We start from the raw sequence: 53,881 nt of genomic DNA, 5'->3' as shown, positions 1-53,881 counted from the left end.
CTGCAGCCGGAGATCTTCGACCTCCTGGAGACCCAGGAGCGCGGCGCCGGCGGCGAGATCCAGCTGACCGATTCCATGCTGAAGCTGGCCAAGAAGCAGGACTTCTACAGCGTCACCTTCGACGGCTCGATCTATGATTGCGGCTCGAAGCTCGGCTTCCTGATGGCCAACGTCGCCTATGCGCTGGCCCGGCCCGACATCGCCGAGACCTTCCGCCCCGAGCTCGACGCCCTGCTCTCCAGCAACATCTGACACCGACGACCGCGAACACCCGAGGGGGTGGGCTCAGGCAGAGACCGGCTCAGGCCGCCGCTCCCTCGGGACGCACCTTGAGCGTCGCCCCGTCGACGCCGGTGACGACGACCCGCGCCCCGGCCGGGCAATCCTCCCCCATCACCCGCCACACGGTATCGTCGACCCGCACCTGGCCGACGCCGCCGGCGATCGGCTCGCGCAACACGAAGGCCCGGCCGATCAGCGCCTCGGTGCGGCGGTTGAGGAACGGCCGGTCGCTCGCCTTCGGCACGCGCGGGAACAGCCGGCGGCCGAGCAGCAGCATGACGAAGGCCAGCACGACATAGACCGCCACCTGGCCCTGCCAGCCGATTTCGAACAGCGGTACGACCAGCCCGGTCGCCAGCGCCGCCACGCCGAGCCAGATCAACTGGGCGCCCGGCAGCAGCAACTCGCCGAGCAGCAGCAGGCCGGCGACAATGAACCAGATCCAGATACCGATCTCCGCCAGAAGCGTCACCGCCGCTTCCCTCAGGCCGAGGAATCGGCTGGCGCGCCCGCCGCCGGCCCGGTGGGACGCATGCGCGGCCGTGCCGGGGCGCCCGCCTCGCCGAAGGCGCCACGGGCGATCTCGGCGATGCCGGCCAGCGAGCCGATCACCGCCGTCGCCTCATAGGGCAGGATCAGCGTCTTCTGGTTGGGCGCGGTCGCCATCGCCTCCAGCGCCTTCACATATTTCTCGGCGATGTAATAGTTCAGCGCCGCCGGATCGCCGGACGCCACCGCGGCGGACAGCATCTGCGTCGCCTTGGCGTCGGCCTCGGCGAGGCGCTCGCGCGCCTCGGCGTCGCGAAACGCGGCCTCGCGTCGTCCCTCGGCCTGAAGGATCTGGCCCTGCTTCTCGCCTTCCGCACGGAGAATCTCCGACTGGCGCTGGCCTTCCGCCTCCAGCACCACCGCGCGCTTCTCGCGCTCCGCCTTCATCTGCCGCGCCATGGCGGTGACGAGGTCGGCGGGCGGCACGATGTCCTTGATCTCGATGCGGGTGATCTTCACGCCCCAGGGCGCGGCGGCGGCATCGACCACCTTGAGCAGCCGCTCATTGATCTCGTCGCGGTGCGACAGCAGCTGGTCGAGATCCATGGCGCCCATCACCGTGCGGATGTTCGTCGTGGTCAGCGCGAGGATGGCGAGATCCAGCCGGGCGACCTCGTAGCTGGCGCGCGGGGCGTCGAACACCTGGAAGAAGGCGATGCCGTCCACCGCCACCGTGGCGTTGTCGCGGGTGATCACTTCCTGCGTCGGCACGTCGAGCACCTGCTCCATCATGTTCATCCGGGTGCCTATGCGGTCGATGAACGGGATGATGATGTTGAGGCCCGGCGTCAGGCTGCGGGTGTAACGGCCGAATCGCTCCACCGTGTACTGGTAGCCCTGCGGAACGGTCTTCACGCCGGCGAAGATGGTGGCGATCGCCAGCACTAGAAGCACGACGACGAACAGGTTGAGGCCGATCAGCATGGGGCACTCCGCGGGCGCCTGAAAGCGACGCCGGCGGAGTGTGGCGCGCGGCGAAGCCGGCGGCAAGGCGGACCGCTTACGCGGACACCCCCGGAAACGACAACGGCGCGGCCCTTACCGGGCCGCGCCGCGTATCTGCGGGTCGGAGCGACCGCCGTCAGGCGGCCTCTTCCACCGCCGGACGGGTGTCGAACAAGAGTTCGCCCGCCCCGCGCTCGACCTTCACCACGTCGCCATCCTTCACCGTGCCGGCAAGGATGCGGCCGGCGAGCGGGTCCTGCAGCAGCTTCTGCATCACCCGCTTGAGGGGACGCGCGCCATAGGCCGGGTCGTAGCCCTTCTCGGCGAGGAAGTCCCGCGCCTCGGGGGTCAGCTCCAGCTGGATCTTGCGCTCGTCGAGCAGCTTCTGCAGACGCTTCGCCTGGATATCGACGATGGCGCCCATCTGCTCGCGCCGCAGCCGGTGGAACAGCACGATCTCGTCGATGCGGTTGAGGAATTCCGGACGGAAGTGCCCGCGCACCACGTCCATCACCTCGTCGCGCACCGCCTCGGTGTCCTGCCCGTCCGGCTGGCTCACCAGGAACTCCGAACCGAGGTTCGAGGTCATGATGATCAGCGTGTTGCGGAAGTCGACCGTGCGGCCCTGGCCATCGGTCAGGCGACCATCGTCCAGCACCTGCAACAGGACGTTGAACACGTCCGGATGCGCCTTCTCCACCTCGTCGAACAGCACGACCTGGTAGGGCCGGCGCCGGACGGCTTCGGTGAGGGCGCCGCCCTCCTCATAGCCGACATAGCCGGGAGGCGCGCCGATCAGCCGGGCGACCGCGTGCTTCTCCATGTACTCGGACATGTCGACGCGCACGAGCGCGGTGTCGTCGTCGAACAGGAACGACGCCAGCGCCTTGGTCAGCTCGGTCTTGCCGACGCCGGTGGGGCCGAGGAACATGAACGAGCCGATCGGCCGGTTCGGATCCTGAAGACCCGCCCGCGCACGCCGCACCGCCGTCGAGACGGCTTCCACCGCCTCTTTCTGGCCGATGACGCGCTTGGCGAGCTCTTCCTCCATGCGCAGCAGCTTTTCCTTCTCGCCTTCGAGCATCTTGTCGACCGGCACGCCGGTCCAGCGCGACACCACGCCGGCGATGTGATCGGGCGTCACCGCCTCCTCCACCATCGAGCCGGCCTTCACCTCGGCGGCGAGGTCCTTGGTCTCGATCTCAGCAAGCTTCTTCTCCAGCGCCGGAATGGTGCCGTAGGCCAGCTCGCCCGCCTTCTGGTACTCGCCATTGCGCTGGGCGATGGCGAGGTCGGCGCGCGCCTTCTCAAGGTCGCTCTTCAGCTTCTGGGCGTCGCCGAGCTTGTCCTTCTCGGCCTTCCAGCGCGAGGTGATCGACGAGGACTGCTCCTCGAGATCGGCGAGCTCCTTCTCCAGCTTCTTCAGCCGGTCCTTCGAGCCGGCGTCGCTCTCCTTCTTGAGCGCCTCCTGCTCGATGCGCAGGCGGACGATCTCGCGGTCGATGCTGTCGAGTTCCTCGGGCTTGGAGTCCACCTGCATGCGCAGGCGCGAGCCGGCCTCGTCGATGAGGTCGATCGCCTTGTCCGGCAGGAAGCGGTCGGTGATGTAGCGGTTCGACAGGGTCGCCGCCGCGACGAGCGCGCTATCGGTGATGCGCACGCCGTGATGCAGCTCGTATTTCTCCTTGATGCCGCGCAGGATGGACACCGTGTCCTCCACCGTCGGCTCGGAGACGAAAACCGGCTGGAAGCGGCGGGCCAGCGCCGGATCCTTCTCGACATGCTTGCGGTACTCGTCGAGCGTGGTGGCGCCGACGCAGTGCAGCTCGCCGCGCGCCAGCGCCGGCTTGAGCAGGTTGGAGGCGTCCATCGCCCCATCCGCCTTGCCGGCGCCGACGAGCGTGTGCATCTCGTCGATGAACAGGACGATGCCGCCCTCGGCCGCCTCGACCTCGGAGAGCACGCTCTTCAGCCGCTCCTCGAACTCGCCGCGATATTTCGCGCCGGCGATCAGCGCACCCATGTCGAGTGCCAGCAGGCTCTTGTCCTTCAGGCTCTCGGGCACGTCGCCGTCGACGATGCGCAAGGCGAGGCCCTCGACGATGGCGGTCTTGCCGACGCCGGGCTCGCCGATGAGGACGGGATTGTTCTTGGTGCGCCGCGCCAGCACCTGGATGGTGCGGCGGATTTCCTCGTCACGCCCGATCACCGGGTCGAGCTTGCCCTCGCGGGCATCCTTGGTGAGGTCGCGGGAATATTTCTTCAGCGCGTCATAGGCGTTCTCGGCGGTGGCGCTGTCGGCTGTACGGCCCTTGCGCAGCGCCTCGATGGCGGCGTTGATCTTCTGCGGGCTCGCGCCTGATTTGTTGAGGATCTTGCCGGCGTCGCTGTCCTTCTCCAGCGCGAGCGCCAGCAGCAGCCGCTCGACGGTGACATAGCCGTCGCCCGCCTTCTTCGCCGCTTTTTCGGCGGCGTCGAAGACGCGCGCGGTCGCCGGCGCCAGATAGACCTGCCCAGCGCCGGAGCCCTGTACCTTGGGCAGCTTGTTCAAGGCAGCTTCGGTGTCGGCGAGCACCATGCGCGCATCGCCGCCGGCGCGCTGGATCAGCCCGGCGCACAGCCCCTCGGGATCGTCGAGCAGCACCTTGAGCAGATGCTCCGGGGTGAACTGCTGATGGCCCTCGCGAAGGGCAAGCGACTGGGCGGACTGGATGAAACCGCGCGCGCGCTCGGTGTAGGTCTCGAAATTCATAGGTCGTTGCCTCCTGGCCCCCCGTGGCCTCTTGAGCGAGCACGCACGGTCTTGCGGGACGGCGGCGCCCGTATCCCGGCCGCCGCGACGGACCCCGATCAGGCAGCCCGTCCGACCTCATGTAGTGTGGCAGATCGGCAACGGAAGAGGGGGCGACATCAGAAAATACCGATGCGTGCCGGCGCCCCGGCAGGTGCGACTGAGGACGCCGTTCTCCGCTCTAATGCCCGGTCGGGCGGAGCTCGGCCGCCCCGCAAAGAGGGCGGCCTCTTCGGCGCGGCCCAGGACCTGTAGCGGGCCGTCAGAATCGGGTGCCCGCCAGCTTCGACCGCAACGAGAACCGTGTCGTGGATCGAGATCGGCGCGGCGGCGGCTCTACTCCGCCCGCTCGGCGAGCATCATGTAGTTGACGCCGAGATCGCGCGACCGGCGCCATTCGCCGAGGAGCGGATTGAACACGACCCCCTCGCGGTCGGTCACCGCGAGGCCGCCGGCCGCCATGGCATCGGCCAGTTCCTCGGGGGTGACGAAGCGCTTCCAGTCATGCGTGCCCTTGGGCAGCCAGCCGAGCACATATTCGGCGCCGACAATGGCGAGGGCGAAGCTGCGGCCGGTGCGGTTCAGCGTTGCCGCGCACATCAGCCCGCCCGGCTTCACCATCTCCGCCGCGCTGTTCACGAACAGCCCGACATCGGCGACATGCTCGACCACTTCCATCGCCAGCACCACGTCGAAGCGCTCGCCCGCCTCGGCCAGCGACTCGGCGGTGGTGGCGCGATATTCGACCGGTGCGCCGCTCTGCTCGGCATGCAGCGAGGCGACGCGTACATTGCGCTCGGCCGGATCGATGCCGACCACGCTCGCCCCCATCCGCGCCAGCGGCTCGCACAGCAGGCCGCCGCCGCAGCCGATGTCGAGCAGGCGCAGCCCCTCCAGCGGACGCATCGCGCGCGGGTCGCGACCGAAATGGGCGACGATCTTCTCGCGCAGATAGGCGAGCCGCACCGGATTGAACTTGTGGAGAACCCCCATCTTGCCGCGCGGATTCCACCATTCGGCAGCGAGGGCGGCGAAGCGCTCCACTTCGCGAGGATCGACGGTGGTGGCGGCGGAGGCGGTTTCGGTCATCAGGCGCTCTCGGGTCCATCAGGCGATGCCGGCCGCAAATGGGGGCAGCCGGGAAGAATTCCAAGCTCGCGCTCCCCTGCTCGCAGGCGTTGCGGGCGGGGCACGAGGTGGATATGTATACGCGCCTTTTCGGCCGGGGGATGCCTCCCTCGCGCCCGACACAAGAACAAAGCGGTACGGTTTCTTCCCATGGCACGTCTGGTGATGAAGTTCGGCGGCACGTCCGTCGCGAACGTGGAGCGCATCAGGAACGTTGCCCGCCACGTCAAACGCGAGATCGACGCCGGTCACGAGGTCGCCGTGGTGGTCTCCGCCATGTCCGGCAAGACCAACGAGCTGGTCGCCTGGTGCCGCGAGACGACGGTCCTGTACGATCCGCGCGAATATGACGCCATCGTCGCCTCCGGCGAGCAGGTGACGTCCGGCCTCCTCGCCATCGCGCTGAGGGACATGGGCATTCCGGCCCGCTCCTGGCAGGGCTGGCAGCTGCCGATCTCCACCGACGACGCCCATGGCTCGGCCCGCATCCTGTCGGTGAACGGCGACGAGATCGTCCGCCGATTCGGCGAGGACCGCGAAGTGGCCGTCATCGCCGGCTTCCAGGGCATCCATGAGCCGTCGGGTCGCGTCACCACGCTGGGGCGCGGCGGCTCGGACACCAGCGCGGTGGCGGTTGCCGCCGCCATCAAGGCCGACCGCTGCGACATCTACACCGATGTCGACGGCGTCTACACGACCGACCCGCGCATCGTCCCCAAGGCCAAGCGACTCGACAAGGTGGCCTTCGAGGAGATGCTGGAAATGGCGTCGCTGGGCGCCAAGGTATTGCAGGTGCGCTCGGTCGAGATGGCCATGGTGCACAAGGTGCGCACCTTCGTGCGCTCCAGCTTCACCGATCCGGACGCTCCGGAACTCAAGACCGCCGGCGACCCGCCGGGCACCCTGATTTGCGACGAGGAGGAAATCGTGGAGAGTGAAGTCGTCACCGGCATCGCCTTCGCGCGCGACGAGGCCCAGGTGAGCATCCGCCGCGTGCCGGACAAGCCGGGCATCGCCGCCAACGTCTTCGTGCCGCTGGCCGACGCCAACATCAATGTCGACATGATCGTGCAGAACGTGTCGGCGGAAGGCTTCACCGACATCACCTTCACCGTGCCGACCGCCGATTTCGAGCGCGCCAAGGCGACGCTCGCCCCGGTGAAGTCGGAAATCGGCTTCGGCACCATCGAGGGCGCCACCGACGTGGTGAAGATCTCGATCATCGGCATCGGCATGCGCTCACATGCCGGTGTGGCGGCCCGCGCCTTCAAGGCGCTGTCCGAGCGTGGCATCAACATCCGCGCCATCTCCACCTCCGAGATCAAGATCTCGGTACTGATCGATGCGGCCTATACCGAACTTGCCGTGCGGACGCTGCATTCGGTATACGGGCTCGACGCCTGACGGCATTATTTCGGCGGCGCGGCTTTCGCCGCGCCGATTCTTCGACAGATCCGGGCCTCGGGCACTTCCGAGACGGACCGGAATCCAGGGACGGCCGATGCGTAGCGCGCTCGGTGGTCCGCGCGTGCTGCTGCGCCGCCTGCGCGAAGTGATGGCGGAGCCGGTCAGCGCGCAGGACCGCCTCGACAAGATCGTGGTCCTGATCGCGGCCAACATGGTGGCCGAGGTCTGCTCGGTCTATGTGCTGCGCGTCGACGGCACATTGGAGCTCTACGCCACCGAGGGCCTCAACCGCAGCGCCGTCCATCTCACGGTGATGCGAATCGACGAGGGCCTCGTCGGCACCGTCGCCCGCGAGGCCGAGCCGATCAGCCTCTCCAACGCCCAGGCGCACCCGGCCTTCTCCTACCGGCCGGAAACGGGCGAGGAGATCTACCACTCGTTCCTCGGCGTGCCGATCCTGCGGGCCGGCAACACGCTCGGCGTGCTGGTGGTGCAGAATCGCGCCCACCGCTCCTACACCGAGGAAGAGATCGAGGCGCTGCAGACCACCGCCATGGTGCTGGCCGAGATCATCGCCTCCGGCGAGCTCACCGCCCTCGCCTTGCCCGGCGCCGAACCCGCCGCCCGCCGGCCGCTGCATCTTACCGGCAACGCTCTGTCCGAAGGCATCGGCCTCGGCCATGTGGTGCTGCACGAACCCCGAATCGAGGTGACCAACGTCATCGCCGACGACGTGCCCGGCGAACTCGACCGGCTCGACCATGCGGTCGAGACGTTGCGCGCCTCCATCGACACCATGCTGGAGGACGAGGGCGTCGCCCGCGTCGGCGAGCACCGCGAGATCCTCGAAGCCTACCGGATGTTTGCCCACGACCGCGGGTGGATCAACCGCATGCGCGAGGCGGTGATGACCGGCCTCACGGCGGAAGGCGCGGTCGAGCGCGTGCAGTCGGACACCCGCGCGCGCATGCTGCGCATGACCGACCCCTATCTGCGCGAGCGGATGCACGATCTCGACGACCTCGCCAACCGGCTGCTGCGCCAGCTCACCGGCCGCGCCGGCGGGCCCGAGAAGATGGCGCTGCCCGACAATGCCATCATCGTCGCCCGCAACATGAGCCCGGCGGCGCTGCTCGACTATGACCGCACCCGCATTCGCGGCCTGGTGCTTGAGGAAGGCGCGGCGACCAGCCACCTCACCATCGTGGCGCGCGCGCTCAACATCGCGGCGGTCGGGCATATCGAGAACATCGTCGGCCTCGTCGATGCCGGCGACCCGGTGATCGTCGACGGCGTCTCCGGCGAGGTGCATGTGCGCCCGCCGACCGATGTCGAGGGCGTCTATGTCGAGAAGGTGCGCTTCCGCGCCAAGCGGCTGGAGCAATATGCCGCGCTGCGCGACGTGCCGACCGTCACCCGCGACGGCGTCGCCATCGACCTGCACCTGAATGCCGGCCTGCTGGTCGACCTGCCGCATATCGACGAGACCGGGGCGTCGGGCATCGGCCTGTTCCGCACCGAACTGCAGTTCATGATCGCTTCCGCCTTCCCGCGCACCAATGAGCAGCTCAAGCTCTACCGCGCGGTTCTCGATGCCGCCGACAACCGGCCGGTGGTGTTCCGCACCCTCGACATCGGCGGCGACAAGGTGCTGCCCTATATGCGGGCCATCGAGGAGGAGAACCCGGCGCTGGGCTGGCGGGCCATCCGTCTCGGCCTCGACCGGCCCGGCCTGCTGCGCAGCCAGGTCCGCGCGCTCCTGCGCGCCGCCAATGGCCGCGAGCTCCGGCTGATCTTCCCGATGGTGGCGGCGGTGGAGGAATTCGACCGCGCCCGCCATATCGTCGAGCGCGAGCTCACCCATCTGCGCCGCCACGGCCACGGCCTGCCCGAGCGGGTGCTGGTCGGGGTGATGCTGGAAGTGCCCTCGCTGCTGTTCCAGCTCGACGCGCTGTTCGAGCGCATCGACTTCGCCTCGGTCGGCTCCAACGACCTGGTGCAGTTCCTGTTCGCCGCCGACCGCGGCAATCCGCGCGTCGCCGACCGCTTCGATCCGCTCTCCCCGGCGGCGCTCAGCGCGCTGAAGACCATCGCCGACGCCGCCGAGCGGCACGGCAAGTCGGTGACGCTGTGCGGCGAGCTCGCCTCGCGGCCGCTGGAGGCACTGGCGCTGGCCGCCATCGGCTATCGCAAATTGTCGCTCTCGCCGGCCGCCTACGGCCCGGTGAAGGCGATGTTCCTCGATCTCGACCTCGGCGCCGTCGCCCGGCTGGTCGAGCCGCTGCTGAAGAGCGAGGCGCATATTGCGAGCCTGCGCCCGCATCTGAAAGCCTTCGCCGAAACCACCGGCCTGCCCCTGTGACCACTTCTCTCCCCGACGCCCGGCTCGACCAGCTTCTCGCCCGTCACGCCGAAATCGAACACGCGCTCTCCGCCAGCCCGGAAGCGGAAGCCTATGTACGGCTGTCGCGCGAATTCGCCGACCTCTCGCCGCTGATCGAGCGAGTGAAGGCGCTGCGCGCCGCCGAGCGCGAGCTCGCCGAAGCGCGCCACCTCGCCGAGGATGCCGCCGGCGATCGCGAGATGGCCGAGCTCGCCGCCGCCGAGGCCGCCGAGCTGGAGGAGAAGGTCGAGACGCTGGTGCACGAGGTGCGCCTCGCCTTGCTGCCCAAGGACGCCATGGATGAACGCGGCGTCATCCTCGAAGTGCGCGCCGGCACCGGCGGCGACGAAGCGGCGTTGTTCGCCGGCGACCTGTTCCGCATGTATGAGCGCTTCGCCTCGCTGAACGGCTGGTCGGTCGAGGTGCTGTCGACCAGCGAGGGCGCCGCCGGCGGCTACAAGGAAATCGTCGCCGCCATCCATGGACGCGGCGCCTATGCCAAGCTGAAGTTCGAATCCGGCGTGCACCGCGTCCAGCGTGTGCCGGACACCGAAGGCTCGGGGCGCATCCACACCTCGGCCGCCACCGTGGCGGTACTGCCGGAGGTCGAGGAGGTCGATATCGCCATCGACGAGGGCGACCTGCGTATCGACGTGTTCCGCGCCTCGGGCGCTGGCGGCCAGCACGTCAACAAGACCGAATCGGCAGTGCGAATCACCCATATCCCGACCGGCACCGTGGTCGCCGTGCAGGATGAGCGCTCGCAGCACAAGAACAAGGCCCGCGCCATGGGCATGCTGCGCGCCCGCATCTATGAGGCCGAGCGCGAGAAGCGCGACACCGCCCGCGCCAGCGAGCGCAAGCTGCAGGTCGGCTCCGGCGATCGCTCGGAGCGCATCCGCACCTACAATTTTCCGCAGGGTCGCGTGACCGATCACCGCATCGGGCTCACCCTCTACAAGCTGCCGGAGATCGTCGCCGGCGACGCGCTGGGCGATCTCGTCGACGCGCTGGTGACCGAATATCAGGCGGCGCTGCTGGCCGAGGCCGAATCGGCCGGCTGGAGCTAGAGCAATGGCCACTACCCGTGTCGCGCTGTTTCAGGAGATTGCCGTCCTGCTCGCGACCGCCGGTCTCGAATCACCGGCGCGGGAAGCCCGCCTGCTGGTGCGGCAGACGCTCGGCCTCGGCGATGTCGAGCTGATCGCCCGGGGCGAACTTGTCGTCGAGGCGGGCGAGGCGGATCGGCTGCGCGACCTCGCCCGCCGTCGTGCCGCGGGAGAGCCGCTGGCCCGGCTGACCGGCAAGCGCGAGTTCTGGAGCCTCGACTTCGCGCTCGCCGCCGAGACACTGGTGCCGCGCCCGGATACCGAAACGCTGGTGGACGCCGCCCTCGCCGCCTTTCCCGACCGCCTCCGGCCGCTGCGCGTGCTCGATCTCGGCACCGGCAGCGGCGCGATCCTCGCCGCCATCCTCTCCGAGCGCCCGAACGCCTTCGGCATCGGCATCGACCGGGTGGAAGGCGCGGCGCGGCAGGCGCGCGCCAACCTCGCCGCCCTCGGCCTCGGGGCGCGCGCGGTGGTGCTGGTCGGCGACTGGGGTAGCGCGCTCGGCGGCCGCTTCGATCTCGTCGTCTCCAACCCGCCCTATATCGAAACCGCCGCCATTGCCGGGCTGGAGGTGGACGTGCGCGCCCACGACCCCCATATGGCACTCGATGGCGGTGAGGATGGGCTGGAGGCCTATCGTGCAATCGCCCGCCAGTTGCCTGCCCTATTGTTGCCCGGTGGCCGGGCGATCCTCGAACTGGGAGCGGGACAGGAACGGGCGGTGGCGCGGCTGGTCGAGGAAGCCGGGCTCGGCATCGACGGTCCGGCGCGTGCGGATCTCTCCGGAATGGCCCGTGCCCTCGTCACCACACCGGCGTGAGATTGCCGGCCTGCAGCAAAAAAGGGCTTGGAACAGACTACCGAACCTATTAGTGTCCGGTCACAGGAATCGACCTGAGACATCATTCACCGTCAGGATGCAGACTTTGGAACGGCTTGCGCGGCCGGGACGGTCCCCTGATCGGAAGCTCTCCCGCAAGGGAGGCCGATGTCACCTAGGACAGGATTGCTTCAGGCATCTGACCGTGTGAGACCATGCGGCAAGGCGTGAGGCTGACGGTAACGCTCAGGGCGTGCCGGCAGGGTGAAGTTGCCACGGCGGCGGCCGGTTCGTCCGGTAGCATCTGGCTTCTGGAGGCGAAAGGCGGGTTTGCCCCACCGTTTCGCACATGTTCCGGGGCCTCTGCCGGGTGATCGACCTCCAGGGTTGTCCCGCGCGAGCGGACAGTGTGGCGGGTTTCCGCCGGCCCCGACGCCGAGACGCTCAGGAATTGCCCGGTCGAGATTTTTCCGAAGGCTGCGCCCGATACCGACGATTGTGACGCAAACGAAGACGATACGGACCCCCGAAGCTAGTTGACCCGCTCGCACACTCCCGGAAACGGCGCTTCGGCCCCTCCGGCGTGCGGCAGCAGAGACCAGACTCAATGCGAAATAATAACCAGCAGAAGCGTATGCGTAGCCGGAACAACAACAATAACAACGGCAACCGGCGCGGTCAGAACCCGCTCACCCGGGTCTATGAATCCAACGGACCCGACGTGAAGGTTCGTGGCACCGCCCAGACCATCGCCGAGAAATATCTCCAGCTCGCCCGCGACGCGCAGGCCTCCAGCGACCCGGTGGCGGCGGAGAACTATCTCCAGCACGCCGAGCATTATTTCCGCATCATCGCCGCGGTGCAGGCGCAGTTCGGCGTGCAGGGGCAGCCCTTCCAGCGTCCGGACGAGGACGAAGACGAGTTCGACTTCGAGGAAACCGGCGAAGCCCAGCCGAACCCGCAGTTCCAGCAGCCGCAGCGCGAGGCGCCGCCGCAGCAGCAGCGCGAGGAAGGCGGGCGCGAGCCCAACCGCGACGGCTTCCGCGACCGCGACAACTACAATCGCCGAGACAATCGGGATAATCGCGACAACCGGGACAGCCGGGATAATCGCGACAATCGCGAGCCGCGTGACAATCGCGACAATCGTGACCGCAATCAGGACCGCAACAACCAGCGCCAGGAACGCGCTCCGCGCGACGACCGCGACCAGCAGCCGCGACAGAACCGCTGGGAGCGCGGAGAGCGCAGCGAGCGGCCCTATCGCGAGGCCCGCGAGAACGCCTATCGCGATCCGGCCAACCAGCCGCAGCCGACGCTCGGTCCGGACGTCGAGGCCGAGATCGGTCTTCCGGCCTTCATCACCCAAAGCACCGGTCCGGTACCGGCCGCAGCGGCGCCGGTCCCGGTCGAGCCCGTGCCGGCCCCCGTCGCTGCCCAGCCCGAGCCGCAGCCGGAACCCGCGCCGGCGCGCGCCACGCCCGCGCGCCGCAGCCGCGCCACGGTCGCCGCAGCCGTCGAGCCGACGACGCCCGCAGAGCCGACCCCCGAGGTGGAAGCTGCCACCGACGAGGCTGCCAAGCCCCGCACACGCCGGCGCCGCTACCGCCGCACCGATGCGGAAGGCGAGACCCCGGCCGAGCCCGCGGAGGCCGGCGAGTGAGCCGACCGACCACCTGAATATCCATGCAGCCCGGCCTCGTGCCGGGCTGTTGCATTTTGAAATGGATTGGTGAGCGCGACAGTCGGCAATCGCGAGCCATCGCGGCCCGCCGCGAGTGGCGCCGACAGAGGATGTCGGGTCGAAGCCGAATACACGATAAGGGAGCGTATGTTCCGGTGGCGTCGGGCTACCGCACCGGAGAAACGGGAAACCGCAGGTACCGGCTTGCGCCTAGAGCCGCAGGCGTACGGCGTCGCCATCGGCGATCACGCCACCCGCCACCACCTCGGCGAAGATGCCGCAATGATTATGGCCAAGCCGGCGCATCAGCGTGCCGGGAATGTCGAGGTCCCGCACCGCGGTAACCGGATCGACATTGGTGGCGGCGCAGCGCACGATGCTCTCGGTGATCTTCAACCGCACCTGCTCGCCGATCTCGATGGTGTGCCCGACCAGGTCCATCTCCTCCCACGGCTCCATGCCGGCAAGATAGAGATTGGCGCGGAAGCGCAGCGGATCCACCGGCTTGCCGGTCATCTCCTCCAGCGCCTGGCAACTGGCGAGATTGATCAGCGAGACATAGCCTTCGGTGGTGTCGACGAAGCGGAAGCCTTCCGGCGCCGCCAGCACCTTGGGCGCGCCACGCAGCTCGTAGCGAGCATAACGCAGGAAGAACAGCTCGATCGCCGCCCGCCCCTCCTCGGTGGAAAGGTCACCGCGCGCCACTTCGGTGCCCTCATGGCGAATGATGAGGGTAGAGGTGGCATCGTCATAGCGCGCTTCGAGGGCCGCGAGCCTCTCATTGCGCATCAGCATCAGAAACTTGATCTTCGGCTGGAAGACCGGCTCCTCGGCGACGAAGCCCGACGGCCCGTTCTCGACGGCAAACAGCCGGTCGCCGGGAAAATATCCGCCGGTGGTCAGCTCGGCGACGTTCAGCCGCTCCGGCGTCAGCCCCTTTACCGGATACCGGTAGATGGACGCGACCGAGGCAAACGCAATCGGCCCCTCCGGCATTTCGGCGGGGTTGGCGGAGTCGGGATCGACGAACGATTCGGTCATGGCGGCTCAACATACAGACTTCGTGCCGAGCCGTCAGCTTCACCGGAGGCGCCGGCGGGCATGAAGCCGCCACATTAGCACTGCCCTATTTTTACGCTTTTCCTCGGCCGGCGAATCCGTATCAAATCGCTCCAGACGATCCCGAGGCTAACAGGGAGGCCGGCCATGCCGCGACTCTTCACCGCCCTCGAAATCCCGGCCCATGTCGCCGGCACCCTGTCGATGCTGCGCGGCGGCCTGCCCGGGGCGCGATGGATCGACCCGGAATTCTACCACGTCACCCTGCGCTTCATCGGCGATGTCGACCATGCCATGGCGCGCGATGCGGCCGCCGCGCTCGACGAGGTCGACCGGTTCGGCTTCGACCTCACCCTCGATGGCGTCGACCAGTTTGGCAACAACAAGCCACGCGCCATCTTTGCTGCCGTGAAGGCCAACAACTCGCTCATCGAATTGCAGGCCGAACACGAGCGGCTGATGAAGCGCATCGGCCTGCCGCCCGAGGGGCGCAATTTCCGCCCGCATGTCACCCTCGCCCGGCTGCGCGACGCCGCTCCGCGTCAGGTTGCCGATTATCTGTCGCTGCGCGGCTATTTCCGCTCACCGAGCTTCGAGGTGTCGCGCTTCGTGCTGTACTCCTCGCGCGATTCGGTGGGCGGCGGCCCCTATCGCGTCGAAGCGGCCTATCCGTTGATGTAGCTTCCCCGTCCATGCCCGGTTTCGCCTTGCGCCGGACATATTGCGGATGAGGATGGGCGGGGCCATCTCATGGTCATGACACACGAGGGTCAGATGACCGCCCGCCCCGCCGACTCTTTCGCCGACGATTTCGATTTCAGCGACGCCCAGCGCTTTACCGGCTTCGACGATGACGGCAACGAGACGCGCGTGCGTGCGGGCTTCTGGCGGAAGCTTGCCCGGGTTGCCACCCGCATCCCCTTCGCCGCCGATGCCGCCGCCGCCTATTATTGCGCGCTCGACCGTGACACGCCGGTGCGGGTGCGGGCGATGCTGTTCGGCTCGCTCGCCTATTTCCTGCTGCCCACGGACGCGGTTCCCGACATCCTGCCCGTGCTCGGCTTCGGCGACGACGCCGCCGTGCTCGCCACTGCGCTCAATCTGCTCGCCGCCCACATCACGCCGGCCCACCGCGAGGCCGCGCGACGGGCGCTCGAGCGAATCACATGAGAGTGAAGGCTTTCCACGGTTTCCACCCGCCGCCGTAAGGCTTCGTTTACCTCCCCGATAAAATCACTCGAAGATGAGCCCAATTCTCCGGCAATGCGGTCACATCCCCGTCGGAAGGGTTCACAGCCGTTCGAGGGGCAGATATCCCTTTAGTGGTCTGAACAGAGCATTGAGCGGAGCCGCATCCGCGGCGGAAGCCTAAACACAGGAGCGATCGACGATGGCACGACGCATTGCGCGCGCGGCACTCGCCGGCCTGGCACTGGTACTTGTCGGAACGGCCGGCGCCGAAGCGGCGCCGAAGCTGGTCGGCCAGTTCGGTGACTGGGGCGTCTATCTGGACGACAGCGGCAGCGGCAAGATCTGCTACGCGCTCTCCCAGCCGAAGACGCGTGCACCCGCGGGCCTGAGCCGCGATCCCGCCTATTTCTTCGTGAGCACCCGCACCGCGGAAAACGTGAAGAACGAGATCAGCGTGGTCATGGGCTTCCCGCTGAAGGAGGGCTCGGACGCCACCCTCACCATCGGCCCGGCCTCCTTCGATCTCTATACACGCGGCTCCGGAGCCTGGGTCCGCAACGTCGCCGAAGAGAACCGGCTGCTCGACACCATGAAACGCGGCAAGGACGTGGTGGTGAAAAGCTCGTCGCTGCGTGGCAATGTCACGACCGACACCTATTCGCTGAACGGCATCTCGGCGGCGGTGGATCGCGCCGCGCAGGAATGCCGCTGAGCCGGACCCTGCGGCCTCCGGCCCCGTCCCCGTGACGGTACCGGGCGTCGTGCCGTCCTCATCCGGGGACGGCTTCCGCCCCCCATCGGGAACGCCCGTCGAGGAACCCAATGCCGGTCGAGCTTCGCCTGATTCCCTGCCTCGCCGACAATTACGCCGTGTTGCTGCGCGATCCGGTGACGGAGGCGACCGCGGTTGTCGACGTGCCGGAGGTGGCGCCGGTGCTCGCCGCGCTGGAGCGCGAGAACTGGACGCTGACGCATATCCTCGTCACCCATCACCACACCGATCACATTGCCGGCGTCGAGGCTTTGAAAGCCCGCTACGGAGCGACGGTGATCGGCCCCAAGGCGGAACGCGACACCATTCCCGGCCTCGATTTCGCGGTGGTGGACGGCGACCCGGTGGCGGTGGGCAACCTCGTCGGCCGGGTGCTGGAGACGCCCGGCCACACCAAGGGCCACATCGTCTTCCTGTTCGAGGGTGAGAGGCTGCTGTTCAGCGGCGACACCCTGTTCGTCATGGGCTGCGGCCGGCCCTTCGAATGCGATCCGCCGGTGCTGTGGAACTCGCTGCTGCGGCTGCGGGCGCTGCCGGATGACATCGCGGTCTATTGCGGCCACGAATACACCGTCTCCAACGGTCGTTTCGCGGTGCATGTCGATCCCGACAATGCCGCCTCGCGCGAGGCTCTCACCCAGGCGGAGGCGCTGCGCGCCGAAGACAAGCCGACGCTGCCCACCAGCATCGGCGTGGAAAAGGCGAGCAACCCGTTCCTGCGTGCCGACGACGCCGAACTGGCAGCGAAGCTCGGCCTGCCCGACGCCGACCCGGCGGCGGTGTTCACCGAACTGCGCGAACTCAAGAGCCGGTTCCGGGGCTGACGGCGATGGCGGCACCCGTGCTCCAAGCTGCCGACATCATCGCCCGGCTCGGCCTGCAGCCGCATCCCGAGGGCGGGCATTTCCGCGAAACCTTCCGCGACCCGCACCGGCTGGAGGATGGCCGCTCGGCCTCCACCGCCATCTATTTCCTGCTGGCTGCGGGCGAAAAATCGCACTGGCACCGGGTCGACGCGGTGGAGATCTGGCATTGGCATGCCGGGGCGGCGCTCGAGCTTTCGCTGGCGGCGACCGATGCCGGCCCGGTGCAACCGCTGCTGCTCGGTCCCGACCTTGCCGCCGGCGAGGAACCGCAGCGCGTGGTGCCACGCGGCGCCTGGCAGGCGGCACGCAGCCTCGGGGACTGGACGCTGGTCGGCTGCACGGTGGCGCCCGGCTTCGAGTTTGCCGGCTTCGAACTCGCCCCGCCCGGCTGGCAGCCAGGCTGACCTCTCCGGCAATCAGCGGCGCGCCAGCAGCGTCGCCACCCCGGCACCGCCGACGATGAGGGCGCAGGCGCCGGCCAGTGCCCAGCTGGCGCTGGCGAAGCCGGTGGCGACCAGCAGCAGCGTCGACAGCACCGGCGCCGCATAGGAAGCGACGCCGAGCAGCCGGATGTCGCCGCGCTTCATGCCGATGTCCCAGGTGTAGAAGGCGATGCCTACCGGCCCGATGCCTAATGCCGCGATCGCCAGCCACTCCGTCGTGCCCGACGGCCAGATCGACGGCTCGAAGAGGAGATGACACGGCACCGACAGCGCCGCCGTCGCCAGGCAGAAGCCGGCCACCGCCTCGGTCGGCACCGTGGCGAAGCGGCGTGCCAGCACCGAATAGCTCGACCAGATCACCGCGCACAGCGCCGCCGCCGCATAGCCGGGCAGATAGGCCGGCGAGAAGCCGAGGCCGCCGGCACGCGCGCCGAGCAGCAGGATAGTGCCGGCCAGCCCCATCAGCGCGCCGACGACATGGGCGGGCCGCAGCCGCTCGCCGGGCAGAGCTGCCGACATCAGCACGATCAGCAGCGGCCAGAGATAGGCGATCAGGCCCGCCTCGGCCGGCGGCGCCAGCTTCAGCGCCGAGAAATAGAAGAAATGATAGCCGAACAGCCCGCCGACGCCGTGCAGCCACACCGGCCAGGGTTGGCGCAGCGCCGACAGCCCGACGCCCCGCGCCATGGCCGCGACCAGCCCGACCGTGCCGCCGATCGCGAAGGTGAGCGCGGTAAGCAGGAAGGGCGGCACCGCACCCGTCGCCGAGGTCGCGAGCGCCAGCGTCGCCCAGAGCAGGATGGCGGACAGGCCGATGAGCGTGGCGGCGGAGCGCGAAATCGAAGCGGACGACATCGGAGCGGACGAACTCAAAGCGGATATGGGGTCACCTGAGGCGGGAACCTCTTATGACCGCCGTCCACCGCGCCGCCAAGCCCTTCCTTCCGAGGCCCTACCGGAGCGGGCGCCCCCTCCCCCCACTCCACCGGATTGAGACGACGGAAATGGACCTCGGGGTCCTTCGCACAGGTTCGCGACAGCCCCTGGCGGCAAGGTCGCGGCGCTGCATGTCGCCCGTTCCGTCCTCGCCTCCGGCGCGCGCATTCAGCGCCGTGCCGGCGTCGGCATCGCCCGAACGGCGCTCAGCGTCGACGAGGCGTCGCGGTTCGTCCACGCCAATGATCCACCATCTTCGCCAAGCCCGAAATCGACGCCGACGAATAGGAGGCGGATGGCCGAAACGGCGCTAGCGCCCGCCCCAAGAGCGAACTCAGCACCGCCACCGACAAGATCCTGAAACGCAGGACCGAATGAACCTCACCGGCTCAGATCATGTATTGGCCGCCATTGACGGTCAGCGTAGAGCCGGTGATGAAGCCCGCCTCGTCCGCCGCGAGGAATACCACGCAGCGGGCGATCTCTTCCGGCTCGCCGAGGCGACCGAGCGGGATCTGCGGCAGCACCTTCTTCTCGATCACCTCCCGCGGCACCGCCTTCACCATCTCGGTGGCGATGTAGCCGGGGCAGATTGCGTTCACCGTCACGCCCTTATTGGCGTTTTCCTGCGCCAGCGCCTTGGTGAAGCCGAGGTCGCCGGACTTGGCGGCGGCATAGTTGGTCTGCCCCATCTGGCCCTTCTGGCCATTGATGGAGGAGATGTTGACGATGCGCCCGAAATTGCGCTCGCGCATGCCCTCGATGACCTGCCGGGACATGTTGAACAGCGAGTTGAGGTTGGTATTGATCACCGCGTACCACTGCTCCGCCGTCATCTTATGCAGCATGCCGTCGCGGGTGATGCCGGCATTGTTGACCAGCACGTCGACCGGGCCGACTTCGGCGACCACCCTGGCGACACCGGCCTTGCAGGCCTCGAAATCCGACACATCCCACTTGAAGGCCGGAATGCCGGTCGCGGCGGTGAAGGCAGCCGCCGCCTCCTCGTTGCCGGCATAATTGGCGGCGACCTTGTAACCGGCCGCCTTCAGGGCCTCGCACACCGACGCCCCGATTCCCCGGGTACCGCCGGTGACCAACGCAACGCGACTCATCTGACTTCCCCTCTCGGTTTCCGTCCCGGAACCTGCGACGGCTTTTACGTCGTTTTTATCGATCGACAAGGCGCCCGCACGCCTGCCCGATCGTCATTTCCGCATGGCTCGCTCGTTGCGTTCCACAGCAGGCGACCGGCGGCGGGGGTACGCCGCCGGCAAGCGAGCGTCAGTCGCGCTCGATGCACATGGCGATGCCCATGCCGCCGCCGATGCACAGCGTGGCGAGGGCCTTCTTGGCGTCGCGCTTCTGCATTTCGTAGAGTAGCGTGGTGAGGATGCGCGCGCCGGAGGCGCCGATCGGGTGGCCGATGGCGATGGCGCCGCCATTGACGTTCACCTTCGAGGTGTCCCAGCCGAGGTCCTTGTTCACCGCGCAGGCCTGGGCGGCGAAGGCCTCGTTGGCCTCGACGAGGTCGAGATCGGCCACCGTCCAGCCGGCCTTTTCCAGCGCCCGGCGCGACGCCGGGATCGGACCCGAGCCCATGATCGCCGGATCGACGCCGGCCTGCGCCCAGGAGACGATGCGCCCGATCGGCTTGGCGCCGCGCGCCGCGGCGGTCTCGGCGCTCATCAGCACGATGGCGGCGGCGCCGTCATTGATGCCCGAGGCGTTGCCGGCGGTGACGGTACCGTCCTTGGAGAAGGCCGGGCGCAGCTTGGTCATCGAATCGATGGTGGCGCCGTGGCGCGGATATTCGTCGTCCGCCACCACGATGTCGCCCTTGCGGGTGGAGATGGTGACGGGAATGATCTCGTCCTTGAAGCGTCCCGCTTTCTGCGCCGCCTCGGCCTTGTTCTGCGAGGCGACGGCGAACTCGTCCTGCTGCTCGCGCGTGATCTGCCACTGGCGCGCCACGTTCTCGGCGGTGGTACCCATGTGGTAGCCGTTGAAGGCGTCCCACAGGCCGTCCTTGATCATGGTGTCGACCATCTCCAGGCTGCCCATCTTGGTGCCGTTGCGCAGATTGGCGCAATGCGGGGCCTGGCTCATCGATTCCTGGCCACCGGCGACGACGATGTCGCTGTCGCCATTGGCGATCGCCTGGAAGCCGAGCGCCACCGCCCGCAGGCCCGAGCCGCAGAGTTGGTTCACGCCCCAGGCCGGGCTCTCCACCGGAATGCCGGCGGCCACCGAGGCCTGGCGGGCCGGGTTCTGGCCGGCGCCGGCGGTGAGGATCTGGCCCATGATGGTCTCGCTCACCTCGCCGGGCGCGACACCGGCTCGCTCCAGCGCCGCGGTGATCGCGATCTTGCCGAGTTCATGCGCCGGCAGGGAGGAGAGCGCACCGTTGAACGCGCCCACGGGCGTGCGCGCGGCGCCGACGATGACGATGCCATCCTTCATGTGTGACGTCCTCCGATAGAGATGCAGATTTGGCGCAGGCGGATGTCCCGCGCGGGGCTGGAACGAGTGTAGGGTTATCGTGGTGACGTCGTATGACGCATGTCAATGGTCCGCCCCAGGGCCATCCCTATTATACCAGGCGTCGCAGGGGGTGCTCTCCACCGATAATCCTGTAGCCCTCAGTTCGGAAACGCCCTAGAGTTTTCAAGGGGAAACCAACAAGGCAAGCGGATCCTATGGCCAAGTCCAACGAACCCGTAACCATCAAGAAGTACGCCAACCGCCGGCTCTACAACACCGGCACGAGCACCTATGTCACGCTCGAAGATCTGGCCCTGATGGTGAAGAACGGCGAGGATTTCGTCGTCTACGACGCCAAGTCCGGCGAGGACATCACCCATTCCGTGCTGACCCAGATCATCTTCGAGCAGGAAGGTAAGGGCCAGAATCTGCTCCCCATCAACTTCCTGCGCCAGATCATCCGCTTCTATGGCGACAGCATGCAGATGCTGGTGCCTCGATACCTTGACATGTCGATCGAGAACTTCACCCGCGACCAGGAAAAGTTCCGCGAGCAATTCGCCAAGACCTTCGGCGTGGGCGGTTTCCCCACTGGCGGCTTCGGTGCCATGGAAGAACAGGTGCGGCGCAACATCGACATCTTCGACCGCACCTTCAAGATGTTCCTGCCCAATGCCCGCGAGGAGGCCACCCCCGCCGCCCCGGCGACCAAGACCGACGATTTCGACGAGCTGAAGCGGCAGGTCGCCGAGATGCAGAAGCGCCTCGACCGCATCGGCGACGCCGACCCCAAGAAATAAGCCGAAGGAAATAGACCGGGCGCTGACCGAGCGCCCGGAAGCGGCGAGTTCAGCCGCGCAAGGGCTGCGGGGCGGCAAGGCCGATCAGTTCGCCCTGCAGATAGGTGCAGCCCCATTCGTCGAGCCGGCCGGCCGTCGGCTCGTCGAGAACCCATTCGGCGACCGTGCTCAGCCCGATATTGGCGGCGAGCTCAATCAGCGACCGCACGAAATGCCGATCGGGCTCCGATTGCATCAGCCCGCTGACGAAACTGCCGTCGATCTTCAATATGTCGACGCTGAGTTCGCGCAGGCTGCGGAACGAGGTGTAGCCGACACCGAAATCATCGATCGCCACCCGGCAGCCGAGCCCATGCAACCAGTCGATTCGACGTCGGACATGGTCGATGTCAACAAGCCGCGCGCTCTCGGTGATCTCGACGATCAGGCGCCGGCACAACCCGTCACCGGCATGGCTGTCCATCAGCGCGATCCAGGCGCCATCGTCGAGATTGCCCGGTGAGACGTTGACCGACAGCGTCAGTTGCGGATCGTCGGCCAGCGCCGCGAAGGCGAGTTGCAGCGTCCGGCGGTCGATCAGTCCGGTCAGCCCGAAACGCTCGGCGGCGGGAATCACCGCCGCGCCATCGAGCACATAGCCGTCACGCCCGCGCACCCGGACCAACGCCTCGTGAAAGGCGATGACGCGGTCGCGAGACAGCGCCACCGGTTGATAGGCGAGGCTCACCCGGCCTTCGTCGAGGGCCCGGACGATGTTGTCGGCGAACAGGAGATTGCCGCGGTGCTCCACCGCGCGGTCGAAAGCCGGCTGGAAAATGGCGAAGCTGCCCCGGCTGCCGTGACGCGCTTGATACAGCGCATCCTGGGCGCAGCGGAACACGTCGTCGGGTGTCGCCGCCTGCTGCGGCGCCGTCAGCGCCCCGGCGGTGACCGCCGCGGCGAGCGCCCCGCGCTCGGTGCGCGGCGGACGCGCATTCACCGCATCGACGATGGCACGGACACGATCGGCGAGGTCCTCGTCCCGGCGCAACCGCAGCAGCAGGCCGAAACTGCCGACTGAGAACCGGCCCATGGCCTCGTCTTCCGCCAACTCGGCCCGAAGACGGCGACGGAAGATCTCGATCACCTCGTCGACGACGGCGAATCCATAGATGTCGTTCAGGCGAGCCAGATCGTCGATACCGACCAGCACCACGCCGAATCCGTCGCCGCGCATGCCGGCGGTGTCGAGCCAGTCCTTCACCAGCATGGCCAGCGGCCGCCGGCCGGAGCCGGCATTGGGCAGCACATGGGCGGTTGCCGGCGCGGCCTGGAGCACACCTGCCGCTCCATCGAGCGCGATCAGGCCGAGGACCCGCCCTACCCGTCCCTCGGCATCGAAATGGCAGACCCCGCGATCGATCAGATGCAGGTCGCGGGGCCCCTCATGGCCCCCCACCCGAATGCTGTAGCGTATGTGGAACTGCTGGGATTCGCCGGCCAGCCCGGCGGAAAGGCAGGCCTCCACCGCTTCGGCGCGCCCACGCCCGCCACCGGGTAGGATGCGCGCCGCATAGGAACGGCCGCTGGCAAGCTCGCGCACGACATCGGCTCCCAGAAGAGCCGCGGCCGATGGGCTCCATTGCAGGCGGTCATCGGCGAGACACCATTCATAGGCCACGCTCGCGGCAGTCTCGAAGCGACGCATGATGTCATTCAGCGAGGCCATGTCGCTGAGATCCGGCACGGTTGCACCCGCCGCGTCAGACACCAACACCGCCGCTCCCATCATCCGCCGCTCGCCCCTCGACCCCGGCCCTCGCGCGCAAAAGCCCGTACTCCGCCCGCGCCCGACTCGGCGAGGCAGCGAATGGCTTTTGAAGGAGTGAACGATGCGCCAGCCTCCGGGGCGGCGCAAGCCGAGACAGCGGGAGCACGACAAAAAGCGCGGCCAATGACGGCCGCGCTTTTCGAATTCTCACATGATGGTCGGCAGGGCGGGAAACGCCGCCCGGCACTCAGGCCTCAGCCTTGACCTTCAGCACCTGCCGGCCCTTGTACATGCCAGTCTTGAGGTCGAGGTGGTGCGGACGGCGCAGCTCGCCGGAATCCTTGTCCTCGATATAGGTCGGCTTGGCGAGGGCATCGGCCGAGCGGCGCATGCCGCGACGCGACGGGCTGGTTTTCTTCTTCGGAACGGCCATTGTCTCAACTCCTGTGCCGGCGGTCCTGTCTTGGCTTGCCTCGGGGTCTCCGAGGGCGCCGGCGCCGGGTAGCTCGTATTTCGAGTGGCGGCTTATACAGACTCATGCGCGCGAGTGAAAGGGGGGCGGCCCCGAAACTGCAACTTGCAGGCCAAGCTTTTCAAGCCGTCGCCGAGACACCGCTACAATCCGAGGCATTGGGTGAGCTCAGCCCCCTCGCGCGGCAGCCGCGCCTGCAGCCGTGAGGCGAGGCGCGACAGGCCGGGGCCGGGCTTGGCCGCGTCGCGTCGATGCGGATTCGGCAGCATGACCGCCAGCAGCGCCGCCTGGCGCGAACTGAGCCGCGCCGCCGGAAGATTGAAGGCTCGCTGGGCCGCCGCCTCGGCACCGAACTCGCCGTTCGGTCCCCATTCGGCGATGTTGAGATAGATCTCGATCTGCCGCCGCTTGCTCATGATGACGTTGAGATAGAGCGCCAGCGACATCTCCAGCCCCTTACGGATGAAACTGCGCCCGTTCCACAGGAACAGGTTCTTGGCGAGCTGCATCGTGATCGTCGAGGCGCCCCGCGCCGGCTCGCCGTCCTCCGCCGTGTCCATCACATTCTGCAGTTCGACGAGGTCGATGCCGTTGTGCTGACAGAAGCGGGCATCCTCGGAGGCCAGCACGCTACGCACCAGCACCGGTGCGATCGCATCGAGAGGCACCCAGCTCCGTTCCACGCGCTCGCCGGTCACCCACCGGGCCAGCATCAGGGTGGAGGCGGGGTTCACCACCGTATAGACGAGACCCATCACCAATGGCGCCAGGACGACGACGAGCGCCGCCTTCCAGATCCACGATGCCAGTCCGCGCATCCCCGCTCCCTTTACCTGCCGCTCGAAACCTAGAACCCTTTGCGACGGGAGGAAACCTCTGAACGGCAGGAAAGTGCCTTAGATTCAATAGGCTGGAACACGCCCCCTCCCCTGATCGACATCACGGCACCAACGGCCGGCGGCACGTTTGCCCTGAGGCGGCGGCCCGCCGCGGCCCGTACCGCTTGACCGCGCCCTCCGGCTCGGGCACGCAACCCGACATCAGCCGGATGCGCCTCATGACCGAAATCGACCGCCCCGCCGAAACGCTTCCCGACGCCCTCTCCCGCTGCGCCGACGCGGTCGCCGCCGCGCTGGAGCAGGCGATCGCCCGCGCGCAGCCGGTCAGCGACCGACTCAGCCGGGCGATGCGCCACGCGGCCCTGGCCGGCGGCAAGCGGCTCCGACCTTTCCTCGTGGTCGAAAGTGCGGCTCTGTTCGGCGTGCCGATGGAGCGGGCCTTGCCGGCCGCGATCGCGCTTGAATGCGTCCACTGCTATTCGCTGGCACATGACGACCTGCCGGCCATGGACGACGACGATCTGCGCCGTGGTCAGCCGACCGTCCACCGCGCCTATGACGAGGCGACCGCCATCCTTGCTGGCGACGGCCTGCTCACCCTCGCCTTCGAGATCCTCGCCGAGCCGACTACCGATCCGGACCCGGCGGTGCGAATCGCCCTGGTGGCGTCGCTTGCTCGGGCCGCCGGTGGCGAGGGCATGGTCGGCGGCCAGATGCTGGACCTTGCCGCCGAAGGCCGCTTCGCCGATGCCGGCCGCCCGGCCCCCGACCTCGCCGGCGTCGCCCGGCTTCAGGAGCTGAAGACCGGCGCATTGCTACGCCATGCCTGCGAAGCCGGCGCCCTCATCGGCCGCGCCGCGCCTCCCGAGATGGCACAGCTGAACACCTATTCGCGGGTTATCGGCCGCGCCTTCCAGATCGCCGACGACCTGCTCGACGTCGAGGGCGACGCCGCCGCCGTCGGCAAGGCCGTCGGCAAGGACAGTGCCGCCGGCAAGGCCACCTTCGTCGAGCTGCTCGGCGTCGCGGGGGCGCGGGCCGAGCTCGACAGGCTGGTCGGAGAGGCTCACGCGGCGCTCGCTGGTTTCGGCACGCGAGCCACACTTCTCCAGGAAGCGGCACGTTTCATCGCCGAAAGGCGGAATTAATCCTTCCCCCATCTCGACGCGCGCCCAGCTTGTCTCCATCTTGAGGGTGACGTAAGCGTCGCCATGCGATGCTGGATGCGTCGCCCGGAGGTTCACATGCGTTTCGTCCCGCTCGCTCTCGCCCTGGCCGTGGCCGGCTCTGCCCTCGCGGTGCTGCCCGCCGCCGCGCAGGATTCGACCCGCCTCACCATTCGCAAGCTGCCGGAGCGCTCCTATCTCGACCCCGGCCCGAATGTGCGACCCGGCACCAGCCGCGACCTCAACTATGTCGGGCTGAACAATTTCCGCTTCCCGAGCTACGGCACCGACAGCACCATCACCGGCACCCGCTGGCCGCTGCCCGGCCCCTACGAACTGCCGCGCTGAACCGGACCGCCTCGCGGAGCGCGTGAGGCTTCCAGTCTTTCGGGTCGAAACATAAAAGCCCGGCCGTCATGTTCGACGGCCGGGCTTTTGTTTGTCGGCGGCGATTCGTTCAGCCGATGGCCAGCTCGGCGAGAACCGCGTCGCCCATGCCCTCGGTACCGACCACGGTCGCACCTTCCGACTTGATGTCGTTGGTACGGTAGCCCTTGGCCAGCACGCCAGCGATCGCCTTCTCGATGCGATCGGCGACATCGCCCTGGCCGAAGGAATAGCGCAGCGCCATGGCAAGCGAGCCGATCATGGCGATCGGATTGGCGAGGCCCTTGCCGGCGATGTCCGGCGCGGCGCCATGCACCGGCTCGTAGAGCGCGCGACGCTTGCCGGTCAGCTCCTCCACGGCGCCGAGCGAGGCGGAGGGCAGCATGCCGAGCGAGCCAGTGAGCATCGCCGCCACGTCGGAGAGGATGTCGCCGAACAGGTTATCGGTCACCAACACGTCGAACTGCTTGGGCGCGCGCACCAGCTGCATGGCGCAGCTGTCCGCCAGTTGGTGCTCCAGCGACACGTCGGCATAATCGGCGCCGTGTACCTCGCTGACCACCTGCTTCCACAGCACGCCGGTCTTCATCACATTGTGCTTCTCGGCAGAGACCACCCTGTTCCGGCGGGTGCGGGCCAGCTCGAAGGCGACGCGGGCGATGCGCTCGATCTCGTAGGATTCATAGACCTGGGTATCGACACCGCGCTTCTGGCCGTCGGCAAGGTCGGTGATGGTCTTGGGCTCGCCGAAATAGACGCCGCCGGTGAGCTCGCGCACGATCAGGATGTCGAGGCCCTCGACCAGCTCGCGCTTGAGGCTGGAGGCGTCGGCGAGCGCGGGATAGCACAGCGCCGGGCGCAGATTGGCGAACAGCTGCAGGTCCTTGCGCAGCCGCAGCAGGCCGGCTTCCGGACGCGCCTCATAGGGGACGTTGGCCCATTTCGGACCACCGACCGCGCCGAGCAGGATCGCGTCGGCGGCGAAGGCGCGCTTCATCGCCTCCTCGGAGATCGGCAGGCCGCACTGGTCATAGGCGGCGCCCCCGACGAGGTCCTCCTCGATGGCGAAAGAGGCGAGCCCCTGCTGCTCAAGGAAGGCGAGCACCCGCTTCACCTGCGCCATCACTTCGGTGCCGATGCCGTCGCCGGGGAGGAGGAGAAGCTTGTGGGTGGCCATGTGGGTCTCTCGCCTGCTGTGCTGGGGCTGAATTCTTGGGCGAGCGAGTGCTAATGGCTGGCGTCGCGGCTGGCAAGCGCGACGCAACGGCAGGCACTGGACGAGCCGGGTGATCCCGCTAACAAGTGTGGCCGGGACATGCCCGGCCACAAGTTTGGAGCGCCAGGGGTCCGCTGGCGCGGCGGTCCTCGCAAGGACCGCGGGGGAACCCGTCAGATCGAATTCTTCGACATCTCGCCGGCGATGAAGTCGGCCTGCCGGATCGCCAGCGCCACGATGGTCAGCGTCGGGTTCTCCGCGCCGCCGGTGGTGAATTGGCTGCCATCCGAAACGAAGAGATTCGGGACGTCATGCGTTTGGCCGTGCTTGTTGACGACGCCATCGCGCGGCTTCTCGCTCATCCGGTTGGTGCCGAGATTATGCGTCGAGGGATAGGGCGGTGTCGGCATCGTCCGCACCGCGCCGACCGACTCGTACATCGCCGAACCCTGCTTGTAGGCGTGGTTGCGCATGGCGATGTCGTTGGGGTGGTCGTCGAAATGCACGTCGGCCACCGGAAGGCCGTTCTTATCCTTCACGTCGGTGTTGAGCGTGACGCGGTTGGTCTCCTGCGGCATGTCCTCGCCGACGATCCACAACCCGGCCATGTTGACGTAGCCGTCCATCGCCGAGGAGAAGGAGCGGCCCCAGCCGCCAGGATCGAGGAAGGCGGCCATGAAGGGCAAGCCGAGCGACAGCGTCTCCATCTCGTAGCCGCCGACAAAGCCGCGCTTGGTATTGAGCGGCGCCTCATCGCGCACGATGCCGGCCATGGTGGTGCCGCGATACATGTGCACCGGCTTCTCGAAGATGCCGTACACCGAGCCGGTCATGTGACGCATGTAGTTGCGCCCCACCTGGCCGGAGGAGTTGGCGAGCCCGTCCGGAAACATGTTGCTGGCCGAGTTCAGCAGTAGGCGCGGGCTCTCGATGGAGTTGCCGGCCACCGCGACGATGCGGGCCTTCTGGCGCTGGGTCTTGCCGTCCTTGTCGACATAGACGACGCCGGTCGCCTTGCCGGTGGCGTCGTGCTCGATCTTCAGCACCATCGATTCCGGCCGTACCTCAAGATTGCCGGTGTCCTCGCCGCGCGGGATCTCGGCGATCAGCGTCGACCATTTGGCGCCCGACTTGCAGCCCTGGAAGCAGAAGCCGATCTGCTGGCAGGAGCCGCGATCATGGCGCGGCTGGCTGTTGATCGCCATGCGCCCGGTCGACACCTCGGTGTAGCCGATCTTCTTCGCCCCAGCCTCGAACACCTTGAAATTGTTGTTGCCGGGGAGGCCGGGAATGCCGTTGGTGCGCGTCACCCCCATCTTGTCCTCGGCCTTGGCGTAGTAGGGCTCGAGCTCGGCCAGCGTGATCGGCCAGTCGAGCAGGTTCGCCCCGTCGAGATCGCCATAGGTTGAGCGGGTCCTGAACTCGTGCTCCTGGAAGCGCAGCGAGGCGCCGGCCCAATGCACCGTCGAGCCGCCGACCGACTTGACGATCCAGGCCGGCAGATTGGGGAAGTTCTTGTGCACGCGCCACGAGCCGGAAGTGGTGCGCATGTCGGTCCAGGCGAGCTGGGCGAAGCTCTCCCACTCGTTATTGATGAAATCCTCCATATTGTGCCGCTTGCCGGCCTCGAGGATCACCACCTTGACGCCCTTGAGGGCGAGCTCGGTACCGAGCGTGCCGCCGCCGGCGCCGGAGCCGACGATGACGACCACGGAATCGTCGTTCAGATCGAAGGGTGCGGTCATGTTCGTTCCCTCCCTCACAACCAGCTGATGTCGCTGAAGCCGCGATCGATGTAGCCGCCCTTGTCGGCCGAGGAGCCCTCATAGCCGAACACCGGCCAGACCTCCTCCTGGTTGTAGAGGCCGACCACCAGGCCGCCCTGCACCTTCTGGAAGAAGGCGCTCTCCTCGATCTCGCGCAGGATGGCGACGCGCTGGTCCTCCCAGCCGAGATCGGCATAGGCGACGCCGTGCCGCGCCTTGGCGAGAGTATCGAGGGTGATCACCCCCTCCTCCACCAGCGCCTTCAGCGCCGGATCGGTGGCGGCACCGGTCTCGTAGGGCTTCATGGCGACGGCGTAGAAGCGGTCGGCCAGCTTGTCATGCGGATAGACGTCGCGCGCCATCACGATCAGCGTTCGCATGGTCTCGGGCTTCAGCGTGGTGACCTCGAGCCCCCATGCCTCGCGCGGATTGATCACCGCGAGGCCGGAGATCATCAGCGCGCCGGTGGCGCCCATCATGCCCAGAATGCTTCGGCGCGAGGGGCCGTTCGAGGGGCTCCGCGAAGGGCTCCGCCTGTCGATCAATGTCGTCATCCTTTCCTCCTGGTTGTTCGTTTTCTTGTTGTCGGCAGATATCGCCGGGACTTTCGAAGACGTTGGCGCGTCTTTCGGGCCGGGTGTGGATGAGGCTGCATCGACCGGACGCGAAGCCCGGCCGACGGGGGCGTCAGCGGTAGCGACCGTGCTTCTGGAGAACCTCGATCTTGTAGCCGTCGGGATCGGTGACGAAGAAGAACTTCGCCAGCAGCGCGCCGTCGCGGAAGAATTCCTTCACCGGGTTGGGCTTGAGGCCGAGGCCCTCGAAGCGCGCATGCTCGGCGTCGAGATCATCCACGGCGAAGGCGATGTGGCCGTAGCCGTCACCCAGCGCATAGGGCTCGGTGCGGTCATGATTGATGGTGAGCTCGACCTCGAAATCGGCCTCGGCATTGCGCAGATAGACAAGGGTGAAACCGTCGAAGCCGAAGCGATCGGCGACGCCGAGGCCGAAGGCCTTGGCGTAGAAATCGACGGAGCGCGCCTCGTCGAGCACGCGGATCATGGAATGAATGGCCTTGGCCACCTGAAGACACCTCCGAAACGGCGATCATCGCCTGATGGGAGGATGCTAGGCTTCGGTCGGGGACAGTGGTGGTAGACCACTAACACATCGCCACGACGTGTTTTACAGGCGAGGCTCTTGCCCTCGCGCGGCGACAAACACCGCCGCGCCCGTCGCGGCTGGGCTATTCGGCGGCTTCCAGATGCAGGGCGCTCGGGCAGGCATAGCGCGAGCGGGCGGACTTGGGCGCGCCGCGCACCTCGTCGAGATAGATCAGGCAGGAGCAACGCAGCAGCGAGGCGAAATTGCGCACCTCGCCATGCAGTTCCAGCACCTCGTCATGCAGCTTGGTGACGAATTTGCCCAGGCTAATGCCCTGATGCGCCGCCACCTGCTCCAGAATCGCCCAGAACGCCGCCTCCAGCCGAATCGAGGTGGAATGGCCGCCGATCCGCATCGAGCGGGTCTGGAACTCATAGGTTTCGGGGTCTTGGCCGGCAAAAATCTGGCACATGGAGCGTCTCCCGGAACACGTTCTGATTTTGAACGATTCCACTCCGGGAGCGCCCGGCTGTAAAGGCGAAAATACCCCTCAGATCGAGCGGCGCGCCGTTACCTCGATCTCGATCTTCATTTCCGGCTTCAGCAGCCCGGCGACGATCAGCGTCGCCGCCGGCCGCACGGTGCCGAAATACTGGCCGAAAATCGGGAAGACGATGTCGGCATATTCCGGCCGGGTGATGATGTAGCGCACCCGCACCACATCGGAGAGCGCGGCATCGGCTTCCTTCAGCGTCGCGGCGATGTTGCGGAAGCAGCCATGCGCCTGCTCCTCCACGCTCTCCGGCAGCGTCATGGTGGCGTAGTCGTAGCCGGTGGTGCCGGAGACGAAGATGTCGTTCCCGTCGACCACCGCCCGCGAATAGCCGGCCTCGGTCTCGAAGGGGGAACCGGTGGAGATCAGGCGGCGCATGGCGGAGCTCCGAGAAGCGGCGCGGCCGGACCGGCCACGCCTTCCTTCTTACCGCCCGCGCGGCCGCAGCTGAACCGGGCGGGCGGCAAAAAGCCGTGGATGCCCGGCGAAGACCGGGCGATCGCGCCAGAGCGCCGCTAGCGCCGACCTCACGCCCAGGGGCGGTCGGCGGCGAGCTTCGCCTCGTAGTCGTGGATCTTGTCCGCCTTCACCTGGGTGAGGCCGATATCGTCGAGGCCGTTCAGCAGGCAATGCTTGCGGAACGGATCGACCTCGAAGGTGATCGAGCCGCCGTCCGGCCCGGTGATGGTCTGGCTCTCCAGATCCACCGTGACGATGGCATTGGCGCCGCGCGAGGCGTCGTCGAACAGGGCGTCGAGCTGCTCGGGCGTCACCTTGATCGGCAGGATGCCGTTCTTGAAGCAGTTATTGTAGAAGATGTCGGCGAAGCTGGTGGAGATCACGCAGCGTATGCCGTGGTCGAGCAGCGCCCAGGGCGCGTGCTCGCGCGAGGAGCCGCAGCCGAAATTATCGCCCGCCACCAGGATCGAGGCCTTCTTGTAGGCCGGCTTGTTGAGCACGAAATCCGGGTTGTCCGAACCGTCCTCCAGATAGCGCAGCTCGGAGAACAGCCCCTTGCCGAGGCCCGTGCGCTTGATCGTCTTCAGGTACTGCTTGGGGATGATCATGTCGGTGTCGACATTGACCAGCGGCAGCGGCGCCGCGACCCCGGTCAGGGTGGTGAACTTGTCCATGCTCGTCTCCTGCGCGCCGGTGCGGCGGCGCCGTGATGGTGCGTGAGGGCCGCCGCCCTCAACCTGCCTCGTCCTCAAGCCGCTCCATGTCGTCGTCGGAGAGGCCGAAATGGTGGCCGATCTCGTGGATCAGCACATGGGTCACGATCTTACCCAGCGTCTCGTCGTGCTCGGCCCAATAGTCGAGGATGGGTCGGCGGTAGAGCCAGATCATGTTGGGCATGGCGAAAGGCGCGCTCTCGTAATGCTGCGCCAGCCCCACGCCCTGGAACAGACCGAGGAGATCGAACGGCGTCTCCGCCTCCATCTCCTCGAGGACCTCGTCGGTGGGGAAATCCGTCACCTGGATGACGAGATTGCCGCACAGGTCACGGAAGCGCTTGGGCAGCCGCGCATAGGCGGCCTCCGCCATCACTTCCAGCATGGCCAGCGTCGGCGCCTTCACCGGCCGCCAGGCCATCGGGTCTTCTGCCAGCATGTTCACGGATCGGGCCTCAGCGCAGATAGGTCACGATGAGATACGCCGCGAGCCCGAGCCCGCAGGCGATGGCGAGGCCCCGCCCGATGCGCCGGCCCCAGATTTCGACGGCGTCGTCCTCCGGGGGATCGGCATAGGGGTGCGGAGCCATCGCCGCCGTCCTCAGCCCGCGTAGCGCCAGTTGCGCACGTCGACGAAGCGGCCGGCGATCGCCGCCGCCGCCGCCATCGCCGGCGAAACGAGGTGGGTGCGGCCCTTGAAGCCCTGCCGGCCCTCGAAATTGCGGTTCGAGGTGGAGGCGCAGCGCTCCTCCGGGCCGAGCTTGTCGGCGTTCATCGCGAGGCACATCGAGCAGCCCGGCTCGCGCCAGTCGAAGCCCGCCGCCTTGAAGATCGCGTCGAGCCCCTCAGCCTCGGCCTGCTCCTTCACCAGGCCGGAACCCGGCACGATCATGCCGGCCACGCCCTCGCGCACCGTGTAGCCGGTGACGATCTTGGCGGCGGCGCGCAGGTCCTCGATACGGGCATTGGTGCAGGAGCCGATGAACACCTTGTCGATGGCGATGTCGGTGATCTTCGTGCCGGCGGACAGGCCCATATAGTGGAGCGCCCGCTTCTTCGCCTCGCGCTTGCCCTCGTCCACGATGAGCTCGGGATCGGGCACCAGGCCTTCCACCGAGATCACGTCCTCCGGGCTGGTGCCCCAGGAGACGATCGGCGGCAGCGCCGCGCCGTCGAGCCGCACTTCCTTGTCGAAGAAGGCGCCTTCGTCGGTACGCAGCGTGTCCCAGTAGCGGCGGGCGGCATCCCAGGCGGCGCCCTTGGGCGCGCGCGGACGGCCGTTCACATAGGCATAGGTGGTCTCGTCGGGGGCCACCATGCCGGCGCGGGCACCGCCCTCGATCGACATGTTGCAGACCGTCATCCGGCCTTCCATCGTCAGGTTGCGGAACACCTCGCCGGCATATTCGATGACGAAGCCGGTGCCGCCGGCGGTGCCGGTGGTGCCGATGATGGCGAGCGTCACATCCTTCGCCGTCACGCCGTCGGGCAGCTTGCCGTCGACGGTGACGCGCATGTTCTTGCTCTTCTTCTGGATCAGCGTCTGGGTGGCGAGCACGTGCTCTACCTCCGAGGTGCCGATGCCATGCGCCAGAGCACCGAAGGCGCCATGCGTCGAGGTGTGGCTGTCGCCGCACACGATGGTGGTACCCGGCAGGGTGAAGCCCTGCTCCGGCCCGATCACGTGGACGATGCCCTGCCGCTTGTCGAGCTCGTTGAAGTACTCGATGCCGAAGTCGCGGGTGTTCTCGGCCAGCGTCTCGACCTGCATCCGGCTCTCAGGATCCTCGATGCCGAAGCGCCGGTCGCTGGTCTGCACGTTGTGATCGACCACGGCGAGGGTCTTCTCCGGCGCATGCACCTTGCGGCCAGCGACGCGCAACCCCTCGAAGGCCTGCGGCGAGGTGACCTCATGCACCAGATGGCGGTCGATATAGAGGAGGCAGGTGCCGTCCTCCTGGCGGTCGACGATGTGGTCTTCGAAAATCTTGTCGTACAGGGTGCGGGGAGCGGACATGCTCATCCTCGGCTGCTGGATGCAATTGTAACGGAAGGGTCGAATATCGGCCTGAGGCAGACCAGCGCACGGCCGGGAACGCGAGACGCCGAGTGGCGAGGTTCCGGGCGGCGCTCAGCTAAGGCCAGCGACCGCGCAGGCGGTGAAGCGGCCGAAGAACCGTGCGGGAAGGCGCACATGATCCGGCACCGCGGCAAAACCGATAGTGGTCGGCAGGCGGCGGCGGGCTTCCGGGCGCGCGACATCGCAACCATCCGCGACGGCTCGCGCCATCCGACGTGCGACAATTCCGCTCGTGCCCGACTTCATCATGGAACTGTTCTAGCAACTTTCCGCCGGCTGAACAATGCACCTGCAACGGGTTGTGAGTGCACCGCCGTCAGCAGCCTGCTGATAGTATACAGTATTACAGCAAGCACCCAGCTGAAAGCGGTTGAAATAACCTAACGTCAAATCAATATGACCCTGAACGTCGTGCTCCACCCTTCCCCCGCATGGGGAAGCAACGGCGTGAAGAGGGAACGCCATGGACCTCGCCGCTCTGCGCCCGAGCGATTTCGCCTTGATCGTCGCCTTCGGCGTCATGGCGGTGGCGCTGGAGAGCCGCACCCGCGTTGACCTCGGCGCCATCCGTCCGACCGAGAAGATGGAGAAGGTGGAAACGGCGCTGATCACCTGCCCGATGAAGCGTCAGCCGGACTTCGCCACGGTGATGCAGGCCGCCGTCCTCGGGGACGGCGCGCTGATCGTCGAGCAGCAGACCCGCACCAAGGTGCGCCACATTAAGGATTGCTGACCGGACCGCCGCTGGCACCCGAAGGCTGCGGGGCCGCCGCGCGTCCCGCCTCTCCCCGTGACATCCGCGTGCCCGCCCCCGAGCGACGACAGGCCGCACGTCCGGCCGATGATCGCCAGCCCTCTCACGCCCGCCAGCCGCCGGATCGACGCTAGGCTGATCAGCACCGAGCGGAGCGAAGTTGGCAGGTCGAGGCCAGCAGTGGCCCGCGCCTCCACAGGCGGGGTATCCGAACGACCGCCTCCCCGCCGCGCGTAACAAAAAAGCCGGGGCAAGCCCCGGCTTTTCCGTCTGTTCCGTTTAGCGAAGGATGCGGGTCACTCAGCGGCGACCGGCGCGCCCTTCTTGCCCTTGCCGGCGTTCTTGTCCTGGCGCTCGGCGATACGGGCCGACTTGCCGCGACGGTCGCGCAGGTAATAGAGCTTCGCGCGACGCACCTTGCCGCGGCGGACAACCTTCAGGCTGTCGATGTTCGGCGAATACAGCGGGAACACGCGCTCCACGCCCTCGCCATAGGAAATCTTGCGGACGGTGAAGCTCTCGTTGATGCCGCCGCCGGAACGGGCGATCACAACGCCTTCATAGGCCTGAACGCGCGAGCGCTCGCCTTCCTTCACCTTCACATTGACGATGACGGTATCGCCGGGCTGGAAATCCGGGATTTCCTTGGCGGCGGAAAGCTTCTCGACCTGCTCGGCGTCGAGCTGCCCAATAATGTCGACCATGATATCACCTCTTACGGACCAAGCCGGCCACCGGCCGTCCGCTTCTTGCTGTTTTCAGTTGGAACAGTGATGGCGCGCCCTATACGCCATGTTGGCCGGCTTGTCATGCATTATTCGCAGAACGGCGGATTAGCCTCTTCCGCCGTCGCGCCGCCCGCTTTGCGCCGCCCATAGGTCCGGCCGGCGCTCGCGCGTCGCCGCCTCGGCCTGCTCGCGCCGCCACTTCGCGACCTTGCCGTGATCGCCGCTCGACAGGATGGCCGGGATCTCCAGCCCCTCGAAGCTCTGCGGCCGCGTATATTGCGGATATTCCAGCAGGCCGGCGGAAAAGCTCTCCTCGGTGCCCGACTCCGGATGCCCCATCACGCCGGGCAGCAGCCGCACGCAGGCGTCGAGCAGCACCAGCGCGCCGATCTCGCCGCCAGAGAGCACCACGTCGCCGACGCTGACCTCCTCCAGGCCGCGCGCCGCCACCAGCCGGTCGTCCACGCCCTCGAAGCGGCCGCAGACGATCACGACCCCCTCCCCCGCCGCCAGCTCGCGTACCCGCGCCTGGGTCAGCGGCTTGCCGCGCGGCGTCATGAGGAGGCGCGGCCGGGTGTCACCCTCGGGAGCCGCGGCATCCACCGCCCGCGCCAGCACGTCGACGCGCATCACCATGCCCGGCCCGCCGCCGGCCGGCGTGTCATCGACCGAGCGATGGCGGTCGGTCGCCTGGTCGCGCGGATCGACCGTGTCGAGCGCCCAGCCGCCCTGCCCCAGCGCCCGCCCCGCGAGCGACAGGCCGAGCGGCCCGGGAAACATGTCGGGAAAGATGGTGATGACCGAGGCGCGCCACATGGCGGACTACCCCTCGTCGGCGTCGTCGGGCTTGCGGGTCGCCACGGCCCATTCGCCCGGCTCGACCACCACGCGGCCGCCGGCGATGTCGACCACCGGCACCGTCGCCTTGGTGAAGGGCAGCATCACCGTGCCGCCGGGCTTGCCGTCGTCCTGCGGACGGGCGATCTCGAGAATGTCGCCAGCGCCGAAATCGTGCACCGCCACCACCTTGCCGAAGCTCTCGCCTTCCGCCGTCATGGCGTTAAGGCCGATCAGGTCGGCGTGGTAAAAATCGTCGTCCTCATCCGGCGGCGGCAGATTTTCCCGCGCGACGAACAGGCCCTGATTGGTGAGCGCCTCGGCCGCCTCGCGGCTGTCGACGCCCTTCAGGCGGGCGACGAAATGCTCCTTGGCCGCGCGCATGGCAACGATCTCGAAGCAGCGCTTGCCGGCCTCGTCGGTAAGCGCGCCATAGTCGAACAGCGATTCGGGGTCCTGCGCGAAGACGAACAGGCGCACCTCGCCGCGCACGCCATGTGGCGCGCCGATGCGGGCAAGGAGAACGCGATCGGTCGACATGGGCGATCCCCGGTTGGTCGGCGGCAGATAAGAAACCGGCCACGCCCGTAGCGTGCCCGGCACGGCGGCCGCCGCGCGAGCGCGAACCACCATAAAACTGAATCTCGACCACTCCCTTGGTAAGGGAGCGGTCGAGATTCACCAAAAGCCGGGAGCCGGAAAGGCTCGGCTCACTCGGCCGAAGCGGCAGCGGCCTCGGCGGCCTTGGCGGCAGCGGCGGCGCGCTCCTGGGCCTTCTTGCCGGGCACGGCCTTCTCGGGGTTGTTGCGGGCTTCGCGCTTCACCAGATCCAGCGAATCGAGGAAGCGGGCGACGCGGTCGGTCGGCTGCGCGCCCTTGGCGAGCCAGGCCTTGGCCTTCTCGGTGTCGAGCACGAAGCGGTCGGCGGCGTCCTTCGGCTTCAGCGGATCGAAGGTGCCGATCTTCTCGATGAAGCGGCCATCGCGCGGGGAGCGCGAATCGGCGACGACGATGCGGTAGTAGGGACGCTTCTTGGCGCCACCGCGGGCGAGACGGATCTTCAGGGACATTGGTCTTTCCTTTCAGTCTTCAATTCAGTCTTCAATTTCCGAACCGGCGGCGTGCCGGCGTCGATCTCACTTCTTCTTCGGCGGGAAGCCCGGCAGGCCCGGAAGCCCGCCCGGCTTGTTGCCGAGGCCCGGCATCCCGCCTGGAAGACCGGGAAGGTTGCCGGGGAATTTCGCAGGAAGCCCGCCTCCGCCCAGACCTCCGAGCCCGCCGGGCATCTTCTCGGCGAGCTTGGCGAGGTCTTCGGGCTTCGGCATGCCGCCACCGAGACCGAACATGTTGGCGAGGCCGGCCATCGGTCCGCCGCGCTTGCCGCCGGCCGAGGCACCCATCGCCTTCATCATGTCCGCCATCTGGCGGTGCATCTTCATCAGCTTGTTGACGTCCTCGACCTTGGTGCCGGAACCGGCGGCGATACGCTTGCGGCGCGAGGCGTCGAGCACCTTGGGATTGCGCCGTTCCTTGCGGGTCATCGAATCGATGATCGCCTTCTGGCGGCGGATCACCTTGTCGTCGAGATTGGCGCTGGCCATCTGGTTCTTCAGCTTGCCGATGCCGGGCAGCATGCCCATCAGCCCGCCGAGGCCGCCGAGCTTTTCCATCTGCTCGAGCTGCATGCGCAGGTCTTCCAGATCGAAATTGCCCTTGCGCATCCGCTCGGCGGCGGCCATCGCTTTTTCGGCGTCGATGTTCTCGACCGCCTTCTCGACCAGCGAGACGACGTCGCCCATGCCGAGGATGCGGCCGGCAATGCGGCGGGGATCGAAATCCTCCAGCGCATCCATCTTCTCGCCGGTGCCGACCAGCTTGATCGGCTTGCCGGTGACGGCGCGCATGGAGAGCGCGGCGCCGCCGCGCCCGTCGCCATCGGCGCGGGTCAGCACGATACCGGTCAGCCCGACGCGGGCATCGAAGGCCTTGGCGGTGTTCACCGCGTCCTGGCCGGTGAGGCTATCGGCGACCAGCAGCACTTCGTGCGGGTTGGTCGCGGCCTTCACCTCGGCCACTTCCGCCATCAGCGCCTCGTCGAGGGTGACGCGGCCGGCGGTGTCGAGCATGACGACGTCGAAGCCGCCGAGCCGGGCGGCCTCCATGGCGCGACGGGCGATCTGCACCGCCGACTGGCCGACGACGATCGGCAGCGTGTCGACGCTGACCTGCTTGCCGAGCGTGGCCAGTTGCTCCATCGCCGCCGGGCGGCGGGTATCGAGCGAGGCCATCAGCACCTTGCGGCCGGCACGGTCCTTCAGGCGCTTGGCGATCTTGGCGGTGGAGGTGGTCTTGCCCGAGCCCTGCAGGCCGACCATCAGCACCGGCACCGGCGGGGCGGCCTCGAGGTCGATCGGCTTGGCGTCGGAGCCGAGCATGGCGATGAGCTCGTCATGGACGATCTTCACCACCATCTGGCCGGGGGTGACCGACTTCACCACCTCGGAGCCGACCGCGCGCGTACGCACCTTGTCCGTGAACGAGCGCACCACGTCGAGCGCCACGTCGGCCTCGATCAGCGCCCGGCGCACCTCGCGCATGGCTTCGCCGACGTCGGCCTCGGTGAGGGCGCCGCGCTTCTTAAGCCGGTCGAGTATGCCGCCAAGGCGGTCGCTCAGTGAATCGAACATGCGTTCGGGCTCCATTTTCACGCCGGAGACCACGCAAAGCCGAACGCGCCCGAGGGCGCATCGCGCTGTCGGGCGTGGACCTCCGGCCTCTGGGACCGGGCGGTGGAACGGCTCGCGGATCTTGCGAGAATGTCGGGGTACTAACCGCCGAGTGCGGCAAAGTCAAGGAAAGCGCGGGATCGCGCGCCTGGGGCACCGACTGCCGGCGCCATCAGATCTCCGGCGCCGGCCTACGGCGCCACCAGATAATGCGCGTCCCACTCAGAACGGGGGATCGCCTCGCCGAGCTTGTAGGAGAAGGACTTGATGTCCATCCCGTCATTGGCAGTCTCGCAGCTATAGGACAGGTGGTACCACGTGCTGCCGCTGCGCACCGCCGCGCCCGAGGCGATCAGATGCTGGTCGTGCAGCTTGGTATTGGCGTAGGCGTAGGCCACCATCTCGTCGGGATGCATGCCCTTGTGCTCGCGGCCGATCTCGCCCATGCCGCGCGAATTGCAGCGCTGCTCCACCCGCGCGGCAGGATCCAGCATCAGCATCTGCTCGTCGGTGGTCTTGGCCTGGGCGCCCGCCGGCGGCAGGGCGGCGGAGGCGGCGAGCGCAAGCATGATAAGGGCGACGCGTTTCACGGGGGTCGAATCTCCAGCCTCGAATCGAGGCGCCGTTCAAGCGGGCGGATGTGGCCCGGACATGGCGCGGGACGGGGGTCTCACGACGACGTTACAAGCGGCGACGGGAATGACCGTCGCTCCCCTGATGCCACCATGGACACGGGAGCTCAAGTGGAAGCTGCCAGAGCGTTTCCCCAGTCACCACATGACGTTACGCGATCTTCTGGCCTTCCGCCGCACGGTTTCGCCCGGTTGCCGGGCCCGGCCTGACGGGACGCCGGGCCTCATATTCCGTTCCGTCGCCGCCCGCGGCGGCACCCTCCCCTGGGCACTGTCCCACCTCGATCCGGCCGCCCCTGCGTTCACATCCGCGTTCCGCCGCGTTCCGCCGCACCCTCGCCGTGTTGCCGGGCCGCCCGGGGCAGATTAGAACCGCGCCATGGCGCTGATGGATCTTGCGAACCCCACCCGTTTCCTCGCCCTTTCCGGGCGGGTGCTGCCGTGGCTTGCCGGCGCCGCCGTCGTCACCCTGGCCATCGGCCTCGTGCTCGCCTTCCGGGCACCCGCCGACTACCAGCAGGGTGAGACGGTGCGCATCATGTACATCCATGTGCCCTTCGCCTGGCTCGCCATGCTCGGCTATTCGCTGCTCGCCCTCTCCTCGCTCGGCATCCTGGTCTGGCGCCACCCGCTGGCCGATGTCGCCCACAAGGCGCTCGCCCCTATCGGCGCTTTGTTCGCCTTTCTCTGTCTCGTCACCGGCTCGCTCTGGGGCCGGCCGATGTGGGGCACCTATTGGGTATGGGACGCGCGGCTCACCTCCATGCTGGTACTGCTGCTGCTCTATCTCGGCCTGCTGGCGCTGCGCTCGGCGATCGACGACCCGAACCAGGCCGGCCGCGCCGCCGCCGTGCTGACGCTGGTCGGCTTCATCAACGTGCCGATCGTCAAATTCTCGGTCGACTGGTGGAACACGCTGCACCAGCCGGCCTCGGTGTTCCGCATGGGCGGGCCGAGCATCCATCCGAGCCTGTTGTGGCCGCTCTTCGCCACCGCGCTCGGCTTCACCCTGCTGATGCTGGCGTTGCATCTCGCCGCCATGCGTACCGAGATCCTGCGCCGCCGGCTCCGCGTGCTCGAGGCGCGCACCGCCGCCGACGCCGTGCACGCATAGGGCGAGACCAACCGATGGCCGATACCCACGCCTTCTTCATCGCCGCCGCCTATGGGGCCAGCGCCGTCTCCATCGCGCTGCTGGGCTTGTGGATCCTGTTCGATGGCCGCGCGGTGCGCCGCCAGCTCGCGGCGATGGAAGCGCGCGGCATCCGTCGCCGCTCCAGCCCGGGGACCGGCGATGGCCGATAGCCCGGGCACCGACGCCCGCTCGCCGCTGCGCCGCCGCCTGCTGCTGTTCGTGCCGCTGGTGCTGTTCCTGGCGCTGGCGGCACTGTTCTACGGCCGGCTGTTCTCCGGTGATCCTTCGCGCCTGCCCTCGGCGCTGATCGGCCGCCCTGCCCCGACTCTCGACCTGCCGCCGCTCGAAGGCCTCGCCCGCGACGGCGTCGCGGTGCCCGGCCTGCCCGCCGGCGCGGTCGGCAGGGGGGAGGTGACGGTGCTGAACGTCTTCGCCTCCTGGTGCGTGCCCTGCCGCGACGAGCATCCCCATCTCGTGGAGCTGTCGCGGATGCCCGGCTTCCGCCTCGTCGGCCTCAACTACAAGGACGACGCCGGCAACGCCCGCCGCTTCCTCGGCACCTTCGGCAATCCCTATGCGGCGGTGGGGGTCGATGCGAACGGGCGCGCCGCCATCGAATGGGGCGTCTACGGCGTGCCGGAGACCTTCGTCATCGGCCGCGACGGGCGCATCGCCTACAAATATATCGGCCCCATCGACGCCGAGGGTCTGCGCAACCGTCTGCTGCCGGAAATCGCAAAGGCGATCGCCGCGCCGGCCACGCCTGCCGGCGGCTGAACCCGCCTCCGCTCTCCGCAGCTAGTGGAGCGCTGTCAGCAGCGCCCTATGTTCCGCGATCGGCGGCGTGCCGAGTATCTGCGTGCCGGCAGGGGTGTGGAAGGCGGCATAGGCCCGGCGCCCGTCGGCCTCGAAGAGCGCGCTGATCTTGCCCTGCGCGCAGCTGGCCGGCTTGCACAGCACGTAGATGCTGACGTGGACGCCGTTCAGCGGCACCGGCGCCATCGGCACCCAGACGCCGCGGGCGCCCTTCAACCAGCGGTCGTTCTTCAGCACCGGCGCGATCAGCCGGTTCCAGGTGCTGCGATAGGGTTCGTGGGCGATCAGCTCATAGAGATGCGGCCGGGCGGGCGCCGCCGTCTGTGCCTGCACCGGAGCGACGGCGGATGCCGCCACGAGGACCCACGTCGCCAAGCAGGCCGTCTTCATGAAGATGCCCATCGCGGCCCCGACGCTCTCAGTTCCGCTCGTCCGGCAGGCTCGGCAGCGGCATCACCTCGATCTCGTCCTCGATCAGCGAGCGCACTTCCTCGGAGCTGGCCTCGCCATAGATCGAGCGCTGCTCGACCTCGCCCTCATGCATCTGCCGGGCGAGCGTGGCGAATTCCTCGCCGACATAGTCGGAATTCTTCACCACCTGCTCGCGCACGGCGCGCAGCATGGCACGCAGCGCCTGCTCCTTCTCGGACAGGATGGCGACCTTCTCCGGCACCATGGGCTCGGGTGACGGGGCGGGCGGCGCCTCCTCGTCGCGCTTGCGCGTGCCGGCCCCCAGCGACGGCGCCATCAACGCCTTCTCCACCTTGCTCGAGCCGCAGCTCGGGCAGGTCACCAGCCCGCGCGCCTTCTGCGCGTCATAGGCGGCCGAATCGCGGAACCAACTGTCGAAAGGGTGCTCCTTCTCGCAGCTGAGCGAATAGAGAATCATGCCGCGTCTCCCGCCGGCGCCGGACCGGATGCCGCTAGATGCAGCCGGCCGCTGCCAGGCTCGGACAAAAGCTCGAAGCGCCGCCCGTTCTCCAGCGAGGGAATCCGCCGGCGCGCCGCGCCCACCTCGGACGGGTCGATCATCGCCGCGATGAAGCCCGGCTCGGTGCCCGCCTCGGCGAGAATCCGGCCCCATGGGTCGATGATCAGCGAATGGCCGAAGGTCTCGCGGCCATTCTCGTGCAAGCCGCCCTGCGCCGCCGCCAGCACGAAGGAGCCGGTCTCGATGGCGCGGGCGCGGAGCAGGACGTGCCAATGCGCCTCGCCGGTCGTCTTGGTGAAGGCGGCTGGCACGGTGAGCAGGCCCACGCCTGATTCCGCCAGCGCGCGGAACAGTGCCGGGAAGCGCAGGTCGTAGCAGATGGTCAGGCCGACGCGGATCTCCGGCAGCTCGGCATGCACGGCGATCTCGCCGGGCCGATAGGCTTCGGATTCGCGGTAGACGTCGCCATTGGGCAGGTCGACGTCGAACATATGGATCTTGTCGTAGCGGGCGACGATCGCGCCATCCGGCCCGATCAGGAACGAACGGTTGGCCGCGCGGTGCGAGCCCGCCTTGATCGCCAGCGAGCCGATATGCAGGTGGATGCCGAGCTCCTTGGCGAGCGCGCGGAAGGCGGCAAGCGCCGGGTCGGTCTCCTCCTCGTGCAGATTGGCGAACAGCGCCTGCCGGTTCTCTTCCATGGTGCCGGTCATCTCCGGCGTCTGCACATAGCCCGCCCCGTCGGCCGCCGCCGCGCGGATCAGCGCGGACGCCGCCTCGACATTGGCCGCGACGCTCTTGGCGGTGCGCATCTGCACCAGCGCCGCCTTGAAGGGCGCGCCGAGATGCAGCGGTCGGGAGGTGGCGTCGGCAGCGGAAGCGGTCATGGTCGGAACTCGGTTGGAGGCGAGCTGAGGTCAGGAGGCAAGCAGCGGATCGAGTTCGCCGGCCTCGTCGAGGGCGTAGAGGTCGTCGCAGCCGCCGACATGCTTCCCGTCGATGAAGATCTGCGGCACGCTGGTGCGGCCGCCGGCGCGACCGGACATGGTGGAGCGCATCACCGGATCGCCCGCGACGTTGATCTCGGAGAAGGAGGCGCCCTTGCGCTTCAACAGATCCTTGGCGGCGTGGCAATAAGGGCAGGTATAGGTGGTGTAGATCTCGATCTGCGCCATGGCATTCCTCCCGCAGGCCCGCCCGCTCGCCGCGCGCAGGCCCATCGATCTATGATATGGGCGTCGTCGTTCCGTCAACAACCCGCGCGAACACCAGCACGTCCACCCGTTCCGCCCCGGCGCGCAGCAAAGCCTTGGCGCAGGCGTCGATGGTCGCCCCGGTGGTCAGCACGTCGTCGACCAATACGATGCGTCGCCCCGTCACCTCGCCGCGCGCCGCCTCGGGCACCTCGAAGGCGCCGGCGACGTTGCCGGCCCGCGCCGCTCGGTCGAGGCCGACTTGGGGCGTCGTCGCCCTGGTGCGCGCCAGCCAGCCCGGTCGCATCGGCACCCCGCTGCGCCGCTCGACGCCGAGCGCCAGCAGCGCCGACTGGTTGAAGCGGCGCTTGAACAACCGGCGCGGATGCAGCGGCACCGGCACCAGTGCGTCGGCGCCGCCGGTCAGTTCCGCTCCCGCCCGCGCCATCAGACCGGCCAGCGGATCGGCGAGATCGGTACGGTCGGCATATTTGAGGCCGTGCACCAGGTCGCGCGCCACCTCGCCGAAGCACACCGCCGCCCGCGCCCGTCCATAGGCGGGCGGATGGTCCAGCGCCGCCGCCGACAGCCGGCTCTCGCCCTCGCGCAGCGGCACGCCGAGCCGTTCGCACAGTGGCGCAGAAATGAAATCGAGCCGCCTCCAGCAGCCGGCGCATAGCCCGCCCGGCTCGCTCACGGCGCGCGCGCAGGCCATGCAGGTGGGCGGCAGCGCATAGTCGAGCCCGGCCCGGCCGACGGTGCCGAGCGCGCGCAGCGTCCCGCGCCCCGCCCGCGCCAGAGCGCCGGTGAGCCTGTGGACATGCAAGCGTGCGGGCGCGACCTGCTCCATCCCCCCATCCTAGATGAGTTCGGACGCCGGACGAAGGATGACTGTGAGGAATCCGTTCTTCAACCTGTTGGCGTTGCGGAATTTTCTCCCCACCATTCGCCGGCGGCATCCCCGCGCCCCAGCCGGACGGCGACCACCGTCATCGGAGAACAATATCGCCGAGGCACCGGCCGGCCGTTGGGCCGCCACCGCGGCTCCCGGCCGCGTGCTTTGACCCCGTGCCCGCATCGGCCTATGGCAAGGTCGAGGAGCCTGCCATGCCTGCCCCCGACTCATCCGGCCCCCATCAGATCTTCGATGCCCGCACCCTCGCCGCCCGGCGACGGCGGGCGCTGGCGCTCGGCGCGGAAACCTTCCTGCTCGACCGCGTCGTCGAGGACCTCGCCGACCGACTCGGCGCGGTGAACCGTCAATTCGCGGTCGCCGCCGATCTCGGCACCCCGACCGCCGCCCTCGCCCGGGCACTGTCGGCCGCGCCGATGATCGGCCGGCTCTTCGCCTTCGGCCCGCCGGAGCGCGCCGATAACGACGCCGCCGCCGACATCGAGATGCCGCCTTTCGGCGCCGCCTCGCTCGATCTCGTGGTCTCCGCCCTGGCGCTGCAGACGGTGAACGACCTGCCGGGCGTACTCGCCCAGATCCGCCGCGCGCTGCGGCCGGACGGGCTGCTGCTCGCCTGCCTGTTCGGCGCCGGCACGCTCGCCGAGCTGCGCGAGGCCTTCGCCATCGCCGAGAGCGACACCACCGGCGGCATCTCGCCGCGCGTCGCCCCCTTCGCCGATCTGCGCGACCTCGGCGGCCTCGTCCAGCGCGCCGGCCTCGCCCTGCCGGTCACCGATGTCGACCGGGTAGTGGTGCGCTACGACCACCCGCTGGCGCTGATGAACGATCTGCGCCGCATGGGCGCCGCCAACCCGCTCAGCGACCGCCGGCGGGCGCCGCTGCGCCGCGCGACGCTGGCCCGGCTGTTCGAGGTCTATACCGAGCGCTTCGCCGACCCGGACGGGCGGCTGCGGGCGACTTTCGAGATTGCCTGGATTTCCGGCTGGGCGCCGCATGAGAGCCAGCAGCAGCCGCTGCGCCCCGGCTCCGCCAAGACCCGCCTCGCCGACGTGCTCAAAGCCGCCGAGCACAAATTGCCGGGCTCGGACGCCTAGTCCCGCCCCGGCCCGAGCAAATCGAGCAGCACCGGGACCAGCGGCTCGTCGGCCGGCGGCATCGGGTAGTCGCGCAGCCGGCCCGCCCGCACCCAAGCGAGCTTCTGGCCCTCGCGACCGTGCACCTGGCCTTCCCAGCGCCGGCAGATCCACAAGGGCATCAGCAGCTGGAAGCTTTCATAGGTATGGCTGGCGAAGGTAAGCGGCGCCAGGCATGGCTCCTTCACCACGATGCCGAGTTCCTCGTGGAGCTCGCGGATCAGGCAGTCCTCCGGCCGCTCGCCGGGCTCGACCTTGCCGCCGGGAAACTCCCACAGGCCGGCAAGCTGCTTGCCCTCCGGCCGCTGGGCGAGCAGCACGCGCCCGTCGGCATCGACGAGCGCGCAGGCGGCGACGAGAACGAGCTTCATGGCGCCGACCTCAGGAACGGTAGTCGCCGTTGATGGCGACATATTCCTTGGTGAGATCGCAGGTCATCACCCGGTCGGACGAGTTGCCGAGGCCGATATCGACCTGAATGTCGATGACATCGTTCTTCATGTAGGCCGAGACCTGCGCTTCATCATACGACGGGTCGCGCGCTCCCTCATGGGCGACGCGGATGCCGCCGAACGAGATCGACAGCCGGTCGCGCTCGGCCGGCTCGCCGGCCTTGCCGACCGCCATGACGATGCGGCCCCAATTGGCGTCCTCGCCGGCCACCGCCGTCTTCACCAGCGGCGAATTGGCGATCGACATGGCGATGCGCCGCGCCGAGCGCTTGGAGGTAGCGCCGGTCACCTCGATCTTCACCAGCTTGCGCGCGCCCTCGCCGTCGCGGGCCACCTGCTCGGCGAGGTCGGCCAGCACGGCGGTCAGCACCTTGCGGAACGAGGCCAGCCGCCGGTCGGAACCCTCGGCGATGCGCGGGGCACCGCGCTTTTCCGCCGCGCCGGTGGCGAACAGCATCAGCGTGTCGGAGGTCGAGGTGTCGCCGTCGATGGTCACCGCGTTGAAGCTGTCAGTCACCCCGCGCGACAGCAGCGCCTGCAGCGCTCGCGCATCGATCGGCGCATCGGTGAACACGAAGGACAGCATGGTCGCCATGTCCGGCGCGATCATGCCGGCGCCCTTGGCGATGCCCGCGATGGTCACGCTCACGCCGTCGATCTTGGCGGTAGCGGTGGCCAGCTTGGGGAAGGTGTCGGTGGTCATGATCGCCCGCGCCGGGTCGATCCACGGCAGCGGCGCGAGACGGGTCGCCGTCTCGTCGAGCACGCCCTCATATTTCGTCGCGTCGAGCGGCTCGCCGATCACGCCGGTGGAGGCGAGGAAGATCTCGCTCTCCGCGCAGCCCAGCGCCTTGGCGGCGATCTTCGCGGTCAGCGCAGTGGACTCGCGGCCCTTCGCGCCGGTGAAGGCGTTGGCATTGCCGGAGTTCACCACCAGCCCGCGCGCGAGGCCGCCGGGCAGGTTGGCTCGGCACCATTCCACCGGCGCCGAGGGGCATTTCGACTTGGTGAACACCCCCGCCACCGTGGTACCGGCATCGAGCGCCAGCAGCAGCACGTCGGTACGGCCCTTGTAGCGGATGCCCGCCACGGCGGTGGCGAAGCGCACGCCCTCGACGGGGCCGACATCCGGCGTGGTCTTGGGCGCGAGCGGTGAGACGGGAGCAGCGTGGGCCATGGGGACATCTCGGGCGGGAAGGAAGACCGAACCGATGTGCCCGATGCGCACGACATCCGCAAGACGTTCGAAAGGCCACGTCCTGACGAGCCGGTGGCTCGTGGTGCCGCCGCGCCGTTCAGGGATGCAGCCAGACGCGCAGCACGCCGCGAATGGTGGGAGCCAGCACCCAGACCATGGCGGCGGAAATGATCGGCTCCACCAGCATGGTGCGCAGCCAGATCGGCCACTCCGGCGTGAACGCGATCACGGCATAGATCAGGATGGTCATCAGCGGATAGGTGGCGAGTGTCACCGCGAGGGTGAAACGCGAGCGGGAGAAGTTCGGGGCGGTGGACATGACAGCACTATGACAAAACGGAACGTTTCGTTTATTAAAACGATCCGTATCGTTTTGTCAATGAGCCCATCCGGCCCTACACTCCACGCACCTCGCAATACCAACCTGCAGCCAGAGCTCTCCTCCATGAAAGATGTACCCATTCCCGAAGAGAGCCCCCGCAAGAGCGCCCCGGCCGCCACGGTCGCAAGCCCGGGACCGCCGGACGCCCCCTCGCGCGTTTCCGCCGGCCCGCGCCGCAGCAAGGCCGCCTCCGAGGCCATTCTCGACGCTGCCGAGGCCCTGCTCGCCGAGCGCGGCTATGCCGGCTTCTCCATTGAGGGAGTGGCCAAGCGCGCCGGCGCCGGCAAGCCGACCATCTATCGCTGGTGGAGCAGCAAGGCGGCACTGCTGCTCGACGTCTATGCCCGCCAGAAGCTCGAACTCGCCGAGGACGCCACCGGCACCCTCGAGGGCGACCTGAGCGCGATGATCCGCACCATCTCGCGATTCTGGCGGGAGACCCCGGCCGGCGGCGCCTTCCGCTCCATCATTGCGGAAGCACAGTCCGATCCGGCAGCGCTCGTCGCGCTGCGCGATTTCCTCGCCGAGCGGCGGCACCATGTCGCGGTGGTGTTCGACCGCGCCCACCTGCGCGGCGAGCTCGACCCGGCCGTCGACCTCGACACCACCGTCGATATCGTCGGCGGCTATGTCTGGGCGCGGCTGCTGACCGACCGCGTGGAGGACGATGTCGAGGCGATCACCGTCGCCGTGCACCAGATCGTCCATGGCATGCGTCGTCGCTGAGCGAGCCCCGACAGCGCCGCAGGAATGAAAGAGGCCGCCCGGCGCAAACCGGACGGCCTCTTCCTGCATCTCAGATGGTTGCGGAGCCGGCACCGCCAGCCCCGCGCACCTCACTGCGCCGGCTTGGGCGCATCCGCGGGGGCCGGCGTGCCGGCCGGCGGGGCGACGAGGTCGGCAGGCTTGGGCGCCGCGGCGGTCTTCTCCACCTTGGCGGCGTCGCGGGTCTTCTGCACCGTCTCGGCCTGCGCCTTCTGCACCAGATACTGCTCGATCTGCGGCCTCACCTCGTCGAAGGTCGGCAGCGGCTTCTCGCGCTTCTCCTCCACCTTGATGACGTGCCAGCCGAACTGGGTCTTCACCGGGTCGGAAACGTCGCCGGGCTTCATGGAGAAGGCCTTCTCGGCGAATTCCGGCACCATCTGGTCCTTGGTGAAGAAGCCGAGATCGCCACCATCCTTCTTACCCGAGGGATCCTCGGTCAGCTCGCCGGCGAGCTTGGCGAAATCCTCGCCCTTCTTCAGCCGCGCCTCGACGTCCTTGGCCTTCTTCTCAGCCGCCTCGGAGGCCGCCTTGTCGTTCGGATCAGCGCGGAACAGGATGTGGCGCGCATGCACTTCCTCTTCCGGCTTCTGCTGCTTCAGCGCCTCTTCATAGGTCTGCTTCAGCGCCGCATCGGTCAAAGCGGCCTTCGCCGCCTGCTCCAGCGCCGCCTGCATCAGCACCCGCTTCTTGATGAAGTCGAGCTGGCGCTTGAAGTCCGCGGTCTCGTCGAGCTTCTGCGCCTCGGCGGCCTGCGCCATGGCGGTGAGGTCGATGAGGAAACCGAGCACATATTCGTCGCGCGCCGGGCCCTGGATCTGCGGCGGCAGGTTGGGGCCGAGCTCGACGGCCGCGGCATTGACGTCGGCGCGGGTGATCGGCGTGCCGTTGACGGTGGCGAGCACGGTGTCGTCAGGCTGCGCGGGCGTCGCCGGGGCCGCTTGAGCCGGGGCCGCGGGCGCGGTCTGCGCCTGCGCGGGGGCGCCCGGCAGCAGGAGCGCGGCGCCGAGGATCAGGGCGAGCGCACCGGCGCCCATCAGGGCGCGCGCGCGGATCGGCGCCTTGGCGGCGTGCGGACGGGTGGGGGTCATGGAAAGCGTTCCTCGCAGGTTTGCGGTTGTCCGCGATACGGGCGGGCGAAAGCTGGCCCGGAACGGGGTCGGTTGCAAGCGCCCCCCTTCCCCGAACCGGCATGAAAAAGGGCCTCGCGCCTGCGATTGACAACCCCCAAACCCGTTCATAAGTGTGGCACGCACCGCGAAGCCTTCCGGCCGCTCGCGTCTTTGTGACGCTGACGACCGTTTGCGATGTGTGCCGGCCTCTCTCGAAAGACCCATTTCGGCCGCAAAAGGGGTTTCGGTGAACCGGCACAGTGAATTTGCTCGCGCTCCCGGCCGGCGGGAGCCTGCATTACACGGGGCCGGCGGCCCGTCACCGCCGCGCTTCGTTCTCCGACTTGGCGGGAACGGATTGGAAGCCTCATGTTCGGCGCTCTCGCGCGAAAGCTCTTCGGATCGGCCAATGACCGCCGCGTGCGCGGCTACCAGCCGAAAGTCGCCGCCATCAACGCGCTCGAACCGGAGCTGCTGAAGCTGACCGACGAGGAACTGCGCGCCCGCACCGCGCAGTTCCGGGAGCAATTGGCCAACGGCGCCAGCCTCGACGATCTGCTCGTCCCGGCTTTCGCCACCGCGCGCGAGGCGGCCCGGCGCGCCCTCGGCCAGCGACATTTCGACGTACAGCTGATCGGCGGCATGGTGCTGCACGAGCGCGGCATCGCCGAGATGCGCACCGGCGAGGGCAAGACGCTGGTCGCCACCGCCCCGGTCTATCTCAACGCGCTGGCCGGCAAGGGCGTCCACGTCGTCACCGTCAACGACTACCTCGCCCGCCGCGACGCCGAATGGATGAGCCGCGTCTACGGCTTCCTCGGGCTGACCACCGGCATCATCGTCCACGGCATGGACGACAATGAGCGCCGCGAGGCCTATGCCTGCGACGTCACCTACGCCACCAACAACGAGCTCGGCTTCGACTATCTGCGCGACAATATGAAGTACGACCTCGCGCAGATGGTCCAGCGTCCGCACTTCTACGCCGTGGTCGACGAGGTCGATTCGATCCTGGTCGACGAGGCGCGTACGCCGCTGATCATCTCCGGCCCGCTCGACGACCGTTCGGACTTCTACAACACCATCGACACCTATATCCCCAAGCTGTCGAAGGAGGACTACACGGTCGACGAGAAGCAGCGCTCGGTGGCCATGACCGAAGAGGGCATGGAGAAGATCGAGACCCTCTTGCGCGACGCCGGCCTGCTCAAGGGCGACAATCTCTACGACGTCGAGAACGTCTCCGTCGTGCACCACGTCAACCAGGCCCTGCGCGCCCACACGCTGTTCCAGCGCGACAAGGACTACATCGTCCGCAATGACGAGGTGGTCATCATCGACGAGTTCACCGGTCGCATGATGCCGGGCCGCCGCTATTCGGAAGGCCTCCACCAGGCGCTGGAAGCCAAGGAGCGCGTGCAGGTCCAGCCGGAAAACCAGACGCTGGCCTCGATCACCTTCCAGAACTATTTCCGCATGTACGAGAAGCTGGCCGGCATGACCGGCACGGCGAACACCGAGGCGGCGGAATTCCAGGACATCTACAATCTCGAGGTCGTCGAGATCCCGACCAACCTGCCGGTCAAGCGCGTCGACGACGATGACGAGGTCTACCGGACCGCAAACGAGAAATACAACGCCATCATCGAGCTGATCGCCGACTGCAAGACGCGCGGCCAGCCGGTGCTGGTCGGCACCACCTCGATCGAGAAGTCCGAGCTTTTGGCCGAACTGCTCAAGCAGCGCGGCTTCAAGCAGAAGGACTTCAGCGACCCGGACGCCTTCCGCCCGCTCTATGACGGCGACCAGGGCAAGGCCGACGACAAGGTGTTCGCGGTGCTGAATGCCCGCCACCACCAGCAGGAATCCTACATCGTCGCCCAGGCCGGCGTGCCCGGCGCCATCACCATCGCCACCAACATGGCCGGCCGCGGCACCGACATCCAGCTCGGCGGCAATGCGGAGATGCGCATCTCCCACGAGCTCGCCGACCTGCCGGAAGGCGAGCAGCGCGTCAGCGCCGAGCAGTCGATCCGCGACGAAATCGCGCGGCTGAAGAAGAAGGCGCTGGAAGCCGGCGGCCTCTACGTCATCGGCACCGAGCGCCACGAGAGCCGCCGCATCGACAACCAGCTGCGCGGCCGCTCCGGCCGCCAGGGCGACCCCGGCCACTCGCATTTCTTCCTGTCGCTGGAAGACGACCTGATGCGCATCTTCGGGTCGGACCGGCTCGACGGCATGCTGCAGAAGCTCGGCCTCAAGGAGGGCGAGGCCATCGTCCATCCCTGGATCAACCGCGCGCTGGAGAAGGCGCAGCAGAAGGTCGAGGCGCGCAACTACGACATCCGCAAGAACCTCCTGAAATACGACGACGTGATGAACGACCAGCGCAAGGTGGTGTTCGAGCAGCGCGTCGAGCTGATGCAGGACGAGGACGTCGCCGAGACGGTGGTCGAGATGCGCCACGGCGTCATCGAGGACATCGTCACCAAGCACGTGCCGCCCACCGCCTATCCCGAGCAGTGGGACACCGCCGGGCTGCAGGAGCAGCTGCGCAACGTGCTCGGCCTCGATTTGCCGGTGGTCGACTGGGGCCATGAGGAAGGCATCGCCGACGAGGAGCTGCGCCACCGCATCCAGCAGCGCGCCGACGAGGCGATGGCGGCGAAGGCGGCCAAATACGGCCCCGAGATCATGCGCTATGTCGAGAAGTCGATCCTGCTGCAGACGCTCGACCATCTCTGGCGCGAGCATCTCGTCACCCTCGACCATCTGCGCCAGGTGATCGGCCTGCGCGGCTATGCCCAGCGCGACCCGCTCAACGAGTACAAGTCCGAGGCCTTCCAGCTGTTCGAGGCCATGCTGTCCAGCCTGCGCGAGGCGGTCACCGCCCAGCTGATGCGGGTGGAGATCATGACCACGCCGCCGCCGGAGGAGCCGCCGATGATGAGTGCGCACCACATCGACGCCGCCACCGGCGAGGACGAGTTCGCCCAGCTGGCCGGCGAGAGCTTCGACGCGGCGACGCTCGCCCCGGCCGAGCCGGCGCGCGACCCCAGCGATCCGGCGAGCTGGGGCCGGGTTGGCCGCAACGAGGCCTGCCCCTGCGGCTCCGGCCTGAAGTACAAGCACTGCCACGGCCGCTTCGCATGAGCGAGGCGGCGGCCGTCGAGGAGATCGCGGCAGCGGAGGAGCGCCTCCGCCGCGCGGCGCTCGCCGGTGACGTCGCCGCCCTCGACGCCCTGCTGGCCGACGATCTGGTGTTCGTGAATTTCGTTGGCCATGTGCTGAACAAGCAGGACGACCTCGACCTGCACCGCTCCGGCGCGCTCAAGCTGAGCCGGACCGACTTCTCCGAGCTCGGCATCCGCCTCCTCGACGCCCATACGGCCCACACGGTGCTGCGCGTCGACGCCGAGGGCATCGCCGGCGGCGCGCCCTTCACGGCGGCACTGCGCTTCAGCCGCGTGTGGCGACGCGGCGCGGCGGGCTGGCAGGTGATGGCGATCCACAGCTGCGCCATCGCCTGAGGGCTGGCTCCGTCCGATCGTCCGGGCGCCGCGTCCTCCCCCGGAGAACGGGGGACTTGGCCCTGTCTAGGACCGCCCAAGCTGAACCGCGCCGAGTTTTCTGGCCGTCCCCTCACCCGATTCTTCGCGGGACGGCGACCGGCGGGGGAAGCGAAGACCTGCCCCCCTCGGAGAGCTGCCCCACTTCGTCGCGCAGGCGGTCACGGGCCTTCTGGTCCCCCACAGCACGCAGCATCCCAACATGAAAAAGGCGCCCGGCCGGTTTCGGCGGGCGCCTTTTTCGTGTGGGTTGATCGGAAGAGCGCTACTGGATCGCCGAGGACGAGGAGAAGGTCCCGGTCGACATGATCGACGCACCCGGCAGCGGGCTGCCGGACGACGCGGCGCCCTGCGCCGGCGCGACGGCGGCGAGCGGAGCCGGCGTGCTCACCGAGGCGCTCGGCGCAGCCTGAGGCACCGCCCGGTTCGCGTGGGTCTGCGATGCGGCGGC

60 protein-coding genes (2 of these 60 only partly in view) are annotated in these 53,881 nt (G+C 68.1%); 22 read left to right on the top strand and 38 right to left on the bottom strand.

Annotated elements, in window-relative coordinates:
- On the top strand, positions 1–252 hold the end of the coding sequence (galU, locus tag LGR54_RS19550; protein WP_230363640.1) for a UTP--glucose-1-phosphate uridylyltransferase GalU. 639 nt of this gene lie to the left of the window's left edge; 252 of the gene's 891 nt are visible here — the last part of the coding sequence; its start codon lies off the left edge, out of view; its stop codon occupies positions 250–252.
- Between the two features lie 49 nt (positions 253–301).
- Here the strand turns inward: galU and LGR54_RS19545 are convergent, their stop codons facing one another.
- The 4 genes from LGR54_RS19545 to ubiG form a co-directional block, all read right to left on the bottom strand.
- Entirely contained in the window at positions 302–754 is a 453-nt protein-coding gene (locus LGR54_RS19545) for an NfeD family protein (protein WP_230363639.1), read from the bottom strand.
- Between the two features lie 11 nt (positions 755–765).
- A complete protein-coding gene (locus LGR54_RS19540) occupies positions 766–1,752 on the bottom strand; it encodes an SPFH domain-containing protein (protein ID WP_230363674.1) in 987 nt (328 codons plus the stop codon).
- Between the two features lie 160 nt (positions 1,753–1,912).
- On the bottom strand, positions 1,913–4,528 hold the full coding sequence (gene clpB / locus LGR54_RS19535; RefSeq protein WP_230363638.1) for an ATP-dependent chaperone ClpB: 2,616 nt from the start codon (positions 4,526–4,528) through the stop codon (positions 1,913–1,915).
- Positions 4,529–4,903: 375 nt separating this feature from the next.
- Positions 4,904–5,656, bottom strand: coding sequence for a bifunctional 2-polyprenyl-6-hydroxyphenol methylase/3-demethylubiquinol 3-O-methyltransferase UbiG (gene ubiG, locus LGR54_RS19530; protein ID WP_230363637.1), 753 nt, complete (start codon positions 5,654–5,656; stop codon positions 4,904–4,906).
- A gap of 189 nt (positions 5,657–5,845) precedes the next feature.
- On the opposite strand from ubiG, the gene LGR54_RS19525 reads away from it, so the two are divergent.
- The 5 genes from LGR54_RS19525 to LGR54_RS19505 all read left to right on the top strand — a co-directional run bounded on the left by LGR54_RS19525 (position 5,846) and on the right by LGR54_RS19505 (position 13,077).
- On the top strand, positions 5,846–7,099 hold the full coding sequence (locus LGR54_RS19525; protein ID WP_230363636.1) for an aspartate kinase: 1,254 nt from the start codon (positions 5,846–5,848) through the stop codon (positions 7,097–7,099).
- Positions 7,100–7,196: 97 nt separating this feature from the next.
- On the top strand, positions 7,197–9,464 hold the full coding sequence (ptsP, locus tag LGR54_RS19520; protein ID WP_230363635.1) for a phosphoenolpyruvate--protein phosphotransferase: 2,268 nt from the start codon (positions 7,197–7,199) through the stop codon (positions 9,462–9,464).
- Positions 9,461–10,555: a peptide chain release factor 1 gene (prfA, locus tag LGR54_RS19515; protein ID WP_230363634.1), complete on the top strand. Its 1,095-nt coding sequence runs from the start codon at positions 9,461–9,463 to the stop codon at positions 10,553–10,555. Before ptsP ends, prfA begins: the two co-directional genes overlap by 4 nt.
- A gap of 4 nt (positions 10,556–10,559) precedes the next feature.
- Entirely contained in the window at positions 10,560–11,414 is an 855-nt protein-coding gene (gene prmC, locus LGR54_RS19510) for a peptide chain release factor N(5)-glutamine methyltransferase (RefSeq protein WP_230363633.1), read from the top strand.
- Between the two features lie 634 nt (positions 11,415–12,048).
- The gene (locus tag LGR54_RS19505; RefSeq protein ID WP_230363632.1) at positions 12,049–13,077 is read left to right on the top strand and encodes a DUF4167 domain-containing protein; all 1,029 of its coding nucleotides are present in this window, start codon (positions 12,049–12,051) and stop codon (positions 13,075–13,077) included.
- Positions 13,078–13,308: 231 nt separating this feature from the next.
- On the opposite strand, the gene LGR54_RS19500 is transcribed toward LGR54_RS19505, so the two are convergent.
- Positions 13,309–14,094: an MOSC domain-containing protein gene (locus tag LGR54_RS19500; RefSeq protein ID WP_230363673.1), complete on the bottom strand. Its 786-nt coding sequence runs from the start codon at positions 14,092–14,094 to the stop codon at positions 13,309–13,311.
- A 210-nt stretch (positions 14,095–14,304) separates the two neighbouring features.
- On the opposite strand from LGR54_RS19500, the gene thpR reads away from it, so the two are divergent.
- From thpR to LGR54_RS19475, 5 genes are all read left to right on the top strand, one after another.
- Positions 14,305–14,838 (top strand): RNA 2',3'-cyclic phosphodiesterase, encoded by a 534-nt coding sequence (thpR, locus tag LGR54_RS19495; protein ID WP_230363631.1) that lies wholly within the window; start codon positions 14,305–14,307, stop codon positions 14,836–14,838.
- Between the two features lie 93 nt (positions 14,839–14,931).
- Positions 14,932–15,327, top strand: a complete 396-nt coding sequence (locus LGR54_RS19490; RefSeq protein WP_230363630.1) for a YkvA family protein — start codon at positions 14,932–14,934, stop codon at positions 15,325–15,327.
- Between the two features lie 220 nt (positions 15,328–15,547).
- Complete coding sequence (locus LGR54_RS19485; protein WP_230363629.1) at positions 15,548–16,060, top strand: invasion associated locus B family protein; 513 nt, start codon at positions 15,548–15,550, stop codon at positions 16,058–16,060.
- Positions 16,061–16,170: 110 nt separating this feature from the next.
- Positions 16,171–16,944, top strand: coding sequence for a hydroxyacylglutathione hydrolase (gloB, locus tag LGR54_RS19480; protein ID WP_230363628.1), 774 nt, complete (start codon positions 16,171–16,173; stop codon positions 16,942–16,944).
- A 5-nt stretch (positions 16,945–16,949) separates the two neighbouring features.
- Positions 16,950–17,390, top strand: a complete 441-nt coding sequence (locus tag LGR54_RS19475; protein ID WP_230363627.1) for a cupin domain-containing protein — start codon at positions 16,950–16,952, stop codon at positions 17,388–17,390.
- A gap of 12 nt (positions 17,391–17,402) precedes the next feature.
- On the opposite strand, the gene LGR54_RS19470 is transcribed toward LGR54_RS19475, so the two are convergent.
- The 3 genes from LGR54_RS19470 to LGR54_RS19460 form a co-directional block, all read right to left on the bottom strand.
- A complete protein-coding gene (locus LGR54_RS19470) occupies positions 17,403–18,284 on the bottom strand; it encodes a DMT family transporter (protein ID WP_230363626.1) in 882 nt (293 codons plus the stop codon).
- A 470-nt stretch (positions 18,285–18,754) separates the two neighbouring features.
- Positions 18,755–19,480, bottom strand: a complete 726-nt coding sequence (phbB, locus tag LGR54_RS19465) for an acetoacetyl-CoA reductase (RefSeq protein WP_230363625.1) — start codon at positions 19,478–19,480, stop codon at positions 18,755–18,757.
- Positions 19,481–19,649: 169 nt separating this feature from the next.
- Positions 19,650–20,828, bottom strand: a complete 1,179-nt coding sequence (locus tag LGR54_RS19460) for an acetyl-CoA C-acetyltransferase (protein WP_230363624.1) — start codon at positions 20,826–20,828, stop codon at positions 19,650–19,652.
- A 236-nt stretch (positions 20,829–21,064) separates the two neighbouring features.
- Between LGR54_RS19460 and phaR the strand changes: the two genes are divergently transcribed.
- Positions 21,065–21,649 carry a polyhydroxyalkanoate synthesis repressor PhaR gene (gene phaR / locus LGR54_RS19455; RefSeq protein ID WP_230363623.1) on the top strand — a complete coding sequence of 195 codons (585 nt, stop codon included), beginning with the start codon at positions 21,065–21,067 and terminating at the stop codon, positions 21,647–21,649.
- A gap of 49 nt (positions 21,650–21,698) precedes the next feature.
- On the opposite strand, the gene LGR54_RS19450 is transcribed toward phaR, so the two are convergent.
- The 3 genes from LGR54_RS19450 to mtgA all read right to left on the bottom strand — a co-directional run bounded on the left by LGR54_RS19450 (position 21,699) and on the right by mtgA (position 24,689).
- The gene (locus tag LGR54_RS19450) at positions 21,699–23,357 is read right to left on the bottom strand and encodes an EAL domain-containing protein (protein ID WP_230363622.1); all 1,659 of its coding nucleotides are present in this window, start codon (positions 23,355–23,357) and stop codon (positions 21,699–21,701) included.
- Positions 23,358–23,646: 289 nt separating this feature from the next.
- Positions 23,647–23,832 carry a 50S ribosomal protein L32 gene (gene rpmF, locus LGR54_RS19445; RefSeq protein ID WP_018387408.1) on the bottom strand — a complete coding sequence of 62 codons (186 nt, stop codon included), beginning with the start codon at positions 23,830–23,832 and terminating at the stop codon, positions 23,647–23,649.
- 182 nt (positions 23,833–24,014) lie between these two features.
- Positions 24,015–24,689 (bottom strand): monofunctional biosynthetic peptidoglycan transglycosylase, encoded by a 675-nt coding sequence (gene mtgA / locus LGR54_RS19440; protein WP_230363621.1) that lies wholly within the window; start codon positions 24,687–24,689, stop codon positions 24,015–24,017.
- A gap of 239 nt (positions 24,690–24,928) precedes the next feature.
- On the opposite strand from mtgA, the gene LGR54_RS19435 reads away from it, so the two are divergent.
- Positions 24,929–25,858 (top strand): polyprenyl synthetase family protein, encoded by a 930-nt coding sequence (locus LGR54_RS19435; protein WP_230363620.1) that lies wholly within the window; start codon positions 24,929–24,931, stop codon positions 25,856–25,858.
- 96 nt (positions 25,859–25,954) lie between these two features.
- Positions 25,955–26,224 carry a hypothetical protein gene (locus LGR54_RS19430; RefSeq protein ID WP_230363619.1) on the top strand — a complete coding sequence of 90 codons (270 nt, stop codon included), beginning with the start codon at positions 25,955–25,957 and terminating at the stop codon, positions 26,222–26,224.
- A 109-nt stretch (positions 26,225–26,333) separates the two neighbouring features.
- On the opposite strand, the gene leuB is transcribed toward LGR54_RS19430, so the two are convergent.
- From leuB to LGR54_RS19380, 11 genes are all read right to left on the bottom strand, one after another.
- A complete protein-coding gene (gene leuB / locus LGR54_RS19425) occupies positions 26,334–27,440 on the bottom strand; it encodes a 3-isopropylmalate dehydrogenase (protein WP_230363618.1) in 1,107 nt (368 codons plus the stop codon).
- A 212-nt stretch (positions 27,441–27,652) separates the two neighbouring features.
- Positions 27,653–29,224, bottom strand: a complete 1,572-nt coding sequence (locus tag LGR54_RS19420; protein WP_230363617.1) for a GMC family oxidoreductase — start codon at positions 29,222–29,224, stop codon at positions 27,653–27,655.
- Between the two features lie 14 nt (positions 29,225–29,238).
- Positions 29,239–29,799, bottom strand: coding sequence for a gluconate 2-dehydrogenase subunit 3 family protein (locus LGR54_RS19415; protein ID WP_230363616.1), 561 nt, complete (start codon positions 29,797–29,799; stop codon positions 29,239–29,241).
- Between the two features lie 133 nt (positions 29,800–29,932).
- Positions 29,933–30,328, bottom strand: a complete 396-nt coding sequence (locus tag LGR54_RS19410; RefSeq protein WP_230363615.1) for a VOC family protein — start codon at positions 30,326–30,328, stop codon at positions 29,933–29,935.
- Between the two features lie 163 nt (positions 30,329–30,491).
- Complete coding sequence (locus LGR54_RS19405; protein WP_230363614.1) at positions 30,492–30,821, bottom strand: ribbon-helix-helix domain-containing protein; 330 nt, start codon at positions 30,819–30,821, stop codon at positions 30,492–30,494.
- A 78-nt stretch (positions 30,822–30,899) separates the two neighbouring features.
- Positions 30,900–31,280, bottom strand: coding sequence for a RidA family protein (locus tag LGR54_RS19400; protein WP_230363613.1), 381 nt, complete (start codon positions 31,278–31,280; stop codon positions 30,900–30,902).
- A gap of 149 nt (positions 31,281–31,429) precedes the next feature.
- Positions 31,430–32,035 (bottom strand): 3-isopropylmalate dehydratase small subunit, encoded by a 606-nt coding sequence (leuD, locus tag LGR54_RS19395; protein ID WP_214006995.1) that lies wholly within the window; start codon positions 32,033–32,035, stop codon positions 31,430–31,432.
- Positions 32,036–32,093: 58 nt separating this feature from the next.
- Positions 32,094–32,513: a metallopeptidase family protein gene (locus LGR54_RS19390; protein WP_230363672.1), complete on the bottom strand. Its 420-nt coding sequence runs from the start codon at positions 32,511–32,513 to the stop codon at positions 32,094–32,096.
- Between the two features lie 16 nt (positions 32,514–32,529).
- Positions 32,530–32,664: a hypothetical protein gene (locus tag LGR54_RS25805; RefSeq protein ID WP_255607729.1), complete on the bottom strand. Its 135-nt coding sequence runs from the start codon at positions 32,662–32,664 to the stop codon at positions 32,530–32,532.
- An 11-nt stretch (positions 32,665–32,675) separates the two neighbouring features.
- Complete coding sequence (gene leuC, locus LGR54_RS19385; RefSeq protein WP_230363612.1) at positions 32,676–34,091, bottom strand: 3-isopropylmalate dehydratase large subunit; 1,416 nt, start codon at positions 34,089–34,091, stop codon at positions 32,676–32,678.
- A 114-nt stretch (positions 34,092–34,205) separates the two neighbouring features.
- Complete coding sequence (locus tag LGR54_RS19380; RefSeq protein WP_230363611.1) at positions 34,206–34,403, bottom strand: hypothetical protein; 198 nt, start codon at positions 34,401–34,403, stop codon at positions 34,206–34,208.
- A 214-nt stretch (positions 34,404–34,617) separates the two neighbouring features.
- On the opposite strand from LGR54_RS19380, the gene LGR54_RS19375 reads away from it, so the two are divergent.
- Complete coding sequence (locus LGR54_RS19375; RefSeq protein ID WP_230363610.1) at positions 34,618–34,887, top strand: hypothetical protein; 270 nt, start codon at positions 34,618–34,620, stop codon at positions 34,885–34,887.
- A gap of 317 nt (positions 34,888–35,204) precedes the next feature.
- On the opposite strand, the gene rplS is transcribed toward LGR54_RS19375, so the two are convergent.
- The 6 genes from rplS to LGR54_RS19345 all read right to left on the bottom strand — a co-directional run bounded on the left by rplS (position 35,205) and on the right by LGR54_RS19345 (position 39,789).
- Positions 35,205–35,612: a 50S ribosomal protein L19 gene (gene rplS, locus LGR54_RS19370; protein ID WP_214006997.1), complete on the bottom strand. Its 408-nt coding sequence runs from the start codon at positions 35,610–35,612 to the stop codon at positions 35,205–35,207.
- A 129-nt stretch (positions 35,613–35,741) separates the two neighbouring features.
- On the bottom strand, positions 35,742–36,452 hold the full coding sequence (trmD, locus tag LGR54_RS19365; RefSeq protein ID WP_230363609.1) for a tRNA (guanosine(37)-N1)-methyltransferase TrmD: 711 nt from the start codon (positions 36,450–36,452) through the stop codon (positions 35,742–35,744).
- 6 nt (positions 36,453–36,458) lie between these two features.
- Entirely contained in the window at positions 36,459–37,013 is a 555-nt protein-coding gene (rimM, locus tag LGR54_RS19360) for a ribosome maturation factor RimM (protein ID WP_230363608.1), read from the bottom strand.
- A 170-nt stretch (positions 37,014–37,183) separates the two neighbouring features.
- On the bottom strand, positions 37,184–37,543 hold the full coding sequence (rpsP, locus tag LGR54_RS19355; RefSeq protein ID WP_230363607.1) for a 30S ribosomal protein S16: 360 nt from the start codon (positions 37,541–37,543) through the stop codon (positions 37,184–37,186).
- A 66-nt stretch (positions 37,544–37,609) separates the two neighbouring features.
- On the bottom strand, positions 37,610–39,160 hold the full coding sequence (gene ffh / locus LGR54_RS19350) for a signal recognition particle protein (protein WP_230363606.1): 1,551 nt from the start codon (positions 39,158–39,160) through the stop codon (positions 37,610–37,612).
- A gap of 230 nt (positions 39,161–39,390) precedes the next feature.
- Positions 39,391–39,789 carry a DUF930 domain-containing protein gene (locus LGR54_RS19345; protein ID WP_230363605.1) on the bottom strand — a complete coding sequence of 133 codons (399 nt, stop codon included), beginning with the start codon at positions 39,787–39,789 and terminating at the stop codon, positions 39,391–39,393.
- A 421-nt stretch (positions 39,790–40,210) separates the two neighbouring features.
- On the opposite strand from LGR54_RS19345, the gene LGR54_RS19340 reads away from it, so the two are divergent.
- Genes LGR54_RS19340 through LGR54_RS19330 form a run of 3 tightly spaced genes read left to right on the top strand, consistent with a single transcriptional unit; the run spans position 40,211 to position 41,743 of the window.
- Positions 40,211–40,945, top strand: a complete 735-nt coding sequence (locus LGR54_RS19340; protein WP_230363604.1) for a heme ABC transporter permease — start codon at positions 40,211–40,213, stop codon at positions 40,943–40,945.
- A gap of 14 nt (positions 40,946–40,959) precedes the next feature.
- Positions 40,960–41,136, top strand: a complete 177-nt coding sequence (gene ccmD / locus LGR54_RS19335) for a heme exporter protein CcmD (RefSeq protein WP_230363603.1) — start codon at positions 40,960–40,962, stop codon at positions 41,134–41,136.
- On the top strand, positions 41,126–41,743 hold the full coding sequence (locus tag LGR54_RS19330) for a DsbE family thiol:disulfide interchange protein (RefSeq protein WP_230363602.1): 618 nt from the start codon (positions 41,126–41,128) through the stop codon (positions 41,741–41,743). The genes ccmD and LGR54_RS19330 overlap by 11 nt, the downstream gene beginning before the upstream one ends.
- 21 nt (positions 41,744–41,764) lie before the next feature.
- Here the strand turns inward: LGR54_RS19330 and LGR54_RS19325 are convergent, their stop codons facing one another.
- Genes LGR54_RS19325 through LGR54_RS19305 form a run of 5 tightly spaced genes read right to left on the bottom strand, consistent with a single transcriptional unit; the run spans position 41,765 to position 44,756 of the window.
- Positions 41,765–42,157 carry an Ivy family c-type lysozyme inhibitor gene (locus LGR54_RS19325; protein ID WP_230363601.1) on the bottom strand — a complete coding sequence of 131 codons (393 nt, stop codon included), beginning with the start codon at positions 42,155–42,157 and terminating at the stop codon, positions 41,765–41,767.
- A gap of 43 nt (positions 42,158–42,200) precedes the next feature.
- Entirely contained in the window at positions 42,201–42,671 is a 471-nt protein-coding gene (locus LGR54_RS19320) for a DUF1178 family protein (RefSeq protein WP_230363600.1), read from the bottom strand.
- On the bottom strand, positions 42,668–43,600 hold the full coding sequence (locus LGR54_RS19315; protein WP_230363599.1) for a carbon-nitrogen hydrolase family protein: 933 nt from the start codon (positions 43,598–43,600) through the stop codon (positions 42,668–42,670). The genes LGR54_RS19320 and LGR54_RS19315 overlap by 4 nt, the downstream gene beginning before the upstream one ends.
- Before the next feature lie 30 nt (positions 43,601–43,630).
- Positions 43,631–43,888 (bottom strand): glutaredoxin 3, encoded by a 258-nt coding sequence (grxC, locus tag LGR54_RS19310; RefSeq protein WP_230363598.1) that lies wholly within the window; start codon positions 43,886–43,888, stop codon positions 43,631–43,633.
- 49 nt (positions 43,889–43,937) lie between these two features.
- Positions 43,938–44,756: a ComF family protein gene (locus LGR54_RS19305; RefSeq protein ID WP_230363597.1), complete on the bottom strand. Its 819-nt coding sequence runs from the start codon at positions 44,754–44,756 to the stop codon at positions 43,938–43,940.
- 257 nt (positions 44,757–45,013) lie between these two features.
- Here LGR54_RS19305 and LGR54_RS19300 point away from each other — a divergent pair, with 257 nt between their 5' ends.
- The gene (locus LGR54_RS19300) at positions 45,014–45,913 is read left to right on the top strand and encodes a methyltransferase domain-containing protein (RefSeq protein WP_230363596.1); all 900 of its coding nucleotides are present in this window, start codon (positions 45,014–45,016) and stop codon (positions 45,911–45,913) included.
- Here the strand turns inward: LGR54_RS19300 and mutT are convergent.
- The 3 genes from mutT to LGR54_RS19285 form a co-directional block, all read right to left on the bottom strand.
- Complete coding sequence (gene mutT, locus LGR54_RS19295) at positions 45,910–46,323, bottom strand: 8-oxo-dGTP diphosphatase MutT (RefSeq protein ID WP_230363595.1); 414 nt, start codon at positions 46,321–46,323, stop codon at positions 45,910–45,912. The two genes, LGR54_RS19300 and mutT, sit on opposite strands and share 4 nt — an antisense overlap.
- A 10-nt stretch (positions 46,324–46,333) precedes the next feature.
- Positions 46,334–47,581, bottom strand: a complete 1,248-nt coding sequence (argJ, locus tag LGR54_RS19290; RefSeq protein WP_230363594.1) for a bifunctional glutamate N-acetyltransferase/amino-acid acetyltransferase ArgJ — start codon at positions 47,579–47,581, stop codon at positions 46,334–46,336.
- A 118-nt stretch (positions 47,582–47,699) separates the two neighbouring features.
- Positions 47,700–47,921, bottom strand: a complete 222-nt coding sequence (locus LGR54_RS19285) for a hypothetical protein (protein WP_230363593.1) — start codon at positions 47,919–47,921, stop codon at positions 47,700–47,702.
- A gap of 126 nt (positions 47,922–48,047) precedes the next feature.
- Here LGR54_RS19285 and LGR54_RS19280 point away from each other — a divergent pair, with 126 nt between their 5' ends.
- Positions 48,048–48,710, top strand: coding sequence for a TetR/AcrR family transcriptional regulator (locus LGR54_RS19280; protein WP_230363592.1), 663 nt, complete (start codon positions 48,048–48,050; stop codon positions 48,708–48,710).
- A gap of 110 nt (positions 48,711–48,820) precedes the next feature.
- On the opposite strand, the gene LGR54_RS19275 is transcribed toward LGR54_RS19280, so the two are convergent.
- Complete coding sequence (locus LGR54_RS19275; protein WP_230363591.1) at positions 48,821–49,840, bottom strand: peptidylprolyl isomerase; 1,020 nt, start codon at positions 49,838–49,840, stop codon at positions 48,821–48,823.
- Between the two features lie 390 nt (positions 49,841–50,230).
- Between LGR54_RS19275 and secA the strand changes: the two genes are divergently transcribed.
- Both secA and LGR54_RS19265 read left to right on the top strand, forming a co-directional pair.
- On the top strand, positions 50,231–53,014 hold the full coding sequence (secA, locus tag LGR54_RS19270) for a preprotein translocase subunit SecA (RefSeq protein WP_230363590.1): 2,784 nt from the start codon (positions 50,231–50,233) through the stop codon (positions 53,012–53,014).
- Positions 53,011–53,391 carry a nuclear transport factor 2 family protein gene (locus LGR54_RS19265; RefSeq protein WP_230363589.1) on the top strand — a complete coding sequence of 127 codons (381 nt, stop codon included), beginning with the start codon at positions 53,011–53,013 and terminating at the stop codon, positions 53,389–53,391. Before secA ends, LGR54_RS19265 begins: the two co-directional genes overlap by 4 nt.
- Positions 53,392–53,695: 304 nt before the next feature.
- Here LGR54_RS19265 and LGR54_RS19260 read toward each other — a convergent pair whose 3' ends face one another.
- Positions 53,696–53,881, bottom strand: partial view of a murein L,D-transpeptidase family protein gene (locus LGR54_RS19260; RefSeq protein WP_230363588.1) — the 3' portion only. It continues 1,440 nt past the right edge of the window; the window shows 186 of its 1,626 coding nt (coding positions 1,441–1,626); the start codon falls outside the window, past its right edge; its stop codon occupies positions 53,696–53,698.

It is taken from the genome of Ancylobacter sp. Lp-2 (assembly GCF_020523795.1).
Lineage (GTDB): Bacteria > Pseudomonadota > Alphaproteobacteria > Rhizobiales > Xanthobacteraceae > Ancylobacter.
Note: the sequence above shows the minus strand (reverse complement) of the source record. Positions and strands in the feature narration are given on the sequence as shown.

Excerpts from the sequence above, each read along its gene's own strand:
- clpB (WP_230363638.1), bottom strand. The coding sequence starts at position 4,528 with ATGAATTTCGAGACCTACACCGAGCGCGCGCGCGGTTTCATCCAGTCC.
- ubiG (WP_230363637.1), bottom strand. The coding sequence starts at position 5,656 with ATGACCGAAACCGCCTCCGCCGCCACCACCGTCGATCCTCGCGAAGTG.
- LGR54_RS19525 (WP_230363636.1), top strand. The coding sequence starts at position 5,846 with ATGGCACGTCTGGTGATGAAGTTCGGCGGCACGTCCGTCGCGAACGTG.
- ptsP (WP_230363635.1), top strand. The coding sequence starts at position 7,197 with ATGCGTAGCGCGCTCGGTGGTCCGCGCGTGCTGCTGCGCCGCCTGCGC.
- prmC (WP_230363633.1), top strand. The coding sequence starts at position 10,560 with ATGGCCACTACCCGTGTCGCGCTGTTTCAGGAGATTGCCGTCCTGCTC.
- LGR54_RS19505 (WP_230363632.1), top strand. The coding sequence starts at position 12,049 with ATGCGTAGCCGGAACAACAACAATAACAACGGCAACCGGCGCGGTCAG.
- LGR54_RS19500 (WP_230363673.1), bottom strand. The coding sequence starts at position 14,094 with ATGCCGGAGGGGCCGATTGCGTTTGCCTCGGTCGCGTCCATCTACCGG.
- thpR (WP_230363631.1), top strand. The coding sequence starts at position 14,305 with ATGCCGCGACTCTTCACCGCCCTCGAAATCCCGGCCCATGTCGCCGGC.
- LGR54_RS19490 (WP_230363630.1), top strand. The coding sequence starts at position 14,932 with ATGACCGCCCGCCCCGCCGACTCTTTCGCCGACGATTTCGATTTCAGC.
- LGR54_RS19485 (WP_230363629.1), top strand. The coding sequence starts at position 15,548 with ATGGCACGACGCATTGCGCGCGCGGCACTCGCCGGCCTGGCACTGGTA.
- gloB (WP_230363628.1), top strand. The coding sequence starts at position 16,171 with ATGCCGGTCGAGCTTCGCCTGATTCCCTGCCTCGCCGACAATTACGCC.
- LGR54_RS19475 (WP_230363627.1), top strand. The coding sequence starts at position 16,950 with ATGGCGGCACCCGTGCTCCAAGCTGCCGACATCATCGCCCGGCTCGGC.
- LGR54_RS19470 (WP_230363626.1), bottom strand. The coding sequence starts at position 18,284 with ATGTCGTCCGCTTCGATTTCGCGCTCCGCCGCCACGCTCATCGGCCTG.
- phbB (WP_230363625.1), bottom strand. The coding sequence starts at position 19,480 with ATGAGTCGCGTTGCGTTGGTCACCGGCGGTACCCGGGGAATCGGGGCG.
- LGR54_RS19460 (WP_230363624.1), bottom strand. The coding sequence starts at position 20,828 with ATGAAGGATGGCATCGTCATCGTCGGCGCCGCGCGCACGCCCGTGGGC.
- phaR (WP_230363623.1), top strand. The coding sequence starts at position 21,065 with ATGGCCAAGTCCAACGAACCCGTAACCATCAAGAAGTACGCCAACCGC.
- LGR54_RS19450 (WP_230363622.1), bottom strand. The coding sequence starts at position 23,357 with ATGGCCTCGCTGAATGACATCATGCGTCGCTTCGAGACTGCCGCGAGC.
- rpmF (WP_018387408.1), bottom strand. The coding sequence starts at position 23,832 with ATGGCCGTTCCGAAGAAGAAAACCAGCCCGTCGCGTCGCGGCATGCGC.
- mtgA (WP_230363621.1), bottom strand. The coding sequence starts at position 24,689 with ATGCGCGGACTGGCATCGTGGATCTGGAAGGCGGCGCTCGTCGTCGTC.
- LGR54_RS19435 (WP_230363620.1), top strand. The coding sequence starts at position 24,929 with ATGACCGAAATCGACCGCCCCGCCGAAACGCTTCCCGACGCCCTCTCC.
- LGR54_RS19430 (WP_230363619.1), top strand. The coding sequence starts at position 25,955 with ATGCGTTTCGTCCCGCTCGCTCTCGCCCTGGCCGTGGCCGGCTCTGCC.
- leuB (WP_230363618.1), bottom strand. The coding sequence starts at position 27,440 with ATGGCCACCCACAAGCTTCTCCTCCTCCCCGGCGACGGCATCGGCACC.
- LGR54_RS19420 (WP_230363617.1), bottom strand. The coding sequence starts at position 29,224 with ATGACCGCACCCTTCGATCTGAACGACGATTCCGTGGTCGTCATCGTC.
- LGR54_RS19415 (WP_230363616.1), bottom strand. The coding sequence starts at position 29,799 with ATGACGACATTGATCGACAGGCGGAGCCCTTCGCGGAGCCCCTCGAAC.
- LGR54_RS19405 (WP_230363614.1), bottom strand. The coding sequence starts at position 30,821 with ATGTGCCAGATTTTTGCCGGCCAAGACCCCGAAACCTATGAGTTCCAG.
- LGR54_RS19400 (WP_230363613.1), bottom strand. The coding sequence starts at position 31,280 with ATGCGCCGCCTGATCTCCACCGGTTCCCCCTTCGAGACCGAGGCCGGC.
- leuD (WP_214006995.1), bottom strand. The coding sequence starts at position 32,035 with ATGGACAAGTTCACCACCCTGACCGGGGTCGCGGCGCCGCTGCCGCTG.
- LGR54_RS19390 (WP_230363672.1), bottom strand. The coding sequence starts at position 32,513 with ATGCTGGCAGAAGACCCGATGGCCTGGCGGCCGGTGAAGGCGCCGACG.
- LGR54_RS25805 (WP_255607729.1), bottom strand. The coding sequence starts at position 32,664 with ATGGCTCCGCACCCCTATGCCGATCCCCCGGAGGACGACGCCGTCGAA.
- leuC (WP_230363612.1), bottom strand. The coding sequence starts at position 34,091 with ATGTCCGCTCCCCGCACCCTGTACGACAAGATTTTCGAAGACCACATC.
- LGR54_RS19380 (WP_230363611.1), bottom strand. The coding sequence starts at position 34,403 with ATGATGAAGTCGGGCACGAGCGGAATTGTCGCACGTCGGATGGCGCGA.
- LGR54_RS19375 (WP_230363610.1), top strand. The coding sequence starts at position 34,618 with ATGGACCTCGCCGCTCTGCGCCCGAGCGATTTCGCCTTGATCGTCGCC.
- rplS (WP_214006997.1), bottom strand. The coding sequence starts at position 35,612 with ATGGTCGACATTATTGGGCAGCTCGACGCCGAGCAGGTCGAGAAGCTT.
- trmD (WP_230363609.1), bottom strand. The coding sequence starts at position 36,452 with ATGTGGCGCGCCTCGGTCATCACCATCTTTCCCGACATGTTTCCCGGG.
- rimM (WP_230363608.1), bottom strand. The coding sequence starts at position 37,013 with ATGTCGACCGATCGCGTTCTCCTTGCCCGCATCGGCGCGCCACATGGC.
- rpsP (WP_230363607.1), bottom strand. The coding sequence starts at position 37,543 with ATGTCCCTGAAGATCCGTCTCGCCCGCGGTGGCGCCAAGAAGCGTCCC.
- ffh (WP_230363606.1), bottom strand. The coding sequence starts at position 39,160 with ATGTTCGATTCACTGAGCGACCGCCTTGGCGGCATACTCGACCGGCTT.
- LGR54_RS19340 (WP_230363604.1), top strand. The coding sequence starts at position 40,211 with ATGGCGCTGATGGATCTTGCGAACCCCACCCGTTTCCTCGCCCTTTCC.
- ccmD (WP_230363603.1), top strand. The coding sequence starts at position 40,960 with ATGGCCGATACCCACGCCTTCTTCATCGCCGCCGCCTATGGGGCCAGC.
- LGR54_RS19330 (WP_230363602.1), top strand. The coding sequence starts at position 41,126 with ATGGCCGATAGCCCGGGCACCGACGCCCGCTCGCCGCTGCGCCGCCGC.
- LGR54_RS19320 (WP_230363600.1), bottom strand. The coding sequence starts at position 42,671 with ATGATTCTCTATTCGCTCAGCTGCGAGAAGGAGCACCCTTTCGACAGT.
- LGR54_RS19315 (WP_230363599.1), bottom strand. The coding sequence starts at position 43,600 with ATGACCGCTTCCGCTGCCGACGCCACCTCCCGACCGCTGCATCTCGGC.
- grxC (WP_230363598.1), bottom strand. The coding sequence starts at position 43,888 with ATGGCGCAGATCGAGATCTACACCACCTATACCTGCCCTTATTGCCAC.
- LGR54_RS19305 (WP_230363597.1), bottom strand. The coding sequence starts at position 44,756 with ATGGAGCAGGTCGCGCCCGCACGCTTGCATGTCCACAGGCTCACCGGC.
- LGR54_RS19300 (WP_230363596.1), top strand. The coding sequence starts at position 45,014 with ATGCCTGCCCCCGACTCATCCGGCCCCCATCAGATCTTCGATGCCCGC.
- mutT (WP_230363595.1), bottom strand. The coding sequence starts at position 46,323 with ATGAAGCTCGTTCTCGTCGCCGCCTGCGCGCTCGTCGATGCCGACGGG.
- argJ (WP_230363594.1), bottom strand. The coding sequence starts at position 47,581 with ATGGCCCACGCTGCTCCCGTCTCACCGCTCGCGCCCAAGACCACGCCG.
- LGR54_RS19285 (WP_230363593.1), bottom strand. The coding sequence starts at position 47,921 with ATGTCCACCGCCCCGAACTTCTCCCGCTCGCGTTTCACCCTCGCGGTG.
- LGR54_RS19280 (WP_230363592.1), top strand. The coding sequence starts at position 48,048 with ATGAAAGATGTACCCATTCCCGAAGAGAGCCCCCGCAAGAGCGCCCCG.
- LGR54_RS19275 (WP_230363591.1), bottom strand. The coding sequence starts at position 49,840 with ATGACCCCCACCCGTCCGCACGCCGCCAAGGCGCCGATCCGCGCGCGC.
- secA (WP_230363590.1), top strand. The coding sequence starts at position 50,231 with ATGTTCGGCGCTCTCGCGCGAAAGCTCTTCGGATCGGCCAATGACCGC.
- LGR54_RS19265 (WP_230363589.1), top strand. The coding sequence starts at position 53,011 with ATGAGCGAGGCGGCGGCCGTCGAGGAGATCGCGGCAGCGGAGGAGCGC.